The following is a 57671-nucleotide window of genomic DNA, read 5'->3' on the forward strand; positions in this document are numbered from 1 at the left end:
TTTAGGGGTGTCTAGTACCAAAAACGCAATGAACTGGGCGAGTTATAAAGGAATGAAGTTTGACAATATAACCTTCAAAGCTGACACGGTTGGCACATCTTGCTACGGGACAAGAAATCAGTAATGTTAGTGCTAGCAGTAGTAGCTTTGATGGCATTAAATTAGGAGGGATTCGTTTAGATCTTGATGTGATTTGTGGCGTTAATAACTCTAGATGTAAGACTAATGAAAATGGTGACTTAACTACGGATATAAATGGTAATTATATATTTAAAGGTGATGATTCATATCAATCTTTACAAGCTGTTTTAGAAGCACCAGCATTCGCATCAAAATTATATGGAACAACAGGAGGACAGCAAGGATTAGGTGGGTTATTTTCTGGCGATCCATATCAAGTAGGTTCGGTAAGAGATAAGATTGTCGAGTATTTTGCTGGTATCCATGATCGAAATGGACAGGCTCTTTTTTATGATTCTCAAGGAAACACCAAAAGAAATAGAACAGAACATGAAATTGCTGTTACGGATACCGTAGCTGCGGTTGCAGTTGCTTATGTTGCTCCAGTTGTTATGTTCCAAGCCTTACCAATCGAAACTCTGAAGATGATTTTTGGAAATCGTTAGGAGCAAATATGAAACTATTTGTGTTAATCTCTATTTGTATTAGTTTGATTGCTGGATGCGTACATAGTGAGTTTGGATGGCGACCAATAATGCCTTATGGTGGACCATATATAGAAGAATATTCACATATTGCTAAATATCAATATTCCAAAACGATTAATCATACCGATACCCAAAAACGCTGGTCTGCAGCTGTTAGTTGTGGAGCAACGTATGGGGATTCATCTTTAAATAGCGTCCTGAAAGATAAAAATGAGCCTTATAATTCCAATTCATTCAAAGTTTTTAGAGCATGCATGAAGAAATATGGTTATATATATTTAGGTGATGGTAATGTGTGTGGATTAAAATACCCAAAGAAATTCGATAAAAGTTTATGCAATGAATAATAGTAGTTTTATTTTTGCATAGTCATGATTTTATTGGTGGGCAATTACCATTCTTCTATGACTCAGATGGTAATACTAGACGAGGTAAAGGTGCTGTCGCTAGCACAGGAGCTGAAGTAACAACTATTTTGGCTATACCATTAGCAACGCCATTTGCTGGGGCTGAATTACTAAGCCCTGAGTTATTTGAATTTATTTTAAGCCATTAAGGAGAGTTATATGAAATATATAATTGTGGGCTTATTAATAACTTTGCTGACAGGATGTGGCTGTTTTTCAGTAGTATCGTGTGTAACAAAAGATGATTTTTCCGATATGTCATATATTCAAGCATTTCAATATAAAAATACGGTAGGAAGAACCGATAAGTTTCTACGTAAGGAGGCTTTTTATAGTTGTGGAATTAGCAGAGAGGTGGATTTAGATAATCCTCATTGGCATATAGTTATTCAAATAAAGGGGAAAAGATTATCAAAACAGCAATGTTATGATAAATATCATTGGGTAGTCGATTCTTGCGAAGACTTAGAAGATAAAAAATTAAAAATGGAAAAATTAGAAACTTGTTTAAAATCTAAAGGTTACATTGAAATGAATTGCGGAACCAAAGCTAAACCAACGGGATATTGTAATTAGAAATCAATGGTTAAGTTCAGACTATATGTTTAACGCCCTGCGCCACGACCATAACTATGTCCCAAAACGCTTAGGTGACGGTTTTTATGAACAACGCTTATCAGCCGGATAATCGAGCCTCTTCCACAATTTAAATAATTAGGGCGGATTTAATCTCCGCCCTAACTTATCATGAACATTGAATTTTTAACTCAAACGCTGTAATAATTGCGTATAAATATTCACGCCTGTCAGCAGTTGGTTTTCATCAATATCAAATTCGGCTTCATGATGCCCTGCTGTTCTGTCTGCGCCTAAAATAAAGTAAATGGCTTTGCCGCCATGATCTTGTACGCGGCGACCAAGAATCGTGGCATCTTCACTCGCGTTAAAGGCGTATGTCGGCTGAACCTGTTTAATTTGTGGTTGTGCTGTCGCAATTTCTTCAATTAATTGAACCAATTCCGGGTCATTAATCATATCCACGGCCTCGCCCATAATTTCTGTTTCGTATTCCACATCAAAACTAACAGCGATACCTTTAGCTATTTGCATCACTTGATCAACCATATATTGATTAATCGCTTTATTTTCACCTCGCACTTCTAACTGAATAGTGGCTTGAGTAGGGATCACATTGCGCCCTTCCCCCGCTTTTAATACCCCCACATTAATGCGTGTCATACCTTCCCCATGACGAGATATGCCGTGTAGTTGTGTCACCGCATGAGCCGCGGCTAATAAAGCATTTCGTCCTAACTGCGGTGCAGCGCCTGCATGAGCAGGTTTACCTTTATACCGAATATCAATTTTAGTGGTTGAGAGAAAATTTTGCAGATTGGATATAACTGTCCCTGACATGGCACAAAAACTGATATGAGAGCTAGCAAAATAATCGACATCATCCACGATTCCACTTGCCGCAATAGCTGCTGCACCACGTACCCCTTCTTCTGCAGGTTGGAAAATAATTTTTACTTTCCCTGTTAATTTCTCTTTATTCCGGGCAATCCAAAGTGCGGTTCCCAAACCAATCGTAATATGCGTATCATGCCCACAGGCATGCATAAATCCCTCATTGATTGAGCTAAAACCAAACTTATTAGGAATATGATTAGGGTCTTTGGTTTCAGTCACATTAACACAATCAATATCGAAACGTAATGCAATGGTTTTTCCGGGTTTACCTGAATCAAAAATTGCCACACATCCTGTGTAGCCGTCCATTTTGTCTAACCACTTATCTTTCGCGCCATAGGCTTTGGCATTGGCTAACCCATTTTCCACTACCACAATTTGACGACCCCGAACAAACTCTTCGTTGATGATTTGTTTTCCCATTAGGATATCAAAACCCATTTCTTCAAGATAATCAGCAATACGGCTAGTTGTCCAAAATTCTGCCCAACCGATTTCGGGAAAACGATGAAACTCTCTTCGCCAATTGATTAGTTTTTCCAACGTAATACTCATTACAAACTCCTTGTAAAAAGACCGCACTTTGGCGGTCTTATTGAATTACAACATAAATAACGCGAGGTATAACACCGCTAAAATCATACCTGGTGCGGTACGTTTTACCATTTCAATCGGATTAACCATAGCTAATCCTGCGCAAACAATCGTTACGCCGGCAATCGGTGAAGCTGTTCGTCCGATTGCCCCTGCTATCGCTGCGCCCATACCTAAATTTACATGGGTATAGCCCAATTCAACAGCATGAGGGGTGACGGCTGAGTTAAAGGCAATCGCGGCAGCATCACCAGATCCAGTAATGACCCCCATTAAGAATGGACCAATGGTTGCCCCCCAACGAACAAATTCATTGGAATGTTTTAAGAAATCAATGGCAGAATCAATGGCTCCCGTTGATTTCAAGCCGGCTACAAATACACTGGCGGCAACAATAATTCCTAACACGTTCGCATAAGAATTCCCCATTCCATTGAAAAATTCTTCTGTAATTTTTACGGGTGAAATGCGAGTAACTAAAATACCGTAAATTGCCCCGATCAGCATGGCTTGTGGCACGCCCATTTTTGTCCATTCTAATCCTGGAGTTTGCTGCAATGATGTGCCACCGATAACCAAAATAATCAATGGGACTAAAGGTGCAAAGGCATATAACACATTTACTTTATGGAAAGTATTTTCAGAGGATTTATTTTCTGCCAAATAAACCTCACGATGTTCTTGACCATAGTCTTTAAAGGCTAATGCCAATAAGGTTAACACAACTGCACCAATGGCTCCTGCAATGGTGGTATAAGGTGCATGGGATAAGTTAACTTCGGTAATGGTCAACCCTGACATTTCACTAATCATAGCAGAATGAGAAGAACCAGGACTCATCATTGAACCAAAGGTACCGGCTAAAATAGCAGCCCCTGCCATAGCTGGGCGAACGCCTGAGCTTTTTAAGACAGGTATTAAGGTTGCGCCTACCGCTGCAGCACAGCCGGCAGCGGATGGAATAGCGATGTTAATAAAAAATGTAATAATGGTGGCGATAGGAATGAGAAAAAATTTTAAGCCACTTAAAGGTTTCGTCAGTAAATGCACTAGATGGGTATCACATTGCGTATATTTCATCACATAAGCAAACCCCATACTTGAACAGATTGCCATAATCAAGCCACCCGATGTCATGCTTTTGGCAAAGGCATCTAATGCGGCCATCGGATTTAGAGTTAAAATCGCCATGGATAAACCCACAGCAATTAATACTGTTCGTGTTTCATACTTTTTAATCAGTAAATAAATCGTGACTAAGATCCCTAAAATGGCAATGATTGATTTAAATTCAGCCATGGTTCCCTCCTAATAATTCAATATTGTACCTGCTTCGTGTTGAGTACATATCATCGCTTTCTCAAAAACTAAAATAGGTGATTGACCTAACACCGTTAGCTGATTGTTTTCAATATGCAAAGCTGTCCCTTCCGGTAAGGCATAAACAAGTGCGGTTGGATTGGCAATTAAAAATTCAGCCAAACGTTCTTCACGACTTTCACCGTTATGCCCTTGCATTTTACCCGAGATAAAATGAGGGTTGATTTGATAAGGAAATAGCTTTAATGCATCGAAAGATGGTGGATAAACAATCGGCATATCGTTAGTCGTCATGATTGATGCACTTGCCACATTCGCTCCTGCGCTCCAGCCAAAATAAGGCATTCCCGCATTCACTTTTTCTCGGATACATTCTATCAAATGATTTTCGTACATTTGTTTTAACAAGCAAAAAGTATTGCCACCACCAACGGCAACAACATCCGCTTGTTCAAGGATATCCGTATGTTTCTTCCCACGATGAACAGAAACAATCTCCACATTTAACTCTGCTAATGCGGCTTGAACTTTCCGTTCATATTCATCAAAAGATTGACGAACGCCTGCATAGGGAACAAATGCGACTTTTTTGTTTTGATAATCTGCTAGAAAGGTTTTGAGCCAAGGAATGGTATGCACTAAATAGCCTGTATCTTTATATTTTGAACCGCTCATCAGTAACATTTTTTTCATCGGTTATTCTCCAAAGTTTTCCATAACACGAAAGTATTATGTAACTAAACGAAGAAAGATCGAGTAATTTTTGTGAAATATTTGCGTTTTGTGATCCCAGTCACGTTATGACAAATAGGCTTTAAAAATGTCAATAAAAAAGGCTGGCAAATGCCAACCCTATTTACTAAATACTAAACCAAATAAAGTGCGGTGAAAATATGCAAGGTTTTGTCTTACACATCTAACCCCAATACTTTACGGCCGTTCACACTGGCGATATTCACCATTTCATCTAAATTCGGGAATCGACAACCTGCCGCCAATAAACTTAATTCTTGCCATAAGTCTCCTTCACAAAGTGGTACCATGTAATCACAGATATTATCAGTTCCAAGCGCAACAGTAATACCTTCAGGGATCATTTCATCGGCCGGAGTTAACGCGTTATGGAACGGCATTAACTCTTCTTTACGGTTACTATCAATCCACGCCATTGGACAGGCGATCATCATCATTTTTGCCTTACGCATTTTTTCGTATAAGGCATAACGGTAGTCTTTTGAATGCGCACCAATAGAAATACCATGAATTGCCACAACACGCCCTTCCATACCATGTTCAATGGTTTTATCGCAAAGTTGTTCTGTTTCTTTTTCTTTTGGTGTATTAAACTGGTCAACGTGAACATGACACATAATGCCTAAAGATTTGGCTTTATCTAACAAAATATCCATCGCTTCTAAACCACGACCATAATCGAGTTCATCGCGATACGGCAAACCACCAATGATATCCACCATTTCAGAACCAATATCAAACCATTTTTTTGCCGTCGGTTCGATAACGCCTTTTAAGGTTTGGTTGGCAAATTTTAGCGTAATATCATGTTTATAAACTTCACGAGCTTTATGTGCGGCAATAATAGCACGATCTTCACACACCGGATCAATATCTACAAATGTCCCAAATGCCGTTACCCCTTGCGAAATCATCAACTCAATGGCTTGGCAGAAACGCGCGTAATAGTCTTCTACCGTTGACGTACGTTTTACTTCATCCACCAAATCCCATTTTTGTTGCAAATTACTGTTGTGGTAAATGCTAATTTTTTCCGGGGTCATGGTAAAAGCGCGGTCGGCGTGTGCGTGCGCATTTACCCAACCACCTTTTTTGATAATTTCGTCTCTGATATAAGTTTTAAAACTACGAACGTGATTCTTCATATATTACTCCGTAAATGGTGAAATAGATGAGATTAGCGGATAGACAGTGGGACTATGAAAAAAGAATTGATTTAGATCCAGCTTACGAAAGCGCGCCGAACCTGAAATGTTATAAAAAATTCACAGATTTTTCATTAATAACATTGTCGTCTAGTCTCGGATACTGGGCGCGTAGTATAAACGCACACGCCTTATTTTTCAATAAAAGATCTACTTTGTTTAAACACATCTAAGAATAAACCAAGTGGCGGGCGACTGGATGAAACCTTTTCGTAAGCGCGGTCAAATTTTTGATAATTTCCTTTTTTATCAATATGATATTGGGTACCGTCTGATGTAATAATCGCAAACCAACGGTGATTCGCTGCCAACACCCAATCTCGAGTTTGGGTGAAATCAAATAAATTATCCCCTTGGCTATAATCAGAAGCAGGATTTTGTACCCAGAATAAATGATACATGAGGGCCGGTAAAATATCGGTATGGCTCGAAAGCTTATCATCAACCCCAATTCCTAATTCTTTCCATACAACAATCATCGGCACATGAAGTTCATCTGCACTAAAATTATTCACTACGTCTTTTTCATTCGTTTGGAATACATAGCCTTGTTCAGCGGTTATCACTACCGCAGTATTGGCTAATTGCCCATCTTGCGCAAGCATATCAAAAATGAAGCCGAGTTGATGATCCAGTCTCGCTAATTGTTCGTCATAGAAAGTTTGTTCATCGGCTAACGTAGTGGCTTTTTTTGCTCGAACAAGGCGACCTAAGTCTAAATTCAAATAGGCAAACCAAGGTTTTGATTTTTCACGTTGGGCATACCAATCTAGCCAATTTTTCACCGCACTTTCGTTATTAGGCACGGTTCGTTTAGCTTTCGGTAGCTTCATTGTGTGAAACAACGCTTGCTCAAAAATACTTTCTTTAAAGTTGGTTGCAGAAAACAAACCCAATTGGTAATCATCTTGTTTTAACTTCTCTATCAACACAGAAGGCGTTTTATGATTAAGTAAGCTATCTGTATAGTTCGCATTCAAACCATAAAAAATCCCGGCTAAACCTGCATTATTTGTCGTACCCGTGCTGTAATGCTGAGTAAATTGCATACTATTTTGCGCAAACTGTTCCAACTTAGGCATGTTTACCACAGCATCAGCACGTAAACCTGAAATAGTAATGATCAATAAATTTGCTTTATGTTCTGTTGGTGCCTGATAAGTTAACGTTTGTTTTGGATAATCAATCGCAGGGGTATCAGGCCGCCCTTCATGATCCACACGATTTTCATACTCCGTTTTATCTAAAAAACCATGCTTTTCAAGGAAAGTGCGTGCCGTCATTGGATAGGACAAAGGAAAGTTCGATTTTTGCATGGTAATGGGACGATAAATATAAGCATCCGCCCAAGCATAAATAAGATGTGTTGCCACAAACAAACAGGTTAATACAATCCCCACACCACGGAACCACTTCTGACGTTCGAGACTGCGCAAGCGATACCATGCCCAACGAGAAAAGAGCATCTGCATCAATAACATCAAAGGCATTGGCGTAAAGAAAATCTGCCAATCTCTGGATAATTCCCCATTCTCAGGATTAACGAGTAAATTCCATACAACTGAAGATAAATGCAAATTAAACCGTGCAAAAACTTCCGTATCGACCAATAACAAGGTGGTAGAAATCGTCGCAATAATCACAGAAATACCGCGGAAGGTTCGCTCGTTCTTGATGATAAAACTGAGTGGAAATAAAACTAAAAGATACAGAGAAAAGCTGACAAAACTAAAATGCCCAAACAGACTAACAAAGAAATAAAGTTTACCAAATAGCGTATCAGGCCAGTCAATAATAAAGGCATAACGCGAACCAATAAGAATTGCCCAAATAATATTAAAAAAAGCAAACCAATGCCCCCACGAAATCTTCATCGAAGTTTGTTCGCGGTATTGCATTCCAAAAGTTTGTTTGCCATTTTTAAACCAAAACATCATTCAGCTCGCTTAAATTTTATTTTACCGAATTCATTAAAGCATCAGAAAAAGCTTGTGCCAAGGCTTGCTGTTGATTTTTTCCCACACTTGAGGTTAATAAATTAGTCACCATATTGCCCAAAACCACCAAGGATAAATCCACAGGTGCTTGATGTTTTTCTAAAACCGCAATCATATCGCTTAAAATTGCATCTACTTGTTTATCTTGAAATTTTGAATTTGTTGCCATTTTTTACAGCCCGTTAAGATTAATTTCGCGATCCTACCACATTTTATCTAAAAGTGCGGTTATAATGACGCAGATTTTTTCAAATTTATTTATTCGGACAAAAAAATGAGCATTACAGTCAACCAAATTGTTTTACATCAACTCATTAAGCAAACCACAGAAGAAGGCAATATTCAACTCAATACTCAGCTTAGGGAATCCTTATTACCCATTACCCCTGAAGTGGAACAATTAACCCTTGAATTACACCAAGCTTATCAAACCAAAGCAAAGGGCTATGGCATTTTTAAAGAGCAATCAGTATTTGCCCAATCCCTTAATCGCTTGCTTGAACAAGAAACAGATTTCCTTCCTTTCAGCCATGACAGTGCCAAATTATTGGCTTCAGAACTGAGTAAATATGCCTTTGCTGAAAGCGGAACCTTTGTTCTTTGTCAATACAATTTTTTAGCCACGGATTACTTATTTATTGCACTATTAGATAGCCGCATTAGTATGTTAGTGGATGATAATTTAGAAATTCATCGTACTCAGTATTTAAATATCAATCAATTTGATATTGCTGCACGTATTAATCTCACCGAAATGCGCATTAATGCGAATTCAAACCGCTACTTAACCTTTATTAAAGGACGTGTGGGGCGCAAAATTGGCGACTTTTTTATGGATTTTATGGGTGCAGACGAAGGATTAAACCCACAAGTCCAGAACCAATGTTTGTTACAAGCCGTGAGTGACTATTGCGATCAAGGTGAATTAAGTCAAGAGCAAACGCAAGCGGTAAAAAAACAAGTGTTTGAATATTGCAAAGGACAAATGAATACAGGTGATGATATCGCATTACGGGAACTTTCTGCCGAATTACCGACTCTTAATGAACGTCCATTTATTGAGTTTGCAACAGAACAAGATTACGGACTAGAAGAAACCATCCCTCCGGTACGCTCTGCCTTGAAAACATTAACTAAATTTTCAGGCTCAGGCAAAGGAGTTACCATTAGTTTTGATGCGGAACTCATTAACCAACGCATTATTTGGGATGAAGCCTCGGACACCTTAACCATTAAAGGATTGCCGGCCAATTTACGCGATCAATTACAACGCAATTTAAAAGACAATTAATTTGGCAATTCCGCAAAGTTTAGGTATTATTTGCTCAATTTTTCAAACAAGGTTTTATATTATGAAAATGAAATCAATTTTAACCGCACTTTTCGTTGCCTTCGCGCTATCTGCTTGTTCCAGCGTAGAAAAAATCGTATATCGTATTGATGTACCACAGGGCAATTACCTTGAAGAAGCGAACGTAAAACAATTACAAGTAGGGATGACTAAGCCACAAGTACAATACTTATTAGGTACACCTGTACTACAAGATCCATTTAGTACCAGCACTTGGTACTACGTTTTCCTACAACAAAAAGGCTATGAATCTCCTGAACAACACACGTTAATTGTTAACTTCGACCACAGTGGTCGCGTCGTCAATGTTGATTTAGACAAACCGTTGCCTGATGCAAATAAAGAAGTGTTAAACAATGTAATCATCGAAGCACCTTCAACAGGTAAAGCGAGCTGGTGGCAATTCTGGAAATAAACTAAAAAGGAATTTCAATGATGTCAAAAATTTTGTTGGTCGATGACGATATTGAAATCTCAGAACTACTATCAGAACTTTTAAGACTGGAAGGGTTTGAAGTAGATGTTGCCCATGATGGGCTAGAAGCATTAGATATGCTCAATAGTCAGCATAATATTGTGTTACTCGATATCAATATGCCAAAACTAAATGGTATTGAGACATTAAAACGCATTCGTCAAAATTATACTTTACCTATATTAATGTTGACGGCTCGCGGTGATGATATTGATCGTATTATCGGGCTTGAATTAGGGGCAGATGACTATTTGCCCAAACCTTTTAATGATCGTGAATTAATTGCACGAATCAAAGCCATTCTGCGCCGCACAGAATCTCATCCTCTCTCCGATGATAAAAAGGCATCCAACGATGAACATATCATCAAATTTGAAAATCTTGAGCTACATACAGGGTTGCAACAAGCAAGCTACAATGGTCAAGATTTGGCGTTGACAGGTTCTGAATTTGCTTTACTGTTACGTTTAATTCAAACGCCCGGCAAAATATTATCTCGTGAGACGTTGAACCTTGAAGCCTTGGGCAAAGAACTCATGCCATTTGACCGTACAATTGATATGCACATGTCTAATTTACGGAAGAAATTGCCTGCACGTGAAAATGATCAATCATGGTTCAAAACCCTACGTGGTCGCGGTTATATTTTATTAGTGGATTAACAACAGATAAAAGTGCGGTCATATCACCGTACTTTTTTATTAAAAAATGATGAAATTTCTAAAAGCACCTTCTTATATTAACACCCTATCATTCCAAATCTTTGCTTCATTTTGGGTTATCTTTTTAATCTTGCTCTCTATTGTATTTTTTATTCCTAAGTTAGATACTCGTAATTATTCAGAATTAACCGGTGAGGAGCTACTTAACTACCAACAACAAATTGTCACAGCCATTCGTGAAAATCAGCTCACAAGATTACTCATATCTAAAAATCACCCTTTACCGCTAGAGCAAGTCAAAGAGATCCACCCTTTTTTATTAAATTTAGAAACAAAACAGCTTATAGGTGTTTTAGAAGATGAAATGGAACTTGCAAGACAATTTATCCTTACTGCGACTGATCCCGCAAAACCCCTTGTACGAACACTAGACAATACAAAAATAGCCGGGCCTTTTACCATTCATCTCTCATCCATTGAAGATGAGAATAAAGAAGAACCTTACGCCTTATTCTTTGCTCAAAAGGTCGATCCACAACGAGACTTGGTTAACCAAGTTTTTGACCGTCCCGGATTGTTATTGATTTTTATTATGATACTGTCTTTTCCATTGCTATTATGGCAAACCCTACGTATCTCAGGCCCGCTCAAAAAATTAAACCTCGCCGCAAAATCGGTATCATTAGGTAATTTCACAGTAACTCCTGATTTAGAAACACATGGGGTGTCAGAATTTCGTCGTGTAGGCAAAACATTTAATCAAATGATAGAAGCGATTGATGGTTTATTAAAGACCCACCAAATGCTACTTTCATCCGTATCTCATGAATTACGAACACCGCTCACTCGATTACAACTTGCCACGGCATTATTACGCCGCCGTGTAGGTGAAAGTAGTGAAATTACACGGATTGAAACAGAAATTACTCGTTTGGATTTAATGATTGATGATTTGCTCAAGTTTTCTCGCAACCAAGTTAATATTCACTCTAAACGTAATATTTTCCCTTTAGAAGAACTATGGGAAGATGTTATTTTAGATGCCGCATTTGAAGCGGAACAAAATCATCTTCAATTTCATTTTATACAAAACATTAAAAATCCCGAACGTTATGATTTGCTCGGAAATAAACAATCTCTGACGAGTGCCTTAGAAAATCTCCTGCGCAATGCATTAAAATATACACACAGCACCATTTCCGCCCAAATTCAACTGCTAGGCAATAATGTCTGTATCCATGTTGATGATGACGGTGCCGGTCTCAAAGAAGAAGAGTATAAAAAAATCTTTAAACCATTCTATCGTGTTGATGAAGAACGCACCAAAACAAAAGCTGGTACAGGGCTTGGACTAGCGATTGTAGAAAACAGTGTTCTTCAGCATTACGGTAAAATCTGGGCAGAAAAAAGCCCATTAGGAGGCCTAAGAGTCACCGTAATCCTACCGTTATATACGGGGGGGGTAGCGGTCATTAAATGAGCAATAAAAAGGACTTTTGGGGTTATAAATCATCAATATTTACAGAGATAAAATCCCCATTTGCCTTGCGCTCTCGTACTAAATTCACTAATTCCGTATTTTCAGCTAACTCCTGAAAATATTCTAAGCGCTCAGGTGTAATGTCATCACAAATTTGTTCGTTGTGATTTATGCCGGTATCCATTGCAGATCCAATCATACTACGCGCGCGTACTATATATTCTAATGCACGCATCAATTCAGATTTATCACCATCTTTTAACACTTCAGCTAAATAAGCTTGAATCATTTTTTCACTATCTAAATATTCCGCTATATCAAAGTTTTTTATTTTATTCATAGTTAATCTCCATTTTCTAATGATTTTTATCCGCAAGTTGAAACTGTTGTTTCTTATTATTTGGCTTTATTTTAAAAATTTCTGTTTGTGTTAGTGTTTTTTTAGTCATCATTTAAGCCTTATATATTAGCTCAAAAAAGATCACTCTAAAAAATACCCCAAAGAAAAAAAACGTTTTTTTCTGCCTGTAGTGATCATTTAGTGATCTTTTTTCACGAGACAGAAAGATGCTAAAAAGACAAAACACGCCTAAAAAGACGAAATTTTATTTATTAATCAATGAATTAAGAAAACAGATAGACAGGAAACACGCAAAGGATTTAAAATATGGCGGTGAGAGGGGGATTCGAACCCCCGATGCAGTTTCCCACATACACGCTTTCCAGGCGTGCTCCTTCAACCACTCGGACATCTCACCATTTTGAATGAACTTCTTAAAATCTAGTGATAAATAATTTATCAACGCAAGAAGTGGGCGGAATTATAAGAATTTACTGCGCGCTCGTCCAGTCTTTTTTAGATTTTATTGCGCAAACCTATGACATTTTCGCAAAATTAAGCGTAAAATAACCGCACTTTTTTATTCTTTTGGAATATTCTATGTTAAAAAAATGGTTTTTAAATCAAAATGCATTCTTAGCGGTAAAGCCATTTAGCGCGATGAAAGACAGTCTACGCTTGGGCTATACTCAAAAACATTTTACCAAAGATGTTATGGCTGGATTAACAGTCGGGATTATCGCCATTCCTCTCTCTATGGCACTAGCCATTGCAAGTGGTGTGCCTCCGCAACATGGGCTTTATACGGCTATTATTGCAGGCATCATTATTGCGCTCACGGGCGGTTCTCGCTTTAATATTTCAGGTCCAACGGCTGCCTTTGTTGTTATTCTTTATCCGGTTACCCAACAATTTGGTTTAGGTGGTTTATTAATGGCAACGATTCTTTCGGGGCTAATTTTAATCCTCATGGCGTTATTCCGTTTAGGACGATTAATTGAATATATTCCATTACCTGTCACACTAGGGTTTACTTGTGGTATTGGTATTACGATTGCGACCTTACAAATCAAAGATTTTCTTGGGCTGAATATTCCTGCAATGCCTGCCCATTATATTGAAAAAGTACAGACTATTTTCACCGCACTTCCCTCTATCAACTGGGCAGATACACTGGTTGGTATCGTAACATTAGCCGTTTTGACCCAATGGCGCCGTTTAAGAATTGCCATTCCCGGGCATTTACCTGCGGTCATTGTGGGGACATTACTGGCATTACTATTAAGTCAGTTTGATATGAAAGTGGCAACCATTGGTTCCGCTTTCCAATATACTCTACCTGATGGCACAGTAGGCAATGGTATTCCCAATGTATTACCAAGCTTTATGTTGCCTTGGAATATTCCCAATGCACAAGGAGAAGTCATTCAATGGAACTTTGATACACTTCAAGCACTTTTACCGGCGGCCTTTTCTATGGCAATGCTCGGTGCGATTGAATCTTTACTTTGTGCTGTCGTACTCGATAATATGACAGACACCAAACACCATTCCAATAATGAATTATTAGCCCAAGGGATAGGCAATGTTGTTGCACCATTTTTAGGAGGAATTACCGCAACCGCTGCTATTGCACGTTCAGCTGCTAATGTAAAAGCAGGCGCAACGTCCCCTATCGCCAGCGTGGTGCATGGTTTATTTGTGCTATTTTCACTACTTGTTTTCGCGCCCGCACTATCTTATCTTCCACTCGCTTCTATGGCGGCATTATTATTGCTCGTTGCTTGGAATATGGCAGATGTTCACAATATTATTGCGCTGATCCGCCGCTCAGGGAAAAATGAAATTGCGGTGCTTGTGGTTTGTATTTTGCTGACCGTTGTGTTTGATATGGTCATCGCGATTTCTGTTGGCGTATTACTCGCGAGCTTGCTCTTTATTCGTACAATCGCAGAAATGACCAAAACCATCGAAACGGCGCACCCTGAAGATTTGGAAGATGTCTTAGTTTATCGCGTGAGCGGCCCACTCTTTTTTGCTGCCGCCGATAATTTATTTTCCGAGTTACACGACAAAACCGTTCATACGGATCATGAAATTCGCCATATCGTCTTACAATGCGAAGCGGTGAATGTACTGGATACCGGGGGGATTCATGCCTTAACACGCTTTGTACAACACATGTTGCCGCACCAACAGTTGTATATGTGTAATATGCAATTCCAACCGTTACGAATGTTGGTGAAAGCCAATACGGTGCCTGAATTACAACGTATTAATTTCAGTGCTGATTTAATGGAAACCTACGCAAAAATTCGCTTGCAAGAAAGTGAATTGAATCGATAAGCCGTAACAAAAAGGGCGCAAACAACTCGTTGCTTGCGCCCTTTTCTTATCTCATCAACTAGCGATGACGGCTGCCTTTAAAGCCTTTCTCACGAAATTCTTTTCGCCCTTGCTCTTTAAAAGTGCGGCCATTTTTTCCTGAGAATTTGCGATCACCTTTAAACCCACGCTCATTAAAACGAGAATCACGGTCATTCAAACGATCACTGCCACGGCGAGAATCACGCTGATCAGAACGTCCACGTTCACCACCTTGCACTTCACGTACAAAAGACATTTGCATTTGTTTATTTAGTACGCGTGTTTTTTCAAAATGACGCAATAATTCTTTTGGCATACCTTGTGGTAATTCAATGGTTGAATAATCATCATAAAGTTTGATATGACCAATATGACGGCTATTGATATCCCCTTCATTCGCAATGGCACCGACAATATGACGCACTTCTACACCATCCGCACGACCAATTTCAATACGATATAAGTCCATTGGTTGCGGGTTGCCATAGCCACGGCGTTCTTGTGAACGAGGGTTATCGCGGCGTTCACCACGCTCACGACGATCACCACGTTCGCCACGTTTAGGCATTGGCGGATCAGGTGGAAGAATTAATTTTTGTTTGCCTTGTAACAACATTAACATGGCAGCGGCAATGTCTTCTTGATCTTGATCTGCGGTGAATAAATCTTCCAATAAACTGCGATACAGTTCTAAATCATGATGTTCTAGCTGTTTGGTAATTTGTGCGACGAATTTTGCACGGCGACAAGCTTGTAATTGCTCATGATTTGGTAAACTCACCTCTTCAATAGGCTTTTTCATTAAGCGTTCAATATTACCTAATAAACGGCGTTCACGCGGTTCAACAAATAAAATTGCGCTGCCTGAACGACCTGCACGACCGGTACGACCGATACGATGTACATAGCTCTCTGCATCAAGTGGAATATCGTAGTTCACCACGAGGCTAATGCGTTCCACATCTAAACCACGTGCAGCCACATCCGTTGCCACTAAAATATCAAGTCCACCGTTACGTAAACGATCTAAGGTTTGCTCACGTGATTGTTGAGTCATATCACCGTTTAATGCGGCAGCGCGAAAACCGCGTTGATTTAGCAATTCTGTTACATCCAACGTGCCTGTTTTGGTGCGGGTAAAAATAATTGCCGCATCAAAATCTTCCACTTCCAAGAAACGTAATAGGGCATCATTTTTGCGGAATCCACGCACATACCAACAACTTTGTGCAATATCAGGGTTAGTACGTTGTGTCGATTGGATTTTCACTTCTTGTGGATTCGTCATAAAACGTTTTGTAATACGGCGGATAGGCTCCGGCATAGTGGCAGAGAAAAGTGCCGTTTGATGTTGTTCCGGTAATTCTGCCATCACCGTTTCTACATCATCAATAAAGCCCATACGCAACATTTCATCAGCTTCATCTAATACGATAAATTTGAGTGAAGACAAATCAAGTGTGCCACGATTAATATGATCAAGAATACGCCCCGGTGTTCCCACCACAACTTGAGCGCCTTGACGCAAGGCACGTAGTTGAATGTCATAACGTTGACCACCATAAAGGGTCACGACTCGCACACCTTTTGCATGTTTAGTGAATTGTTCGCAAGCTTCAGCCACTTGAATAGCGAGTTCACGTGTGGGTGCCATGACCAACATTTGTGGATATTTTTCATTGGTATTAATTTGTGCCAACAAGGGTAAAGAAAATGCCGCTGTTTTTCCACTTCCGGTTTGCGCCATACCTAACACATCACGCCCATTTAAAAGATGTGGAATACAAGCCTGTTGAATAGGTGATGGTGCTGTAAAGCCCATTTCAGAAACAGCAGAAAGGATAAAATCAGGCAAACCTAAGTCGCCAAAAGTAATAGTATTGGTTTCAGTCATTAAATACTCGAATTGATAAAAGGAAAGCACAATGCTCTCGTGTATAACATATTGTGGTGAAACATAAAAAGAATTGACCGCACTTTACAGTCTATCTCATTTTTGCACCACGACTCGTTCGGTTTGTGTGTTAGGTGTTTTATCCTTCAAACGCTCTAACTCAAACAATGCAAAACGATACTCAACGAAATTATACACCTGATTTGCTACGGCTAATTTGAACAGCACTTCCGCTTCGTCCATATTGCCCATATTGAGTTTTTGTTTTGCGAGATAAAAATAGGTTTCCGTTAGAATTTCCGCATATTGTGGAGAATTCGGATCAACAAAGACTTTTGCCTTGTCTAATAAATCTTGTACGGAAAGTTTGCCCAAATAATATTGAACAATAAAGGTTCCCCAATATTCAGTAGAAAGCGTTGCCGATCTTTGTACTAAATTTTGTTTTGCCTCATCTGGCTTAAATTTCAAGTCGTTGAAATATAACCATAAAACGCGATAAGGATCGGTTTTATCTGCTTCGTAAAAATACAGAAAATCCTGATTCGCTAAGCTATAACGTCCCGTGTAATGGAAATCTAAACCACGGTTTAAATAGGTGTATTCATAGTTAGGATCAAGTTCAAGCACCACGTTAAAAGCATCTACGGCACCGTCAAAATCTTCATCTAATAACGAATATAAACCTAAATAATTATACACTGCCACCATTTGTGGTTGCAGCGCAAGTGCTTGGGTAAAGTCGTAACGCGCTAATGCCCAAAGCCCCAAACTGTCATAAAGCACACCGCGCTCGAAATGTAAATCCGCGCGTTCTGCAGCTGACAATTGCCCTACAATCAGCATTTGGCTGATTCGTGCAATCATCACTTCCTGTTCAAAATGCACGTTAGGATGTTGTTCCGCCAGCACAATGCTATTTTTAGACACAAAAATCCCTGTTGAATTGCTTACACAACCCGAGAGCAAAGCAAGGCATAAACTTGGAAAGAGTATCCCAAATTTGAACCAACGCATTATCTGTATCATTAAAATTTGCCTTAGGAATAACAGAAATGACGACCGCACTTTCAATCTCAAAGTGCAGTCGATTCTTTATGAATTATTCTTGTTCAACAACGGCTTCCGCTGCCGGAGCTTCCGCAGTAGTACTCAAGTCTTTCATGGTTAAACGAATACGACCTTGACGATCGATTTCAACCACTTTCACGGTCACTTCTTGACCCACTTGAAGGTAATCAGTCACTTTCTCAACGCGTTCTTCTGCGATTTGAGAAATATGAACTAAGCCTTCTTTACCGCCAAGAATAGAAACGAAAGCACCGAAATCCGCTAAACGCGTCACTTTACCTTGGTAAACCACGCCCGCTTCCACTTCCGCAGTGATTTCTTCAATACGCGCCATCACTGCGCGTGCTGAGTTAGCATCAACTGCCGCAATTTTCACTGTACCATCGTCATCGATATCAATTGACGTAGCGGTTTCTTCTGTTAATGCACGAATCGTTGCACCACCTTTACCGATCACGTCTTTAATTTTCTTCGGATCGATCTTCATGGTGTAAATACGCGGTGCATATTCAGAAATTTCCGCACGCGGCGCAGGAATCGCTTGTTCCATGACACCTAAAATATGCATACGCGCGCTTTTCGCTTGATTTAATGCGATTTGCATAATTTCAGGGGTAATCCCTTCAATTTTGATGTCCATTTGAAGCGCAGTCACACCGGTACGCGTACCCGCTACTTTGAAGTCCATATCGCCTAAGTGATCTTCATCACCTAAGATATCTGAAAGAACAACAAATTTTTCATCTTCTTTCACCAGACCCATTGCGATACCCGCTACGGCTGCTTTGATTGGAACACCTGCATCCATTAATGCAAGAGATGCACCACAAACAGAGGCCATTGATGATGAACCATTTGATTCAGTAATTTCAGATACCACACGAACCACGTATGGGAATTCCGCTAAAGTTGGCATTACCGCTGCCACGCCACGTTTTGCTAATCGACCGTGACCGATTTCACGGCGTTTGGGCGAACCAATACGACCTGTTTCACCCACAGAATATGGAGGGAAGTTGTAATGGAATAAGAAAGTATCTTGACGTTCGCCTGTTAATTCATCAAGAATTTGCGCATCACGTTCTGTACCTAAAGTCGCCACGGCCAGAGCTTGTGTTTCACCACGCGTGAAGATGGCAGAACCATGAGTACGTGGTAACACACCTGTGCAGATGTCTAATGCACGAACGGTATCAACAGTACGACCGTCAATGCGTGGTTCGCCTGCAATAATACGTCCGCGAACAATTTGGCTTTCAAGTGCGGTGAAAATATCAATAATTTTACCTTCGCTCACTTCTTCATTTTCAGCGGTAATTTGTGCAATCACCTCGGCTTTAATCGCATCAATTTGCTCATAGCGAACTTGTTTCTCTGTGATACGATAAGCATCACCTAAACGACTTTCAGCAATCGCTTTAACCTGATTAATTAATGCTGTATCTGGTTCTGGTGCAACCCAATCCCAGCGTGGCTTGCCTGCTTCTGCCGCAAATTCTTTAATGGCTTCCACCACCACTTGCTGTTGCTGATGACCAAATACCACAGCGGCTAACATTTGTTCTTCGGTTAAAATGTCCGCTTCAGACTCCACCATTAAGACGGCTTTATCTGTACCTGCTACCACTAAATCCAAACGGCTGTGTTTTTGTTCTGCCATTGTAGGGTTTAACACAAATTGATCATTGATGAAACCAACACGTGCCGCACCGATTGGACCATTGAATGGCACACCTGACAATGAAAGTGCAGCTGATGCACCAATCATCGCCACCAAATCAGGGCTGATTTGTGGGTTAACTGAAACGACTGTAGCGATAATTTGGATTTCATTTAAGAAACCTTCTGGAAATAATGGACGAATTGGACGGTCGATTAAACGAGCAATCAACGTTTCGCCTTCAGAAGGACGACCTTCGCGTTTAAAGAATCCACCAGGAATTTTACCTGCTGCGTAGGTACGTTCTTGATAATCAACCGTTAATGGAAAGAAGTCTTGACCTTCTTTTACATCTTTTTTCGCTACTACAGTAACGAAAACGGTCGTATCGTCCATGCTAGCCATTACAGCAGCTGTTGCCTGACGCGCGATTGCGCCAGTTTCTAAAGTCACTGTATGTTGACCATATTTAAATTGCTTTACAATTGGAGTCACTATTTTTTCCTTTTAAATAAATAAGTTAAGTGTTTTACTTCCCAAATTGCGACTAGCAAAAATAATCTCCTAAAAATCATTTTTGATAGCCGCACGCTAAAACGGAAAATAAAACTATCGTATTATACTCGCCTTTTCAAGGGATTGGTAACTTTATTTGCAAATTGCTTGTTCTTTTAAAAATCAAGTATTAAACTGCTATTGATAACCCATAAGTGCGGTTAAAAATAAGGAGTTTTTTTATGTTATTTGGCGATTTAACCCGCGCCGATTTTAAACGCGGTTTACCTAAAATTATTGCAGATACGTGTGATTATCTAAATTCACTCGATTTGGCTAGCCTTGAAACAGGTCGTCACGAGATTAATGACCACATTTTTATGAACGTTATGGAAGTAGAGAGCGAACCTGCTGAAGCACGTAAATCAGAAATTCATCGTAAATATCTCGATATTCAGGTATTAATTTCAGGTAGCGAAAAAATGGAATTTGGTGTCACACAACCAAATTTGGACGACTACGAGCCTTATAACGAAGAAAATGACTACCAACTTACACTCGCGGACAAAGATATTGAGCTAAAAAGTGCGGTCGTTTTACGCCCTAAAATGTTTGTGGTGTTCTTGCCCTATGAACCGCATAAACCTTGTTGTCACGTTGATAATAAAGTAAGTAAAATCAAGAAATTAGTCGTAAAAATTCCCGCTGATTTACTTTAATTACCTTTCATCACAATAATCAATATCCTAGCATTGACTAGGATATTGATTAAAAATGGTAAATTCTTTTACATGCGGTCAATAACATCACTAAAAACAAACTTTCATCCGCTGACTTTAAGTAATTCCTCCTATCAAATTCGCGCGAATGTCATCAAACGTAACCGTTTTTGTGAGTTTTCCATCTTCAAAAATCACTTCGAGTAAATCATCAGAAAAATCATCTTTTGCCGTCAAACCATCTACATAGCTATCAAAGCTGGTGACTTTTACACGCCCGCATTGAGATTTTTTCAATCCATCATCCGTTTTAGGATTTTTGAAAATCGCTTTTTCTTCGCCATTGATAATGATAGATGTTGCTTTAATAGCAAAACCCAAAGTGTCACGTGTATTGCGTTGATAAGTTTGCGCCCCAACTCCAAATACAATGTTACTCGATGAAAAGCCTTTCGCTTTTAATCCTGCTAAAATTTGAACCATTTTATCGAATGTCACCCCATCGCCATAAATTGCGCCGATATGGGGATCAAGTACTTTATAACCTTTCTTATTAATCGTTCCACCGAAAATATCCCACAGGCATTCAATAAGTCCTTTGCGCTCATGACTTGAAAGTGCGGTCGAATTTCCACATATAATATCGAAAAAATTACCACTATCCGGACGAATAACGATGCGAGCATTAGCTGGACGAGCCATGATTTCATCTTTTAAAATGGGAAGATTTACTGTAATGTTATGCCAAAAATCTGTCGTATCAGACACAATGGAAAGCATTGAATGAGGAAACTGTTTCATTAAATAACGAAACGTTGGCAATTCATCAATACCATGTGCACTCATTACTGAATGTTCCGACGCGGGAATAGATGTGCCAATTAGCTGTGTTGAACCGTAATATGCTTCAATAAATGAAATAGCGGGGATCGTATCAGTACCTAAAAATGCCGTTAAATGTCCTGCACCAGATGTTTCTGCTGATTCAAGCGAACTCATACCACGCATAGAAAAATCATGCGATTGAAATGGCACATGTTCTGCAGAATCGCACGTGTCTGCCGCATATTCCATGAGTACATTACGATAAGCCAGTGCAATAGATGCGGAAGTAATAGGTTGCCACAATGATACATTTATCAGTGTTTCAAGGTAATTTGTAAGCCAAAAGAAATCAGGATGTGTATTTTCAATGGTAAGCATTGGAACTTTGATGGCTACGGATTTACCTTCAGGAATCGCTTTAATTCGTACAGGCAAATAGCCCAAGCGATGTAAGGCGGCGATGTGCTCACCACTTACATCAATGAATAGCGTTCGCTTAATAAAATCACAATATTCTTGTACAACTAAAGATTCATCTCTAGAAAAAAAATTATCGTTAAAATAATGAATTAAATATTTGATCGCGAAAGCCTGAAATCCAAAAGACACAGCTCGTTCAAGATAAGGAGCGTGCTTATTACTGCGTGGCGTAAACGTGCTATAAATGTATTGAGAGCCAACGGGATATTGCAATCGGTGAGACGTTTTATAAAAATCGCAGAGCAAAGATGGCACAGCGCTTGAACATAAAATTTTGTTATATCTATTTTTCATTTTTGATAATTTTCCACTAATTAAGTTAAAATAAGTATAGTAAATATAACACTATTAATTCGACGATGCACGTATTAATTCCTTGCCTAATTCGCTCCAAACTGTCAAACTTAGCTTATTCATTCTCAGAAGGAGAAATATTATGGCAGGCAAACCAACAGCTAAAACGGCGACAAAAACAATAAATAAAAAAACAGCCTCAAAAACACGCAAAAAAACAACCGCACTTTTCGATCCTATTCATCTTGATCCTAATTATCAGCAAGAACAAGCCAAATACGACAACCCTATTCCAAGTCGTGAATTCATCTTGCAAGTAATTCGCGAACATAATCAGCCGATGAGCAGAGAGGAATTATTAACGACTTTTGCTATTCAAGATGAAGAACGAACTGAAGGCGTCCGTCGCCGCTTGCGAGCAATGGAAAATGATGGTCAATTGGTCTTCACCAAACGCAAATGTTATGCATTAGCCGAAAAATTGGATTTATTAAAAGGTACAGTGATCGGACACCGTGATGGTTATGGTTTTCTACAATTAGAAAATCACAGTAATGAAAAAGATCTCTTTATTCCGAATGGACAAATGCAACGCGTAATGCACGGCGATTTTGTGCTGGCACAAAAAAGTGGATTTGACCGCCGCGGTCGTCAAGAAGTACGCATTGTTCGTGTATTAGAAAGTCGTAAAAAAGAAATTGTTGGACGCTTTTTCTTAGAAGACGGCATTGGCTATGTGGTCCCTGATGATAGCCGAATTGGGCGCGATATTCTGGTACCAAACGAAAGCCGTATGGGTGCGCGTATGGGACAAGTAGTCGTCGTCGCATTACGCCCTCGCACTGCCAGTTTCAGCGCGCCAGTAGGCGATATTATTGAAATTTTAGGCGATAATATGGCAAAAGGAATGGAAGTGGAAATTGCGATTCGTAATCACGATATTCCCCATCAATTTCCACCCGCAGTAGAAAAAGCGGTAAAAAAATTCAGCGAAGAAGTGCCTGAAGAAGCGAAACAAGGGCGCGTAGATTTACGCGATTTACCGCTCGTGACCATTGACAGCGAAGATGCGCGCGATTTTGATGACGCCGTCCATTGTCGCAAAGAAAAAAATGGCTGGCGTTTATGGGTCGCCATTGCGGATGTGAGCTATTATGTTCGCCTACGTTCTGCTTTAGACGCAGAAGCGCGCAATCGTGGTAACTCGGTTTATTTCCCAAATCGCGTGATCCCTATGTTGCCGGAAATTTTGTCCAATGGACTTTGTTCGCTCAATCCACAAGTGGATCGTCTCTGCATGGTCTGTGAAATGCAGCTTTCAAATAAAGGACAACTGAAAAGTTATGAATTTTATGAAGCAGTGATGAACTCGCACGCACGTTTAACTTATACCAAAGTAGCCAAAATTTTGGATGGCGATGAAGCATTACGTCAGCGTTACGCCGGTTTAGTGCCGCATTTGGAAGAATTGCACGCCATGTATAAATCCTTGCTTGCGGCGCGTCATCAGCGCGGTGCCATTGATTTTGAAACCATTGAAAGTAAATTTATTTTCAATGAATTGGGACGCATTGAACGTATCGAACCTGTTGAACGTAATGATGCCCATAAAATCATTGAAGAATGTATGATTTTAGCCAACATTGCTGCCGCAAACTTTATGGAACGCCATCAAGAGCCTGCGCTTTATCGTATTCACGCTGGCCCGAGTGAAGAAAAATTAACCGCCTTTCGTGCCTTTTTAAGTGAGTTGGGATTAACTCTTGAAGGGGGAATGAAGCCAACCACGGCGGATTACGCCAAATTATTGGTGCAAGTGAAGGAACGCTCTGACCATGAACTTATCCAAACGATGTTGCTGCGCAGTTTAAGTCAAGCGGTTTACAATGCGGATAATATCGGGCATTTTGGCTTGGCATTGGAAGAATACGCCCACTTTACCTCGCCAATTCGCCGTTATCCTGACTTAACCTTACACCGAGGGATCAAATATTTACTTGCCAAAGGCAAAGGCTCCAAACGCAAAACCACCGAAACAGGCGGTTATCATTATAGCCTTGATGAAATGGACGAATTAGGCGATCATTGCTCCATGACGGAACGGCGTGCGGATGATGCCACACGCGAAGTAGCGGATTGGCTGAAATGCGAATTTATGCAAGATCATATTGGCGATGAATTTGATGGCGTCATTTCGTCAGTCACGGGGTTTGGCTTATTTGTCCGATTAGACGATCTCTTTATTGATGGGCTTGTTCATGTGTCCACCTTAGATAATGACTACTACCAATATGATGCGGCGGGACAACGCTTAATTGGCGAAAATTCAGGCATGATTTACCGTCTTGGCGACAGAGTACGCGTACGAGTTGAAGCGGCTAACCTAGATCAACGCCAAGTGGATTTCAGCTTAATTTCAAGCAAACGCACACCGCGCCGAGTGGGAAAAACCGCAAAAACCAAAGCTAAAATTGCCGCCAAAACCACCGCACTTTCAGCGCCTAAAAACAAAGGCAAATTGAAAAAACAAAAAAGTGCGGTGAAAAAATCGAAAGTTTCAGACAAAGCCAAGAAACCCAATAAATCAAGAAAAAAATAAATGAAGGAAACAAAATGTCCGAAAATATCTACGGTATTCATGCCGTAAAATCCTTTTTAGAACGAACGCCTGAACGTATTATCGAAGTCTTTGTGCTCAAAGGGCGTGAAGACAAACGGTTGCAACCCTTACTTAACGAGTTACACCATTTAGGCATCGCTGTGCAATTTCTTAATCGCCAAACCTTGGATAACAAAGCCAACGGCGAAGTTCATCAAGGGGTGATTGCGCGCGTGCAGCCTGCGAAAGAACTCAATGAAAACGATTTGGATGTTATTCTTGCCAATAAACAAAATCCATTTTTGTTGGTACTTGACGGCGTGACCGATCCCCATAATCTTGGGGCTTGTTTGCGTACAGCGGATGCAGCGGGTGTGGATGCGGTTATTGTGCCAAAAGACAAATCCGCACAACTCACTTCAATTGCGCGCAAAGTAGCTTGTGGCGCAGCTGAAGTCGTGCCATTAATTCGCGTCACCAATTTAGCGCGCACATTACGTGATATTCAGCAAAATCATAATATTTGGGTAGTGGGAACCGCAGGCGAAGCCACCGAAACCATTTACCAAACCAAACTCACCGGCGCGCTCGCCTTGGTCATGGGCGCGGAAGGTGACGGTATGCGCCGCTTAACCCGCGAATGTTGCGATCAATTAATCAGCATCCCAATGGCCGGCTCAGTGTCATCATTAAACGTCTCCGTAGCAACAGGGGTGTGTTTATTTGAAATTGTGCGCCAAAGATTGGGGTAAATTGGGGAATAAAAAGTGCGGTCAAAATGACCGCACTCAGCGCCTGGATAAACGCTAAACAAATAAGGCTGTAAACAAAATAGAAAAAGCAAAAAGCCGTTATCTTTTGATAAGGGCTTTTCTGAATAAGATGGCGGAAGAACTGAGATTCGAACTCAGGGTGGACTCGCATCCACGCCGGTTTTCAAGACCGGTGCATTCAACCGCTCTGCCATTCTTCCGCGGTTAACGGTGGTGAATAATACGGATTTCGTGCCAACCTGTCAAGCGAGAAAATAAAAAAAGTGTTTAATTGCTGTTTTTTAAATCAATGTGAAATTCACCGCGCTTTTAAGATATTGAAAGCATTTGGTGGCAGCAATAAAAAAGCGCCCAAAATGGACGCTTTAAAATCGGCAATATTTGAAAATTAGCGGCGTAAACCTAAACGCGCGATAGTTTCAGAATATTTAGCTAAATCAGTACGTTTTAAGTAGTCTAATAATTTACGACGACGAGAAACCATACCTAATAAGCCACGACGACCGTGGTGGTCTTTTTTATGCTCAGCAAAGTGACCTTGAAGATGGTTGATTTGAGCAGTTAATAACGCGATTTGAACTTCTGATGAACCAGTATCTTTCGCATCACGACCGAATTCTGCAACGATGGCAGCTTTTTGTTCTACGCTTAGAGACATTTTTTACTCCTAAAAAGTAAGTTAATGATACATCATTCGCCGATCTCTAATTCAGCGATGACAAGGAAGTGTGTATTTTAACGACAAATCGAGAAAATGCAATCTTTTATCAAAGTGCGGTCAGAAAAATTTCTATTTTCTAACCGCACTTTTTTCTATTACATCAAACCGCTTGCTGAAAAATCACATTATCCGCTTTTTTCAAATAAGCACTGATTTCATTGAAATTCATATAACGATAAACATCGTCTTTTTCTTTCTGTAAATCGGCTACATAAGTGAGATATTCCGCAGGCGTTGGCAACTTGCCCAGCAATGCCGCAACGGCAGCCAATTCTGCGGAAGCAAGATACACATTGGCACCTTGCCCCAAACGGTTCGGGAAGTTTCGTGTCGAAGTTGAAACCACTGTCGCTTTGTCCGCCACACGTGCTTGGTTGCCCATACAAAGTGAACAGCCCGGCATTTCAACGCGCGCGCCACTTTTGCCATAAATGCTGTAATAACCTTCTTCCGTTAACAAGGCTGCATCCATTTTAGTTGGCGGTGCCACCCATAAGCGGGTTGGGATCATCCCTTTGAATTGATTGAGTAATTTCCCTGCAGCGCGGAAATGTCCGATATTGGTCATACAAGATCCGATAAACACTTCATCGATCTTATCGCCTTGGACTTCCGATAACAAACGGGCATCGTCAGGATCATTTGGCGCGCACACAATCGGCTCTTTGATTTCATCTAAATTAATCTCAATCACCGCCGCATATTCCGCGTCTTTGTCCGCTTCTAACAACGTTGGATTCGCAAGCCAATTTTCCATGGCTTTTACGCGGCGTTCCAATGTGCGTGCGTCACCATAACCTTCAGCAATCATCCATTTCAACAAAGTGATATTGGAATTGAGATATTCAATGATCGGCGCTTTGTTGAGCTTAATGGTACAAGCCGCCGCTGAACGTTCCGCCGAAGCATCCGAAAGCTCAAAAGCCTGTTCCACTTTCAAATCTTCCAACCCTTCGATTTCCAAAATTCGCCCTGAGAAAATATTTTTCTTACCTTGTTTTTCAACGGTGAGCAAACCTTGTTGAATAGCAAAATACGGAATAGCGTGAACTAAATCGCGTAAGGTAATGCCTTCTTGCATTTTACCTGTAAAACGCACTAACACAGATTCAGGCATATCCAACGGCATAACGCCGGTTGCTGCCGCAAAAGCCACTAAGCCTGAACCTGCGGGGAATGAGATCCCGATTGGGAAACGCGTATGGGAATCGCCACCGGTTCCAACGGTATCCGGTAATAACATACGATTGAGCCACGAGTGGATGACACCATCTCCCGGGCGCAAAGACACGCCGCCACGGTTCATAATAAAATCAGGTAAAGTGTGATGCGTGACTACGTCCACAGGTTTTGGATACGCGGCGGTATGACAGAAGGATTGCATCACAAGATCCGCCGAGAAACCTAAACAAGCTAAATCTTTTAATTCATCGCGCGTCATCGGCCCTGTGGTATCTTGCGAGCCCACCGAAGTCATACGCGGTTCGCAATATTGTCCCGGTCGAATGCCATCCACACCACAAGCGCGCCCTACCATTTTTTGTGCCAAGGTAAATCCTTTGTGATTTTCCACCGCACTTTGTGGTTTCACAAAAATATCGCTTTCAGGCAATCCCAACGCCACGCGCGCTTTATGGGTTAAACCACGGCCGATAATCAACGGAATACGTCCGCCCGCACGGACTTCATCTAATAATACGTCTGTTTTTAAGCTAAATTCCGCAATAACATTGTCGGTATCATGAACACAAATTTTGCCCGCATAAGGGTAAATATCAATAACATCGCCCATATTTAAGCCGTTTACATCCACTTCAATCGGCAACGCCCCTGCGTCTTCTAAGGTATTAAAGAAAATCGGGGCAATTTTTCCGCCCAACACAATACCGCCTGCGCGCTTGTTTGGAATATAGGGAATATCTTCGCCCATAAACCAAAGCACCGAGTTGGTCGCGGATTTTCGTGAGGATCCTGTCCCCACCACATCGCCCACATAAGCCAACGGAAAGCCTTTTTGTTTTAAGCTTTCAATTTGTTGAATTGGACCTACTTGAGTTGGCTCATCAGGCACGATCCCCTCGCGTGGCATTTTTAACATGGCTTTGGCGTGCAACGGAATATCAGGACGCGACCACGCATCTTGCGCAGGGGAAAGATCGTCCGTATTGGTTTCCCCTGACACTTTAAACACGGTCACCGTTAATTTTTCCGCTAATTTCGGACGAGACGTAAACCATTCCGCATTCGCCCAAGATTGCAATACTTGCTGCGCATACACATTGCCTTGTTCAGCGCGAGATTGCACATCGTGGAAATTATCAAACATCAGCAAGGTGCGAGATAATTCTTCTGCAGCAATTGGCGCCAATTTTGCGTCATCAAGTGCGGTCAAAAGTGGCTCAATATTGTAACCACCTTGCATTTTACCCAACATTTTTACCGCACTTTCCGCTGAAATTAACGGACAAACCACATCCCCTTTACTCACCGCAGATAAAAATGACGCTTTCACATAAGCCGCTTCATCCACCCCCGCAGGAATACGCGTTTCAAATAATTCCAGTAAATAGGTTTCTTTTCCTTGCGGTGGATTTTTCAATAATTCAATCAGTTGTGCCGTTTGTTCCGCATTTAACGGTTGCGGCACAACGCCCAATTTGGCACGTTCATCAACCTGTTTTTGATAATCTAATAGAAAGTCTGACATAACTACTCCTGACATAGTTGCTCCTTACATATTAGCGATAATATCTTGTGCAAACTCAGAAGTTGAGCGCAAGGTTGCACCGTCTAACATTTCCGCAAAATCAAAAGTCACGGTTTTATCCGCAATGGTTTTGGACACCGCTTTCACCACCAAATCTGCCGCTTCAACCCAACCCAAATGACGCAACATCATTTCGCCGCTTAAAATCAAGGAACCAGGGTTGCCTTTATTTTGCCCTGCAATTTTTGGCGCGGTACCGTGCGTGGCTTCAAAGATCGCTGCGTCATCGCCAATATTCGCCCCCGGGGAAATGCCAATACCGCCCACTTGTGCCGCCAGCGCATCGGAAATGTAATCGCCGTTAAGATTTAACGTGGCAATCACATCGTAATCCGCAGGATGCAATAACACTTCCTGTAAAAAGGCATCGGCAATGCAATCTTTAATCACAATCTCGCGCCCTGTGTTTGGATTGGTTAAGCGCATCCAAGGACCTTGTTCAATTAAGGTCGCGCCAAATTCTTGCGCCACTTGATAACCCCATTCTTTAAAGGCACCTTCAGTAAATTTCATAATATTGCCTTTATGCACCAACGTGAGCGAAGTGCGGTCATTATCAATCACATATTGCAAGGCAGCCCTAACCAAACGTTGCGTCCCTTGTTTAGAAACCGGTTTAATGCCAATACCACAATCTTCCGTAAAACGGATTTTTTTCACGCCCATTTCTTGTTGCAAAAATTGAATCACTTTATTGGCTTCAGGGGAGCCCGCCACCCATTCCACGCCCGCATAAATATCTTCCGAATTTTCGCGGAAAATCACCATATTCACTAACTCTGGATGTTTCACCGGACTTGGCGTGCCGTCATAATAACGAATCGGGCGCAAGCAATTATACAAATCCAACCCTTGACGCATCGCCACGTTCAAAGAACGAATACCACCGCCAACCGGGGTCATTAAAGGCCCTTTAATGGCAACGTGATAGTCGCGGATAAATGCCATGGTTTCATCAGGCAACCACGTATTTTCACCATAAACTTCATTGGCTTTGCCGCCTGCATAAATTTCCATCCACGAAATTTTGCGTTTGCCTTGATACGCTTTTTCTACTGCCGCATCAATCACCGCTTGCATGGCCGGCGTCACATCTACGCCAATTCCATCGCCTTCAATAAAAGGAATGATGGGATTATCGGGCACTTGAAGCGAACCGTTAGCGGCAATTTGAATTTTTTCACCTTGAGGGATTTTAACCTGTGATTGCATATAACCTCCTGTTGTTGGGGTGTTTTTCGTTATTTTGAAGAGATGTATCGAATAGATTAATTAGACCATAACAGGAATTCAACAAAAAAAATAACATTTCGTAAAAAATCCGCTCAAAATAAGAAAAAAATTTCCGTTTTTTGAGCTGAAACAAGAAAGCGTAAAAAAAAATATTGCAAAACGAATTTAAATAGTGCTAAGTTCGTTAGCATCATAATTCTAAAAAAAATATCTCACCACAGGAGGACGGTATGGCAAACGCAAAAGCAACACTTACAATCAATGGAAATGCTTATGATCTCAATGTTTACAAAGGGTCATTAGGTTATGAAGCCGTGGATATTCGCCCTTTAACGCAGAATAAACTCTTTGCGTTTGATCCCGGTCTTGTGTCAACGGCAGTTTGTGAATCAGAGATCACCTATGTGGACGGTGATAACGGACAACTACTCTACCGCGGCTATCCTATTGATCAATTAGCGGAAAATGGCGATTACCTTGAAATCAGCTACTTGCTCTTATTTGGCGAACGCCCAACCAAAGAGCAATATCAAGATTTTTGCCACTTGGTCAAACATCACACCCTTGTGCATGAACAACTCACCAAATTCTTCCAAGGTTTCCGCCGAGACTCCCACCCAATGGCGGTAATGTGCGGGGTAAGTGGTGCGTTAGCGGCGTTCTATCACGATTCTATCGATGTGAAAAACGAAGCTCACCGCGAATTAACGGCAATTCGTTTATTGGCAAAAATCCCAACGTTGGCGGCAATGTGTTACAAATATTCCATTGGGCAACCTTTTATGTTCCCACAAAACCATTTGTCCTACGCAGGTAACTTTCTCTATATGATGTTTGCCACACCTTGTGAACCTTATGTGGTCAACCCTGTTTTGGAACGCGCCCTAGATAAAATCTTTATCTTACACGCCGACCATGAACAAAATGCGTCAACTTCCACCGTACGAACTGCGGCATCTTCAGGGGCAAACCCCTTTGCTTGTATTGCCGCCGGTATCGCATCGCTTTGGGGGCCGGCGCACGGCGGCGCAAACGAAGCCTGTATTAATATGCTGGAAGAAATTGGTACCGTAGATCGTATCCCGGAATTCGTAGCGCGCGCCAAAGATAAAAACGATCCATTCCGCTTAATGGGCTTTGGTCACCGCGTGTATAAAAACTACGACCCGCGCGCCAAAGTAATGCGTCAAATTTGTCATGAAGTGTTAACCGAACTGAAAATCAACAACCCGTTATTTGATGTCGCCATTGAATTAGAGCGAATCGCCTTAAGCGATCCTTATTTCATCGAATACAAACTTTATCCTAATGTGGATTTCTATTCGGGTATCGTACTGAAAGCTATCGGTATTCCAACGTCAATGTTTACCGTAATGTTCGCCCTTGCCAGAACAGTCGGCTGGATTGCCCACTGGAAAGAAATGTACAAACAAGGCAACTTCAAAATTGTACGCCCTCGCCAAATTTATACAGGCCATACAGAACGCGATTTTTCCCCAATTGATAAAGACTAACATAGCAAAAGTGCGGTGAAATTCACCGCACTTTGAGGCATTCTTCTCAATTAATTTTTCCACTTAATCAATCACTCTATCAAATCCACAAGCTCCGTACGTTCGCCGTCTTTCAAATGAGCAAACAAAAGTGCCAATTTTCGAGCCTGATCTACAGAACGATTACTACTTTCCGTCAACAAATCCGCCACCTCACAACCAAAAATTTCAGAAAGCTCTAACAGCCTCAACACAGACGGCACGCTTTTGCCCCTTTCCATACGAGAAACCGCATCATTACTAATGCCTAAAATTTCCACTAATTGTGCTTGTGTTAACCCAACAGCTTGTCGATATTTTGCAATCGCTCGCCCAATGGTCTGTACTAATTGCTCACTTTTGTCCAATGCCCAATCCCCCTTCTCTTTAAAAAAGAAATAATAGGCATTAGCTCTCATTGATAAATAGCAAATAAAATCTAACATAGACTTGAAAAATCTAACATAGACTTGAAAAGTCTAATTAAAATAAATAGTATATCTAAAATGCGTTTTTTCAGGCTTTTTGGCTTTGAATAAACAAAATAAAAAATTTTCTACGGAATGACGCAACCTGTCACAACACATTTATAAAATTCATGCAAATAATAAAGACAGGATAGTTTGACATGGCAAAAAGTAGCATACTCGCCTACCGATTAAGTGAAATCTTAATTTTATTAAATCAAGGTAAACGCCTTGATACCCATCAATTAGCAGAAGAATTTGACGTAAGTGTTCGCACCATTCAGCGTGATATTCGAGATCGACTGACTTTTCTTGACTGGGAAGAATTCGGACCTCGCTATTACAAATTAAATATCCAAAAGCTAGGCTTTTTAAATAAAGAAGATATTGAACGCTTTGCACGTTTTGCCAGCGTAGCGGATTTATTCCCGAAAGTGGATCAAACATTTTATCAAGAAAAGTTAACCGAAAGTGTGAAAGTTAAAGGCTTTCAATATGAAGATATCCGCCATCTTGAAAACGAATTCCGCTTACTGAAACAAGCGATAGAAGAGCGCCAATTTGTGAGCTTTCTGTATAAAAAAAGCGGTCAAAATGATGGAAAGTTTTACAAAATTGCCCCTTACAGCCTAATTAATAAAAACGGCATTTGGTATTTAATCGGCACAGATGAAGACAAACAGAAAACTTTCTGTTTCACTCAAATCACAATGCTCAAAATGCTTGATGAAACCTTCGAGCCAAACCAACAGCTACAAGAAGAGATCAAAAGTAACGACAGCATTTCTTTTGGCAATCAACTCAGTGAAGTTTTGGTCAAAGTCTCTAGCTTTGCCGCCCCTTACTTCCTTCGCCGAAATTTACTGCCTAATCAAAAACTGGTGCATAAATCGGAAAACGGCGAACTTATTTTAGCAAGCGAAAACGTAAACGAACTCGACATCGTACCGCTTGTGCAATATTGGATCCCTCATTTAACCATTATCAGCCCTGATGGATTACAAGAAAAAATGATAGATAAGTTAAAACAATATATGACGAATAATTAAGGGAAAAAAATGAAACAAATTAATTTTTCAGAATCATTTTCAACCATTAAAGAATTAATTCACCAACATCAAGACTTTGAAGTCTGTGATATGGATTTGGTTGATTTATTTAGCTTTAGTCAAGAACTTGAAAAATATATTGAAAGTTTAAATTTGAAATGCCGAGTTTATACCAAAAACCGCTTAGCCACAGGCTTATCTGCAGTATTAAATCCTCGTTGGGGCATTTTATCCCTTGCAGCCATTGCTGCGCATAATTTAATGACATTAAACCCCGACTGTGAAATCTATCGAGATCTTGCGAATAAAAGGGTTGGGGTGGAGTGGAAGAAATAATTTTCTTCGCAAAAATGTTTTTAAAGGAATGAGATATAAGTATGTTTGGTAATAAATCAAAAATAATTGATGGCTTTTTTGTTAAATATAAAAAGCGTATAGAAGATACGACACCAGTAGAGCTTATACGACTCGGTTGGCCTTTTCGTTTTTTCTCAAATCCCACGGAAGAGATGAAGCTAGCTGCTGTAAAAGTGAATGGTTGTGATATTGAATATATTGAAAATCCAACAGAAGAAATGAAGCTGCTTGCGATTAAAGAAAATGGTTATGCTATTCGATATATAAAAAATCCAACGGAAGAAATGAAACTGGAAGCAGTTAAAAATAATGGTTGGGCTATTAAATATATTGAAGATCCAACAGACGAAATGAAACAAGAGGCGGATAAACAGGAAAAGAAACTATATAGACATTTAAAGGTTCTATTCCACAATTCTTATAAAAAAGAAAAAATGATGATTTAGTATTTTTACTAAAGTATTTCTATCTTTTGTAACAATTACCACCATAATTTAATGACTTTAAACCCTGACTGTGAAATCTATCGAGATCTTGCGAATAAAAGGGTTGGAGCGAGAAAAATATTTTTTTATACGCAATGGAGTAATTTAATATGAACTATCAAGCATTCTTAGATTCTGCGTTTGACCTAAAAAAAGAAGAGTTAAATATAGGAAAACTTGAAGAGAAAATCTCTGAAGGAAAAGAAAAACTTAATGTATTAATCATGGGGGCAAGTGGCGTAGGTAAAAGCTCTTTAATTAATGCAATATTTGGTATGGAGATAGCAAAAACAGGAGATGGTAAACCTATAACACAAGAATTGGAGAAAATCTCTGTAAAAGAGAAAGGATTAACTTTATGGGATACAAAAGGAATCGAATCTAAAGACTTCGATGCAACAATGAAAGCCCTTGAAGATGAAATTGAAAAGGGAGTTCAAAGTTTAAATCACAAAAATGCACCACATATCGCATTACTTTGTATTAGTGAAGCATCAAAGCGCGTTGAACCTCGGGAGTTAGAGCTAATTGCACTTAGTCAAAAATATAAGATTCCAACAATCATTGTATTTACTAAAACTGAGCATGAGGCGGGGCAAAATTTCGTTGATAACGCAAAAGAAATTATAAATAAAAAATATAAGGATTTTATTAAAGATCGCTATGCTAGAGTTAATTCAGTAGAATATGTCATACAAGGACATAAATTTTCCAAAAGTGGGCTAGAACCATTAATTGATTTAATTTCATCTTGTATTGAAGAAGGACATAGTGCGATACAAAAGCATTTTCTGAAAATTCAAACCGTTAAAATAGAAGAAAAATATCAAGCAATGCTAGAAGAAGCTAAAAAAATTGTTCATCTTGCAGCAACCTCAGCTGGAGCTGTTGGAGCCTCACCAATCCCAGGATCAGATGCCCCTGCTATTGCAGCAATACAAGGTACGATGATTTATAAACTTAATAGTGAATTTGAAGTAGATATGGAACAAGCTGCTGCAACATCTGTCATTACAGGAATTTTAGGTATTACAGCCTTAGCTCAAGTTGGGAAAGCTGTTGTTGCTGGCGTATTAAAATTTATCCCTGTAGCTGGCGCTATTCTGGGTGGAGCAATATCTGCTACAACTGCCTTTGCTATTACAGAAGCGGTTGGCTTTGCATATATTGAAGTATTAAAAAGATTCTACAATGCTGAAACTGGAAAAGTAGATTTTCCTGAAAACACAGCACTAATCGTAGATGTATTTAATCAAATATTTAAAAAACCATAATTTTCATAAAACCATATTTTCTAAATATAAAATGAGAGTGTAAGCTCTCATTTTATAAAAAAGGAATTATTTATGCCTATCTATGATCCTGTAGGAAGATATCAAGTTTGTTCCAAATGTGGTTGGAAAAACCCAATGGTAGAACACAGCGATTGCTTACAATTTTATTATGCAGAATGCCCAAGATGTAAAAGTGAGTTACATTGGCAAAAAGCAAATAGTATTCAACATAAAATAGAATCTTTTATGAAATTATTTAAACGATAACATCTTTAATTCAAATAAGGCCTTAATAATATATGAAATCCAGACAAAAAAACTCAAACAACAAACAACCTAACATTAAGAATTATTCTATTGAAGAGCTAAAAGGCTATAGAGATGCTTTAGTATCCTCTTTAGATAAACAATGCCAATTATTAGATGAAATCCAGAACTCTGATTTTATAAAAGATAATGATAAAACCAAAATACTAACGAAAGGTAAAATTGATGAGTTCTTGCATATTCTCAAGGGAGAAATAAAAAAACTGGAACACTTTGATGTAGTTCTTGCCGTTGTTGGTACAATGAAAGCGGGTAAATCAACTACAATTAATGCTATTATTGGTCGTGAAATCTTACCTAATCGCAATCGCCCAATGACAGCATTACCAACATTAATTCGTCATACACCAAATCAAAAAGATCCTTTACTATCTTTTAAAAATCCAGATCTAAATAAATTTATTGAACAACTTAAAACATTATTAGAAGAAAATCCACAATGGGAAAAAGATCCAGAAATTGATAGTAGTACTGAGCTAAAAGAAATTATAAAAACCATTAAAGCTAACCAATTTTCATTTAAAGAGAAATATGAAGGTGAAAAAAACATATTTGAATTTTTAAAATCTCTTAATGATCTTGTTAGACTTTCAGGAATTTTACATTCTATTGTAAAAGAAGAATATTCAAATAATAAAATCATAGTAGAACCAGAAAAAGTTCAATTTCCTTATAATGAATATCGCAATATCGATCAATTACCAGTTATTGATATTGAATTTTCTCACTTGGAAAATTCGGAAGGACGATTAATTTTATTAGATACACCAGGACCAAATGAAGCGGGGCAAGAACATCTTAAAACAATGATGATAGAACAGCTTGAGCGTAGTTCTGCAGTATTAATTATCTTAGATTATACACAATTAAAATCAGAAGCTGAAAAAGGAATTAGAGATGAACTCGCTCAGATTCCAACAATAAAAAAAGAACGTTTATTTGCTTTAGTTAATAAATTTGATCAAAAAAATGCTAATAGCGATAATGAAGAGGATACGAAAGATTTAATTTTTAATGATTTATTAAAAAATCGCATTAATAACGAAAATATTTTTACTATTTCATCGCAACGTGGTTTTTTAGCAAATAAAATGAAACATGAAATTGCTAAACATAATAAAAAACCAGAACTTATTACAGATTCTTGGATAGAAGACTTTGCTAAAAAAGCTTTTGGAGAAGAGTTTAATGATGATTGGCTAGAAGCAAGTACAACAAAAATTGAGAAAAAAGCGAATACAATGCTTGAAAAAAGTGGGATAAATAAAGCTATTGAAAAAGCAATTACTCAAACCCATCGAGAAGCACCTACTATTGCAATAAAAACAACACTAGCAAAAATTAAAAATACAATTGAAGAAGCTATTACTAATTTTACTGAAATACATAGTAAAGTTATAGATTTAACGGAGGAAGAACTTCAAGCCATTAAAAATAGTATTGAAAAATTGAAGACTGAAAACGAAGAACTTAAAAATTTAGGCAGAAGCGCAGAGGATACTCTAAAAAAGTTAAGAGAAAAAGAAGTACTAAACGTTGCAAAGGCTATTACAAGTTTAGAAACCGAAATAAAAAATCATATAAATAAAATGTTCACTGCAAGTCGGGATAATTTAATGAGTGCTCATACTTGTCGCACTGGCTTTTTACAATTGGAAAAAACTAATAAGTCCATAGAGGAATTATTAAAAAAATATCCAGGTGAAATAATCCTTTCCTCCTCTACTGCAGTAAATGAGTTTATAAAAGCTATAAATAATTATTATGATGAACTTGTAAAAAAAGCAAAAGATATTGCTTTGGAAAACATCAATACAGGAACTGAAAAGGTAAAAGAAGAAATATCTATATTTGAAGAAAACTGTCGATTGAAGTTTAATTCTATTCAGGCAGAATTTAAAACAAATGATATTAATATTTCATTAACATTACCTACATTTAACGAATTTAACCATAATGCTGTGAAATCTATTAGCTTTACCGATCCTTTCAAAAAAGAATACGAGACCTATAAGGTCGAAAGTTCCGGTATGATGGGAACAGTAAAACGTGGATTGGGGTGGCTTTTGGGTTCTATAGGCATGAATAATGATTTGGGATATGAAGAAAAAACTAAAGAGTTTTTTAAAACCAAAAAATCAGATATTCAGGCTCGTATGATTTCTGATTTAAACACCATTATTTACGATATAAAGAAAGAAACAGCCAATATCTTTAGCGCATTTAGCGACAATTTTATTGCTAATTATGTTGATAAAGTAAGAGAATTAGCTGATTCTGTTATTTTGGAATTAGAATATGCGATGCTTAAACAGAGCAAAGAAGAAAATATAAAAATATCTTATAAAGACAAAATTAACGATTTCAAAATACGTAATGAACAAATTAAAGAAGATATTGACGCAATTTATAATAAATTTCCAACAGAGTAAAATATTGGGATGTGTTAATGAATTTAAATATTTTAGATAAAACAAAAGAACTATTTCCCTATACTACAGATAAAATGGTGGTTGATTTTATTAATGGGATTTATGTTGCAAAAGAACTAAACCAGCAAAAAACTCGCAGAATAGAGATTCTAGATAATATAATGGCTGAAATATCTGGTAAAAACAGACTAGAACAAGCAATGATTAATGGTAATTTAATTGGTGAACTAGACGCTTGCAAACATCTCATTCTTGACTTACAAAAAAATGCTGAGCAACATTCAAGAGCCATTGAATATGTAATTCAGAGACTTTCTACAGCAGAAGAAGTCATTGAGAAGTTTTACCAAGAATTTGCTGATTTTAAAACTCAGGTCAATAATGAGCTAAAAGAAATTAAAGGTCATTTAAAAGACTTACATTTCAAAATTAACAGTAATGAAATTATAGGTACTCTTTTTGATCGATGGGACGCTGATGGCTTAATACAATTTTCGCCAATGGCTCGGTGCTATTATGTGCTAGACTATATTTACTGGAGTGGAGTCCAAATTAACAAAGATAATCTTATAGATAAATTGGTTAAGAATTTGAAGAACGATTTAGGAACAGATCGTTATAAAGATATTCCATTAAATATGTGGCTAGAAATTGATGGTTCGTTAGAAGCAGAAGAACAAAAGTTATTACGTTTTCAAGGAGATTGGACATTTAAAGCCCCTGAATCATATAGCAACGCATTTGTTGCCACACAGTGGCAACATTTAGATGAAAGAAATAGGGAAAAATATAAATCCATTCCTTGCTATATGATTGATATAAATCGCGTTACTAAACGTATGGTTGATGAAGTACTTACAAGGAGAAGATTATGTCTAAATTAGGTTTAGTTCTTTCTGGCGGTGGTGCAAAAGGTGCATATCAAGTTGGAGTAATGAAAGCATTACAAGAACTTGGAATGACGCAAATTGATGCGATTTCTGGTGCAAGTATTGGAGCGTTAAACGGAGCCGTTTTGGCTTCGGCTCCATCTATAACTGAAGGGATTTCTCGTTTAGAACAACTCTGGCAAAAATTAGTGGAAATCGAACCGCTACAACAAGATATTTCTTTTAAAAAGAAGCTGCAACCCAGTTTTACCTATTTAACTTTGTTAGCGTCTGCCGGTTTAACAATAAGCACCCCGTTTCTGTCATTACTTAATGATGTTTTTTTGGATAAGGAGATAGAGTTTTCATTTTTCTCAGATAAGCCATTAAAAGATATGATGGATAAATTTCTAGATATGGAACAATTACAGCAGTCTATTCCCCTTTATGTTTCAGTCTATAACAGAGGAGAAGATAAAAATATAGAAGTATTATGGGATATAGTAAAAGCTGAATTACTAGGTATAGAAAATAAAGGTTCTGAATTTAAACATATACAATCGTTACCTGAAAGCTGTCAAAAAGAGATGTTATTGGCATCAGCGGCTATTCCTTTTGCTTTCCAAAGTCGCCAAGATTTTAAAGGTTCATTATATCTAGACGGTGGTATTGGAGGATTTATCAGAAATCAAGGAAATACACCAATAACCCCTTTAATTAAAGACGGCTATGAGTATATTATTGTTACACATTTAGCAAATGGCTCACTTTGGAATCGCTATGATTTTCCTGAAGTAAAGTGTTTGGAGATTAGACCTAATTCAAAACTAGATATGGGATTTTTGGCAATGTTTGATTTTAGTGAAAATAAAATTCAAGCTTTGCAACAAATGGGATACGAGGATACATTGGAGCAAGTCGGCAAGGTTCATCAGTTTATGGATAGTTTAACTAGCATGCGAAAAGCTAGTCAAAGTCTAGAAGAAAAACTAAATACATTCAAAAATAGCGAAGATAGAATGAAATCGCTTTTAGCAAAACTGAAAAGTTAAAAAAATTTTTCCCTTTGGACATTTACTATATTTTACGGAGCGATATTTAATGACATTAGAAGAAAAGTTAGCTAATCTTGACAAACTTTATAATAAAAATAAAAAGCAATTTAATGATAATTTTAGACTTAAAATTTATCGTGCAATTAGTTGGTTAACTCAAGCTAATAGACTTGATGATTTAGATCATAAATTTATTACATTATGGATCTCATTTAATGCTGCCTATGCAAAAGATTTACAAATCACCCGAACAGGGGATAAAAGTACATTTTTACAATTTTTGAAGAAAATCTGTAGCAATGATAATGAAAATTTATTCCATGAATTAATTTGGGAAAAACATTCTCAAAATATTATTGATTTATTAGAAAATAAATTTACCTTTCAACCTTTTTGGGATTATCACAATGCTATGATTACTAAAGAAGAGTGGCTTACTGAATTTACAAAGGAACAAAATCGAGTTATTAAAGCTATAACATCAAAGAGAACTATTTCTATTCTAATAGCAATTTTCACACATTTATACACAATAAGAAATCAAGTATTACATGGTGGTTCTACTTTTAATAGTGGTGTAAATCGAAAACAAATAAAAGATGGTTGTGATTTACTCTCTAATTTTATTCCACCAATCCTAGAAATTATGATGAAAAACCATAATGAACTTGACTGGGGAAGACCATTCTATCCTTATATTAAAGAATAAACTATTCATTAGGTATATAGAAAATTAATATTCTATATACCTATATTAGTTAGTAATATTATTTCTCAAAATCAGAAGAATATCTTTTAAAAAGCTCATAAAAGGCTCGCATATTATTTAGCTCAGTCCACGATTTCGCTTCTTTAACAGGAATTGTATCTAAATTGTAAATTTTAGTGTGTTTCATTGCTAGTACAAAAGGAGAATGTGTCGCTATAATAAATTGGCAATGATAAAAACGAGCAGAATCTTCTATATATTGTGCTAATTCTAGCTGTCTTTCAGAGGATAAGCTATTTTCTGGTTCATCAAGTAAATAAAGTGCATTTTCTTCAATTCTTTGAATAAAATACCGAAATGCACTCTCTCCATTAGAATTGGCTTTAATATTATTTTCTAAACGTTGTTTTATATATGTTGATTGGCTCACCCTTACGCTTTTTATTTCCTTCAATTTTTTGCTATCTTCTTCAAAATTATCCAAGCTAAAACCTTTGATCTTTTTAAGATTCCCATTTTTATCAAATTTTTTCTTATTATATTCTTCAAATAACAATTCTCTTTTTATATCAATACCATCATTAATTGCCCTAAGATCCAACATAAAATCAAAAACATCATCACTTGTTATAATTTGGCTCTGTCTCGGTATAAAGTTACTCTCATAATTACATAAATCAATATAGTTATCAAAAAAGCTGGTGCGATTAAAAGAAGATTTTCTGTTTAATTTTAACTTTTCTGCTATTATATTTAATAAGGTTGTTTTACCGCTTCCATTACCACCATATAAAATAGTAATAGGTGAAAAAGTTAAACTACTCAAATGTTTTAATGGAAAGATCTTAAAAGGATAATATGATGTATAACAGGTTCTCTTAATACTATCAATAAAAGATTCTTCTTTATATTCACTTGGAAATTCAAACTTTTCTAGATACATAATTATCTCCAATATAATCACTAAATTATTTGAGATTGTATCAAATGATGATGACAGGTTGTGTCATATGAGTGTTTTCTTATTGGCATAGTTTTTGACAGCTTAGCAACAAATACTTAATTAAAGCAGAAATGGGAGTTAGTGAGCTCGTCGAACCATAAGGCATTTCAGCGTTGCACACAAGACTTACGTTTCGACAAGCTCAACGACCGTCTTGTGTAACTGCTGCATAATATCAGCCCAACGTAAAAGTGCGGTAAAATTCACCGCACTTTGAGGCGTTATTTACGACTCGCCTTTCAACTTCAAGCGCAATAATCTTGCGATATTAGTCGCACTTGAGATGAGGTTCTCTTTTCCTTTTGCTAGCGTGGCTTCAAGCGTACCAAGGTTGCGGATAATCGGGAAGACGGCATCAATGCCGTATTGATAAACTACTTGATAATCCTCTCGTAAGCAGCCCACAATAGCAATAACAGGTTTATTAAATTGTTTTGCTGTGCGTGCAACGCCGACAGGGGTTTTGCCAGCAATGCTTTGTGCATCCATTCGACCTTCACCTGTGATCACTAGGTCAGCATCTTTAATATGCTCAGATAATTTTGTCGCCTCAATAATAATTTGTACGCCTGCTTTCAGTTGAGTATTAGGAAGCAATAACAGACCACCGCCCATACCACCAGCCGCCCCTGCCCCCGGTTTGTCCGCAATAGCAATGCCGAGTTGTTGTTCAACTTTGTGGGCAAAATGAGCAAGTCCATTGTCTAATTCGGTGACCATAGTTGGCGTTGCGCCTTTTTGTGGGCCAAAAATCGCGGAGGCACCAGTCTCACCACAAAGTGGATTATTCACATCGCAAGCCACTTCAATAATAATCTGATTCAAACGTGGATCGAGGTTTTCTGTTGAGATCTGTGCAATATCTGCTAAGGCTCCACCGCCCCAACCAATTTCTTGTCCTTGATTATCTTTAAAAGAAAGCCCTAAGGCTTGTAGCATTCCTACTCCGCCATCATTGGTTGCACTCCCCCCAATGCCGAGTAGAATTTTTTTCACACCAAGATCTAAGGCTTTTTTAATGAGTTCACCTGTACCATAACTAGTGGTTTTGAGCGGATTGCGCTGCGCCGGGGGAACTAAATGTAAGCCTGAAGCAGCTGCCATTTCGATAAAAGCGGTTTGCTTATCCCCTGAAATCCCTAAAAATCCTGTTGTTTGATTACCTAAGGGGGCTGTGACCGGTACTTCGATCAATCTCCCTTCTGTTGCGTCAATCAAGGATTGGACTGAACCTTCCCCACCATCCGCCATAGGAACTTTGACATATTCGGCATTAGGGTAAATAACTTTAAAGCCTGTTTCGATTGCGTTAGCCACTTCTAATGCGGTTAAACTTTCTTTAAAAGAATCCGGAGCGATGACAATTTTCATTTCTACATCCCAATTATGATTGAATTTTTGTTATTATTTCATAGATTTATGAAATATAAAGTGATTTTTATCACAAAAATCACATCCAGCGAATTTATTTCCCTATGATACAGACCATTTCCTGAAAATATGCTATGATCTGCCACTCATTTTAGTTTATAGACTCGTTGTCATGATGAATATTCGTTGGAATCTTGTTTTAGCTGTCATTACCTTAGGGCTACTCGCTTGGTTTTATTCGCTAAATCAAGATAATGAAAAATTAACCCATTTAATTAAACCGCCTGAACATCCTGAATATATTGGGCAAAAAATGGAGACGGTTGTATTCTCGCCTAGTGGGGAAAAGCAATATATTGCGTTGTCCGATAAAGTGGAGCATTTTACTCTTGATGGTCACACGGATTTTACTCAACCTGTTGTCTATGTGTTGGATATGCCGATTAGTAAAGATAAGGTTCAAGATAGCACACAAAGCGCGGATAAAAATCAAGTTGAAAGTTGGAAACTAACGGCTGATAAAGCCACATTGACTAAAGACAATATGTTGAATTTAGAAGGTCATGTTATCGCTCAAAGTTTGCTTGAAACCTCAAAATTACAGCGTATTGAAACGGAAAGTGCCGTGATAAATTTAACCACGCAAGACATTACATCCGATAAAATGGTGACGATTAATGGACAAAATCTCACCAGCACAGGTCTAAAATTAACAGGTAACTTAAAACAACAAATTGCCACATTAAAAGAACAGGTAAAAACCCATTATGAAATCCAAAAATAGCATTTTACTTGCAACAACATTAATGCTAGTTTCGCTTTCAGCCGCGGCATTAAAAGAGGATACTAATCAACCTATCAATATTGTTTCCGATAATCAATCTTTAGATATGGAAAACAATGTGGTGACATTTTTAGATAATGTGGTCATTACGCAGGGGTCGATTTTGATTAAAGCCAATAAAGTGATCATTACGCGCCCACCAGAGGGGTCTAAACAAAAAGAAACCGTTGAAGCCTTTGGTAACCCCGTGACATTCCATCAACTTTTGGATGATGGGAAACCTGTTGATGGTAAAGCAAGCAAAGTGCACTACGATCTTGGAAAAGAGTTTCTCACTTTAACGGGAAACGCGGAATTAAAACAGTTAGACAGTAATATTAATGGCGATGTCATTACCTATGATGTGAAAAAACAACAACTTAATGCTTCTAGCCTAGCCAATTCTCGCGTCAAAACCGTGCTAGTTCCAAACCAACTTAATGACAAAAAGAAAAAATAGGATTATCTAATATGTCAGTGCTTTATGCAGAACACTTAGCGAAAAGCTATAAAACACGTCAAGTGGTATCGGATGTAAGCTTTACCGTACGATCAAATGAAATTGTCGGCTTACTTGGCCCCAATGGAGCAGGTAAAACGACTTCTTTCTATATGGTTGTTGGACTGGTGCGTCACGATCAAGGCACAATTCGTATCGATGATGAAGATATTAGCTTATTGCCAATGCATAATCGTGCGCAAAAAGGCGTGGGTTATTTACCGCAAGAAGCCTCCATTTTCCGTCATTTAAGTGTTTACGATAATCTTATGGCGGTATTGGAAATTCGTAAAGATCTGACACCTGAACAACGCCATGATCGTGCTGAAGAATTAATCGAAGAATTTAATATAGGACATATTCGCAATAGCATGGGACAAGCTTTATCAGGGGGGGAACGCCGCCGCGTGGAAATTGCACGTGCCTTAGCCGCAAATCCTAAATTTATTTTATTAGATGAACCGTTTGCTGGTGTTGACCCGATTTCCGTGATTGATATAAAAAAAATCATTAAAGACTTGCGTGACCGCGGTTTAGGAGTATTAATCACCGACCATAACGTTCGCGAAACCTTAGATGTGTGCGAACGCGCTTATATTGTTAGCGCAGGAAAAATGATTGCGACAGGTACACCTGATGAAGTGATGAATGATGAACATGTTAAACAAGTTTATCTTGGGGATGAATTTAAACTGTAAGTTATGAAATTTACCACGCTCTTAACCCCTGAAAATATTCGTCAAGGTATGGTTTACTCGAGCAAAAAAACAATGTTTGAAGCCATTAGTCGCCTTGCTGAGAAACAGATTATACAAGGGGAGTTTTCAAATTCTCTGTGCTTTTCTGGCTTATTTAACCGTGAAAAATTAGGCTGTACAGGACTGGGAAATGGCGTAGCAATGCCTAGAGCCAAATTACCTGCCGGCAACCAACCTATCGCAATTTTTTTACAATTAAGCGAACCCCTTGATTATGATGCAGCAGATAAACGTGATGTGGATTTGATCTTAGCGGTGCTCATTCCTGAAGATTGTTGCGGTCAATACATTGCAATACTGGAAGAATTATCGCAACGTCTGACAGAAAAAAGTTTATGTAAACAATTGCGTGCAGCACAAAGTGCGGATGAAATTTGGCAAATTTTTGAATTTGCTGATCAGCATTATGGCGAACAAATTGAACTTCCCATTGAACAGGATTAAGTTATGGAACTCATTATTATTAGTGGACGCTCAGGCGCAGGAAAATCCGTAGCATTACGCGCCTTAGAAGATATTGGGTATTATTGTGTAGATAATCTTCCTATCGATTTATTACCGCAGCTCGCTGATATTCTATCCCAAACACATAATGCCGCAGCAATTAGCTTAGATATTCGTAACCTCCCCCATTCAACAGAAACCCTCAATGGCGTTTTAAATCAAGTGAGCACCCAACATCAAATTAAGATCATTTTCTTAGATACGGATCGAAGCACACTTATTCGCCGCTATAGCGATTCACGCCGTTTACATCCCTTATCTGTGAAAGATTTATCCCTTGAAGCCGCTATTGATGCAGAGCGCGACCAACTTGAACCATTGGTTCAACACGCCAATTTAATCATAGATACAGGTGTGCTTTCGACCCATGAATTAGCCGAACGTTTACGTGAATTCTTACGAGGTCAGTCCGATAAAGAACTCAAAATTATCGTAGAATCCTTCGGATTTAAATACGGTTTACCTCTTGATGCAGACTATGTTTTTGATGTACGTTTCTTGCCTAATCCTCACTGGAACCCTGCATTACGTCCGATGACCGGTTTAGAACAGCCGGTGATCGATTTCCTATCCAAACACGAAGATGTAGGAAATTTTATTTATAAAACAAGAAATTACATTGAAACCTGGCTGCCCATGTTAGAACAAAATAACCGTAGCTATTTGACCATTGCGATCGGTTGCACAGGTGGAAAACACCGCTCTGTGTATATTGCTCAACAACTGGGTGAATATTTCCAAGCAAAAGGTAAGAATGTTAAAATTCAACATAAGTCATTGGAAAAACATAAGAAATCTAATTAAATACAATAACAGTTGTACAAGACGTTCGTTGAGTTTATCGAAATGCCGGTCTTGTGCAATCAGGCTGGAATGGCTTATGGTTCGACAAACTCACCAACCGCCATTTCAGCTTTCGTCATTCATATTCAACAGATCTTCCAAGAAAAACTCACTATTCGTATCGTTCACTTTTCTTTATATTTTCGTCGATATGTAAATCTAGGTAGCATTTCTTTCGCAGGAATTTCCTGTTCCTGATAATCAAATACCGGAAAGCCCCAACTAAAGTAAATAGCCAACAAGCGGATAATAAAACCAATAATTAATGTCACAAAAATCGCTATATTTAGTGACACCCCAACTTTCAGCAAACCGATATAAAGGCACGCTGTCAAAAAAGCGATAACCGCATAAAGTTCTTTCTGAAAAATCAATGGGATACGATTACACAAAATATCACGCAAAACGCCGCCAAATGCACCGGTTAGAATTGCCGCAATACTCGAAATAATAAGCCCATGCCCCATGTCTAAAGCAATTTGGGTACCTAAAATGGAAAACAAAATTAATCCGAATCCATCTAAGACAAGAAAACTTGTGCGAAATGAGCGGTTAAAATGTGTAATTAACGGTGCAATCAAAACTGTTAGCACAGCAACAATAGCAACGATGACCACCCAATGTGGGTTCGCCACAAAACTGAGCGGATAATTGCCTAATACAATATCACGCATCACACCGCCACCAAGCGCCGGCATAAAAGCAATGACGATCACACCGAAAATATCCATCTTCTCTCGACCGGCTGATAATGCCCCGGTCATCGCTTCCACGACCAAACCGATATAAAAAAGCACTTCTAATAACATACTAATGAATCTCAATGATCTGACTAATAACAATCCCATCCGCAAATCGTGTTTTCAATTTTGCATTTGTCTGAATTTGTGACACACTCGTTAACGCTTTACCTTGCTCATTTTCTGCAATGGAATAGCCTCGGGATAAGACTTTTAATGGACTTAACCCATCTAATTTAGCACATAAATTAGCCAACTGATGCTGCCTTTTATTCAAACTGTTTTTTAAAGCAAAATCTAACCGCACTTGAAGTTGTGACACATATTGCCCTTGCTTTTGTACTTGATGAGGCAATGGATTATTTGCTAAACGTGCAGAAAGTGCGGTTAATTGATAATGATGTTTATCCATTAGGCGTTGCATTGCATTCTGTAAACGTTGCTTTAATTGTGCAGTTTTTTGGCTTTGTGCCTGTAATTGCATTTGTGGATGCTGACGTTGTAACCGACGCTCAAGCTGTTGTAAGGCTTGATATTTCCCCCCTAAATAACGATCTATCGCCATATCTAAATGTTGCATTTTATGGGTTAATTGCTGCAACAACTCCTCTTGGTTACGGCTCACTAATTCTGCCGCAGCAGAAGGTGTTGGCGCACGTACATCTGCCACAAAATCTGCAATGGTGACATCAGTTTCATGTCCCACTGCACTAATAATCGGAATATGGGAATTAAAAATTGCGCGTGCAACCTGTTCTTCGTTGAAACACCATAAATCTTCTAAGGAACCACCGCCTCGTCCTACAATCAATACATCCACTTCCTGACGCACATTTGCCAACGCGATCATGTGTGCAATTTCCGCTGTCGCCTCGTTGCCCTGTACCGCCGTTGGGTAAATAATCACGCGCAAACTTGGATCTCGGCGTTTCAAGATATGCAAAATATCTTGCAATGCCGCACCGGTTGGAGACGTCACAATGCCAACCGTTTTACAAAAGTGCGGTAAATTTTTCTTAAGATTTTGCGCAAAAAGCCCTTCTGCAGCTAATTTCATTTTTAGCTGCTCAAACCGTTGTTGCAATAACCCTTCGCCTGCAGGATGCATCGCATCAATAATAATTTGATAATCTCCACGAGGCTCATACAAACTCACTGCCGCACGCACCAAGACTTGCATGCCATTTTGCGGACGAAAACTCACACGCACGTTTTTCATACGAAACATCGCGGCTCGCACTTGTGCATTTTCGTCTTTCAGAGTCAAATACCAATGCCCTGAAACAGGTTGGCTAAAATTAGAAATTTCCCCCGTTAACCACACTTGTCCTAGCTGCCCTTCTAGCAACATTTTTGCATCATGGTTTAATTGAGAAACAGAATAAATATTGGTGTTATCCATAAATTTCTCAAAAAAAAAGGCGAGCCAAGCTCGCCTGAAACCTTATTCGACTGTGACTGATGTAATCACAACATCTTCCACAGGCACATCTTGGTGGAAGCCTTTATTGCCTGTTTTCACGCCTTTGATTTTATCCACTACATCCATGCCTTCAACGACTTCGCCGAATACCGCATAACCCCATTCTTGCACCACGGTTTTACCAAACATTTCTTTTGAACGATGATCTAAGAAATTATTATCTGCTACGTTGATGAAGAATTGCGCGGTGGCTGAATGTGGATCAGAGGTACGCGCCATAGCAATGGTGCCGCGTTTATTGCTTAAACCATTGTTTGCTTCATTTTGGATCGGGGCCTGAGTAGCTTTTTCGCGTAAACCCGCTTCCATACCGCCACCTTGAATCATAAATCCATCAATTACACGGTGGAAAATTGTGTTATTATAAAAACCTGATTTACAGTAATCTTCAAAGTTTTTTGCCGTTACCGGTGCTTTTTCGTGGTTCAACGCGATTTTAATATCGCCTAAACTGGTATGTAATGTAATCATTATTTTTCCTTTCTTTTGAGAGTAAATTTCGGCTTGCATTATTCCATAAAAACCGAATTAGTGCTATAAAGTGCGGTCAGATTTCACAGAATTTTAACGGAATAATTATGTTAAAAATTTTCAACACCCTAACTCGCGAAAAAGAAGAATTTAAACCTATTAACCCAAATCAAGTGGGTATGTATGTCTGTGGCGTGACCGTTTATGATTTATGCCATTTCGGTCACGGACGCACCTTTGTGTCCTTTGATGTGATTACTCGTTACTTACGCTATCTTGGCTACAACTTGCGTTATGTGCGCAATATCACCGATGTAGATGACAAAATCATTAAACGTGCATTGGAAAATAACGAAACTTGCGATGAATTAGTCAACCGCATGATTGCGGAAATGCACAAAGATTTTGATGCGTTAAATATTCAACGTCCTGATGTAGAACCGCGTGCTACCCAACATATTGGCGAAATTATCGCAATGGTAGAAAGCCTTATCGCACGAAAACACGCTTATGTGGCGGAAGATGGCGATGTGATGTTTGATGTGGAATCTTTCCAAAAATACGGCGCACTTTCACGCCAAAATTTAGAACAATTACAAGCGGGCGCGCGCGTTGAAATTAAATCGGTGAAGAAAAACCCAATGGATTTCGTATTGTGGAAAATGTCAAAACCTAATGAACCGAGTTGGGACAGTCCTTGGGGAAAAGGTCGCCCGGGTTGGCACATTGAATGTTCGGCAATGAACAGCAAAGAACTGGGCAACCATTTCGATATCCACGGCGGCGGTTCAGACTTAATGTTCCCGCACCATGAAAACGAAATCGCGCAATCTTGCTGCGCCCATGACGGCGAATACGTTAACTATTGGTTACACACAGGAATGTTGACGATTAACGAAGAAAAAATGTCAAAATCCTTGAATAACTTTTTCACTATTCGAGATATTTTGACCAAATATGACGCAGAAAGCGTACGCTATTTCTTCTTAACCGCACAATATCGTAGCCTGTTAGATTACAGTGAAGAAAATATTGGCTTGGCACGCAAAGCCTTAGAGCGTTTATACACCGCACTTCGTGGTTGTGAGTTAGTCGAACTTGGCGCAGATGATCAATATGTGACAGATTTCAAAACCGCCATGGACGATGATTTCAATACACCGGGCGCATTAGCGGTATTATTCGAATTAGCGCGCGAAATCAACAAATTAAAAACGGAAGATCAAAGCAAAGCCAACTTGCTTGCAAGCCGTTTAAAACAATTAGCAGGCGTATTAGGTTTATTAGAACAAGATCCTGAAGCCTTCCTACAAGGTAATGCGGCGGATGATGAGGTGTCTAAAATCGAAGCCTTGATCAAACAACGCAATGATGCGCGCGCGGCTAAAGACTGGGCTGCCGCAGATGCCGCACGCGATGCCTTAAAAGAAATGGGTGTGGTATTAGAAGATGGCGCCGGTGGGACGACTTGGCGTAAACTTTAATTGCGAGTCATCACATAAAAGTGCGGTGAATGTGACCGCACTTTTTTATTTGATATAACCATTTGTTCTAAAAATTTGTATTTTGAATATTGAAATCAACACGCTTATGTTGTTAAATCATTAATAAATTTAGGTGTTTATTTTCGGGGCAATTTATGTGTCAATTACTCGGCATGAACTGTAATGTGCCAACAGATATTGTGTTTTCATTTGAAGGCTTCCGCCGCCGTGCAGGTTTAACTGATACGCACTCTGACGGTTTTGGTATTGCATTTTTTGAAGGAAAAGGCGTACGAATTTTTCGCGATGAAAAACCGGCTGCAGTCTCTGCTGTGGCGGATTGTGTAAAACAATATAATATCAAGTCACTCAATGTGATTGCGCATATTCGTAAAGCGACACAAGGCGATGTCAGCATTGTCAATACCCACCCTTTTATTCGCGAAATTTGGGGTGAAAATTGGGTATTTGCCCATAATGGCAATTTAAAAGCCTTACCTGATTTATCAGGTTGTTATTGTCGCCCTATTGGTGATACAGACTCTGAAGCTGCATTTTGCTACATTGCAGATCAACTCAAAAAACGCTATTGCCAGAAACCGACAGAAGATGAAATCTTTGCGGTAGTACAAGAGCTAACCAAACAACTTGCTCAATACGGTACATTTAACTTCATTTTATCTAATGGCGAATGGATGATTGCCCATTGTTCCACCAATCTTCACTACATCACCCGCCAAGCTCCCTTTGGTAAAGTACAGCGTGTGGATGATGACGGTGTGATTGATTTCACCCACTACACCACAGAGGCGGATAAAGTCTCACTGATTACCACTTTTCCACTCACCCAAAATGAAACTTGGACGAAAATGGAACATGGCGGCTTTGTATTCTTTAAAGATGGCGAAAAAATTCGTGAAGTTTTAGGAGTGAAAAAAGAATTAGGCAATGATGGTACATTGGGTTGTGCAAAACAGTAGGAAGTGTTCACTTTGATGAAATTAACCATAAAAGATATTGCTGCCCGTTGCGGTGTAGGAAAATCCACGGTTTCAAGGGTGTTAAATAATGCCCCCAATGTCAATCCGCAAACCCGAGCTAAAATTCAAGCGATTATTGATGAATTAAATTTCGCACCCAACAAAACCGCGCGCGCTATGCGTGGTTCCGGCGAACAAGTTGTCGGTATTATCGTGACGCGTCTCAATTCAACAGCAGAATCCCAAACTCTGAGCCGCATATTGAACGCATTATATGCACAAAATATCACGCCTATTATTGTTGAAAGCCAATTTAAACCTGCTCAAGTGGAACGTGAACTTCTTCTCTTCAAACAACGCCAAGTAGATGGTGTCATTTTGTTTGGTTTTTCTGGGCTACAAACACAACATTTAGCCCATTGGCAAGGTGCGCTTGTCACCGTAGCAAAAGCCTATGAACAAAAAAGTGCGGTCTATTATGACGATGAAAATGCTATCAAAGCCTTGCTAACCCATTTTTATCAACAAGGACACCGACAAATCGGCTACCTTGGTATTCATGAACAAGATGAAACCACAGGTAAAAAACGTACAACGGCGTATCTTGAGTTTTGCAAAACTCACCAGTTAACACCTTATCTTCAACAAGCTGAACTCAGCATTGAAAGTGGCTACCAACAAATGCCTTTGCTTATGCAACTGCCTCTTTCAGCCTTGGTTTGTGCCACGCATAGTTTGGCGGTGGGCGCATTAAAATACTTGCAAGAACATCAACAAAATCTGCCTCTTGCTTGCATTGGGCAAAGCCCGATTCTACAAGCCTTAGCTCCTCAATTAGTTAGCCTTGATTTTGGTTATGAGCAAGCAGGACAACAGGCTGTAACTTTGCTACTTGAACAATTAAATGGCTCAAGTGCGGTCGTTCAACAAAAAATTCCATTTAATTGGTATTAAAATGTGACTTAGATCACAAAATCCATGCTTAATAATCAAAATTGGGAACGTTCCCATTGATTTAAATTCAGAACAATCTATAATCAGCACCAATTTCAATTCTCTTATCCAGCAAAGGATTTTCTTATGGCTAAACAAAAAATCGATCCACAAAATATCGACAAACTTGTGGAATATATCGGTGGTCGTGAAAATATTGCGACTGTAACACATTGTATTACTCGCTTGCGTTTTGTGTTAAATGACGAAAGCAAAGTAGATGCAAAAGCAATTGAAAGTTTGCCAATGGTTAAAGCGAACTTTTCAACCGGCGGTCAATATCAAGTGGTAATTGGGCAAGAAGTGGGCGATTACTACAAAATCTTGTTGCAAAAAACCGGCTTGGCGAGTGTGGACAAAGAACAAGTGAAAGCTGCGGCGCGTCAAAATCAAAAATGGTATGAAAGCCTAATTTCTCATATGGCGGATATTTTTATTCCGTTATTGCCTGCCTTGATCAGCGGTGGTTTGATTTTAGGTTTCCGCAATGTGATTGGCGACATCAAAATGTTTGAAGACGGCACAAAAACACTGGTGGAAATCAGTGCATTTTGGGCAAGTATGCATTCGTTCCTATGGATTATCGGTGAGGCAATTTTCCACTTCTTACCTGTGGGGATTTGTTGGTCGATTGCACGCAAAATGGGGACTTCGCCAATTTTAGGCATCGTGCTAGGGATTACCTTAGTTTCACCACAGCTGATGAACTCTTACGCTTTAGGTTCGCAATTACCTGAGGCTTGGAATTTTGGTTGGTTTGCGGTTGAAAAAGTGGGCTATCAAGCGCAGGTTATCCCAGCGATTATGGCAGGTTTAACGCTCTCGTACATCGAACGAGTTATGAACAAAATCGTGCCTGATTTCTTAAATTTAATCATTGTTCCTGTGATTTCGATCATCTTAGCAGTTTTCCTTGCTCATACGGTTATCGGTCCTATCGGTCGTGAAATCGGTAACGGCGTGGCTTATGTGGTGAAAGCAGCGATGACCGGCGAATTTGCACCAATCGGGGCAGCATTGTTCGGTTTTTTATATGCACCATTAGTCGTCACAGGTGTTCACCAAACCTCGCTCGCCATTGATATGCAAATGATCCAAAGTATGGGCGGCACTCCGGTTTGGCCTTTAATTGCGCTATCCAATATCGCTCAAGCATCAGCGGTTGTTGCGGTCTTTATGATGACGAAAAAAATGACGGTGCGCGAAGTGGCATTGCCAGCGGCATTATCCGCCTACCTCGGCGTAACCGAACCGGCGATGTACGGGATCAACTTAAAATACCGTTTCCCAATGTTATGTGCAATGATAGGTTCTGCTTGTGCAGCGTTAATCTGCGGTTTCAGCGGCGTATTAGCCGGCAGTATCGGCGTGGGTGGTTTACCGGGTATTTTATCTATCCAACACCAATTCTGGGCAACCTTTGCGGTGGCAATGTTAGTAGCAATCATCGTACCGATTGCATTAACAATGGTGGTGTACAAACGCAAAGCGTTGAAGGGCGAAGTGGAATAAACCGTAGGGACACACTGAGTGTGTCCGTTAATATTATTTCAGATGATTTATTTTTCGGACACACGCAGAGTGTCCCTACTGTAGGAAAATAAAAATGAACAACAAAAACTGGTGGCAAAACGGGGTGATTTATCAAATCTACCCAAAATCATTCCAAGACACGACAGGAAACGGCACGGGCGATATTCAAGGGATTATCAAACGCCTTGATTATTTACAAACCCTTGGCATTGACGGCATTTGGATTACGCCGATGTACGTGTCGCCACAAATCGACAACGGCTACGACATTGCCGATTACCGCAATATCGACCCAAGTTACGGCACGATGGCGGATTTTGAACAACTGATTGCCGAGGCACATAAACGCAATATCCGCATTGTGATGGATATGGTGTTCAACCACAGCTCCACCTTCCACGAATGGTTCAAACAAGGCGAAGATCCAAACAGCGAATATCACGATTATTATATTTGGAAAGAGCAACCGACCAACTGGAAATCTAAATTTGGCGGTTCGGCGTGGAAATGGTCTGACAAAGCACAAAAATACTATTTGCACCTATTCGCCCCTGAACAAGCGGATTTAAACTGGGAAAACCCAAAACTGCGGTCAGAATTATTTGATATTTGCAAATTCTGGGCGGAAAAAGGCATTGACGGCTTGCGTTTGGACGTGGTGAATTTGATTTCTAAACCTGAACAATTCGAAGACGATTTTGAAGGGGACGGACGCCGTTTTTATACGGACGGCCCGAAAATTCATCAATACTTAAAAATGCTTAACCAAAACGCTTTAACACCATACGGCTTAATGACCGTAGGCGAAATGTCCTCCACTAAATTGGAACATTGCCAACAATACGCCAATTTGAACGGTTCGGAATTGTCGATGACCTTCAACTTCCATCATTTAAAAGTGGATTACCCGAACGGCGAAAAATGGACGTACGCAAAACCTGATTATGTGGAATTGAAATCGATCTTCAACTACTGGCAACAGGGTATGCACGGCAAAGCGTGGAATGCGTTGTTTTGGTGCAACCACGACCAACCGCGTATCGTTTCCCGTTTTGGCGATGAAGGCGAACTGCGCACCACCTCGGCAAAAATGTTAGCGATGTTGCTACACGGAATGCAAGGCACGCCTTATATTTATCAAGGGGAAGAAATCGGAATGACCAACCCGAATTTTGCCACCATTGAAGAATATCGTGATGTAGAAAGCTTCAATGCCTATGCGGAGCTGAAAGAAAAGGGCGTAAGTGAAGAGCTGATTATCAAGATCCTCGCGCAAAAATCCCGTGATAATTCACGCACACCGGTGCAGTGGGATAGCTCGAAAAATGCCGGTTTCTCAACTGGCACACCGTGGATTGATGTGTCGCGCAATTACCATGAAATCAACGTAGAACAAGCACTTGCAGACAAAAATTCTGTGTTTTACACCTACCAAGCGTTAATTGGCTTACGCAAAAATTTAGTGGTGCTCACCGATGGCGATTACCAAGATTTACTGTCGCAACATCCGTCTGTTTGGGCGTATCAACGCACTAATGCAACGGAAAAATTGACGGTGGTAGCAAATTTAAGTGCAGAAAAACAAGTGGTTAGGTTAGAAACAAGCGGTCAGATTTTGCTGAACAATTACCAAAATCTCGCCCAAGTTGAAAATGGCATTGAGTTGGCGCCTTATCAGGCGGTGTATTTGTTAAAAGCATAAAACACCCGATATATATCGCTTACAAACCAAAGTGCGGTTAAAATTTCTTGGATTTTAACCGCACTTTTGTTTGCATCCTCACCTTTTTTCCTATAACAAGGCGACTTCTAGCGATAATAAAAAAGGCGAAACCTGTTCATTTCGCCTTTAATTTCAATCGACTATTCCACTTTATTTTCTGCTGGCGGTAAAACTAAGTTTAAGATAATCGCTACAATGGCACATAAGCTGATACCTTTAATGGACATACCGCCCACATCAACAAACATTCCACCAATACCAAAGGTCATCACCACAGAAATAATACATAAATTACGCGCTTCCGTCACATCCACTTTGCCACGAATTAATGTACTCATGCCTACCACAGCAATAGATCCAAAAACCAACATCATAATACCGCCCATCACAATGGTTGGGATCGTGGATAAGAATGCCCCTACTTTACCGCAGAATGAAATCGCAATCGCCCATACAGCCGCCCAAGTCATAATGTTCGGATTAAAGTTGCGCGTTAACATCACCGCACCAGTTACTTCTGCATAAGTGGTATTGGGTGGGCCGCCGACCAATGATGCCGCAGCGGTTGCCACACCATCACCTAATAAAGTGCGATGTAAACCCGGTTTTTTCAGAAAGTCTTTTCCGGTTACAGAGCTAATTGCCATAATGCCCCCCACATGCTCTACTGCGGGCGCAATGGCAATTGGAAGTAAATATAAAATCGCTTCTAATTTAAACTCAGGCATCGTTAAATTCGGTAGGCTAAACCAAGCGGCATCTAACACAGGTTGGAAATTAATTAACCCTAAGAATAAGCAAAGGATATAACCGACAGCGATCCCAAACATAATCGGGATCAATTTCATCATCCCTTTTGAAAATACCGCCACGATCAAGGTTGTTAACAAGGTTACCAAAGAGACTAAAATCGCATCATTATAGGCATAAGCACTGCCCTTACCGACTGCCATATCTACCGCTACAGGTGCCAATCCCATACCGATAATAATAATCACAGGGCCCACAACGACAGGGGGAAAAATACGTTCTAATATCGCCGCACCTCGTAATTTTACGAGAGTACTTAATGCCACATAAACTAACCCGGTACAAGCCAAGCCCCCCATTGTGGTCGCAATCCCCCAAGCCTGCACACCATATTGAATCGGTGCGATAAAGGCAAAAGAAGACGCCAAGAAAATAGGCACTTGTTTACCGGTACAAAGTTGGAAAAGCAAGGTACCCACACCGGCTGTTAACAGTGCCGTATTCGCATCTAATCCGGTAATTAACGGCACAAGT

General features: G+C 39.4%; 52 protein-coding genes and 2 tRNA genes (1 of these 54 running past the window's edge). 31 read left to right on the forward strand and 23 right to left on the reverse strand.

The genetic code is table 11. From position 1 onward, the window contains the following. Positions 1 to 89 precede the first annotated feature (89 nt). Genes Q0O89_RS01610 through Q0O89_RS01625 form a run of 4 tightly spaced genes read left to right on the forward strand, consistent with a single transcriptional unit; the run spans position 90 to position 1651 of the window. A complete protein-coding gene (locus tag Q0O89_RS01610; protein ID WP_293730050.1) occupies positions 90 to 626 on the forward strand; it encodes a hypothetical protein in 537 nt (178 codons plus the stop codon). Positions 627 to 634: 8 nt separating this feature from the next. Then, a complete protein-coding gene (locus Q0O89_RS01615) occupies positions 635 to 1015 on the forward strand; it encodes a hypothetical protein (protein ID WP_293730051.1) in 381 nt (126 codons plus the stop codon). A 14-nt stretch (positions 1016 to 1029) separates the two neighbouring features. After that, positions 1030 to 1224 carry a hypothetical protein gene (locus tag Q0O89_RS01620; protein ID WP_293730052.1) on the forward strand — a complete coding sequence of 65 codons (195 nt, stop codon included), beginning with the start codon at positions 1030 to 1032 and terminating at the stop codon, positions 1222 to 1224. 10 nt (positions 1225 to 1234) lie between these two features. Beyond that, a complete protein-coding gene (locus tag Q0O89_RS01625) occupies positions 1235 to 1651 on the forward strand; it encodes a hypothetical protein (protein WP_293730053.1) in 417 nt (138 codons plus the stop codon). Between the two features lie 186 nt (positions 1652 to 1837). Here Q0O89_RS01625 and Q0O89_RS01630 read toward each other — a convergent pair whose 3' ends face one another. From Q0O89_RS01630 to Q0O89_RS01655, 6 genes are all read right to left on the reverse strand, one after another. Further along, complete coding sequence (locus Q0O89_RS01630) at positions 1838 to 3103, reverse strand: M20 family metallo-hydrolase (protein WP_293730054.1); 1266 nt, start codon at positions 3101 to 3103, stop codon at positions 1838 to 1840. A gap of 45 nt (positions 3104 to 3148) precedes the next feature. Continuing rightward, a complete protein-coding gene (gene dcuC, locus Q0O89_RS01635; RefSeq protein WP_273397916.1) occupies positions 3149 to 4441 on the reverse strand; it encodes a C4-dicarboxylate transporter DcuC in 1293 nt (430 codons plus the stop codon). Between the two features lie 9 nt (positions 4442 to 4450). Beyond that, positions 4451 to 5155 (reverse strand): dipeptidase PepE, encoded by a 705-nt coding sequence (gene pepE / locus Q0O89_RS01640; RefSeq protein WP_293730055.1) that lies wholly within the window; start codon positions 5153 to 5155, stop codon positions 4451 to 4453. A 215-nt stretch (positions 5156 to 5370) separates the two neighbouring features. Then, positions 5371 to 6360, reverse strand: a complete 990-nt coding sequence (locus Q0O89_RS01645; protein ID WP_273397922.1) for an amidohydrolase family protein — start codon at positions 6358 to 6360, stop codon at positions 5371 to 5373. Positions 6361 to 6551: 191 nt separating this feature from the next. Further along, positions 6552 to 8354: a DUF3413 domain-containing protein gene (locus Q0O89_RS01650; protein WP_293730141.1), complete on the reverse strand. Its 1803-nt coding sequence runs from the start codon at positions 8352 to 8354 to the stop codon at positions 6552 to 6554. 19 nt (positions 8355 to 8373) lie between these two features. Beyond that, complete coding sequence (locus Q0O89_RS01655; RefSeq protein WP_293730056.1) at positions 8374 to 8586, reverse strand: YejL family protein; 213 nt, start codon at positions 8584 to 8586, stop codon at positions 8374 to 8376. A gap of 105 nt (positions 8587 to 8691) precedes the next feature. On the opposite strand from Q0O89_RS01655, the gene yejK reads away from it, so the two are divergent. The 4 genes from yejK (at position 8692) to cpxA (ending at position 12385) form a co-directional block, all read left to right on the forward strand. Further along, complete coding sequence (yejK, locus tag Q0O89_RS01660; protein ID WP_293730057.1) at positions 8692 to 9708, forward strand: nucleoid-associated protein YejK; 1017 nt, start codon at positions 8692 to 8694, stop codon at positions 9706 to 9708. A gap of 61 nt (positions 9709 to 9769) precedes the next feature. Beyond that, positions 9770 to 10183, forward strand: a complete 414-nt coding sequence (gene bamE / locus Q0O89_RS01665) for an outer membrane protein assembly factor BamE (protein ID WP_293730058.1) — start codon at positions 9770 to 9772, stop codon at positions 10181 to 10183. Positions 10184 to 10203: 20 nt separating this feature from the next. Then, positions 10204 to 10905 (forward strand): response regulator, encoded by a 702-nt coding sequence (locus Q0O89_RS01670; protein WP_293730142.1) that lies wholly within the window; start codon positions 10204 to 10206, stop codon positions 10903 to 10905. A 49-nt stretch (positions 10906 to 10954) separates the two neighbouring features. Further along, entirely contained in the window at positions 10955 to 12385 is a 1431-nt protein-coding gene (cpxA, locus tag Q0O89_RS01675) for an envelope stress sensor histidine kinase CpxA (protein WP_293730059.1), read from the forward strand. A 22-nt stretch (positions 12386 to 12407) separates the two neighbouring features. Here the strand turns inward: cpxA and Q0O89_RS01680 are convergent, their stop codons facing one another. Beyond that, entirely contained in the window at positions 12408 to 12725 is a 318-nt protein-coding gene (locus Q0O89_RS01680; protein ID WP_293730060.1) for a transcriptional regulator, read from the reverse strand. A 328-nt stretch (positions 12726 to 13053) separates the two neighbouring features. Then, positions 13054 to 13143, reverse strand: a tRNA-Ser gene (locus tag Q0O89_RS01685). Between the two features lie 182 nt (positions 13144 to 13325). On the opposite strand from Q0O89_RS01685, the gene dauA reads away from it, so the two are divergent. Continuing rightward, positions 13326 to 15071, forward strand: a complete 1746-nt coding sequence (gene dauA / locus Q0O89_RS01690) for a C4-dicarboxylic acid transporter DauA (RefSeq protein ID WP_293730061.1) — start codon at positions 13326 to 13328, stop codon at positions 15069 to 15071. A gap of 58 nt (positions 15072 to 15129) precedes the next feature. Here the strand turns inward: dauA and Q0O89_RS01695 are convergent, their stop codons facing one another. The 3 genes from Q0O89_RS01695 to pnp all read right to left on the reverse strand — a co-directional run bounded on the left by Q0O89_RS01695 (position 15130) and on the right by pnp (position 20212). Further along, the gene (locus Q0O89_RS01695) at positions 15130 to 16986 is read right to left on the reverse strand and encodes a DEAD/DEAH box helicase (RefSeq protein WP_293730062.1); all 1857 of its coding nucleotides are present in this window, start codon (positions 16984 to 16986) and stop codon (positions 15130 to 15132) included. A 96-nt stretch (positions 16987 to 17082) separates the two neighbouring features. Beyond that, positions 17083 to 18003, reverse strand: coding sequence for a lipoprotein NlpI (gene nlpI / locus Q0O89_RS01700; RefSeq protein WP_293730063.1), 921 nt, complete (start codon positions 18001 to 18003; stop codon positions 17083 to 17085). Between the two features lie 85 nt (positions 18004 to 18088). Next, complete coding sequence (gene pnp, locus Q0O89_RS01705) at positions 18089 to 20212, reverse strand: polyribonucleotide nucleotidyltransferase (RefSeq protein WP_293730064.1); 2124 nt, start codon at positions 20210 to 20212, stop codon at positions 18089 to 18091. A 242-nt stretch (positions 20213 to 20454) separates the two neighbouring features. Here pnp and nanQ point away from each other — a divergent pair, with 242 nt between their 5' ends. Beyond that, a complete protein-coding gene (gene nanQ, locus Q0O89_RS01710) occupies positions 20455 to 20931 on the forward strand; it encodes an N-acetylneuraminate anomerase (RefSeq protein WP_293730065.1) in 477 nt (158 codons plus the stop codon). A gap of 117 nt (positions 20932 to 21048) precedes the next feature. On the opposite strand, the gene Q0O89_RS01715 is transcribed toward nanQ, so the two are convergent. After that, complete coding sequence (locus tag Q0O89_RS01715) at positions 21049 to 22530, reverse strand: nicotinate phosphoribosyltransferase (RefSeq protein WP_293730066.1); 1482 nt, start codon at positions 22528 to 22530, stop codon at positions 21049 to 21051. 142 nt (positions 22531 to 22672) lie between these two features. On the opposite strand from Q0O89_RS01715, the gene rnr reads away from it, so the two are divergent. Beyond that, a complete protein-coding gene (rnr, locus tag Q0O89_RS01720) occupies positions 22673 to 25129 on the forward strand; it encodes a ribonuclease R (RefSeq protein WP_293730067.1) in 2457 nt (818 codons plus the stop codon). 14 nt (positions 25130 to 25143) lie between these two features. Beyond that, positions 25144 to 25881, forward strand: coding sequence for a 23S rRNA (guanosine(2251)-2'-O)-methyltransferase RlmB (gene rlmB, locus Q0O89_RS01725; RefSeq protein ID WP_273383087.1), 738 nt, complete (start codon positions 25144 to 25146; stop codon positions 25879 to 25881). A gap of 131 nt (positions 25882 to 26012) precedes the next feature. Here rlmB and Q0O89_RS01730 read toward each other — a convergent pair. The 4 genes from Q0O89_RS01730 to icd form a co-directional block, all read right to left on the reverse strand. Continuing rightward, positions 26013 to 26102, reverse strand: a tRNA-Ser gene (locus Q0O89_RS01730). A 188-nt stretch (positions 26103 to 26290) separates the two neighbouring features. Beyond that, positions 26291 to 26560, reverse strand: a complete 270-nt coding sequence (gene rpsO, locus Q0O89_RS01735) for a 30S ribosomal protein S15 (RefSeq protein ID WP_135709231.1) — start codon at positions 26558 to 26560, stop codon at positions 26291 to 26293. Positions 26561 to 26723: 163 nt separating this feature from the next. Continuing rightward, positions 26724 to 29330, reverse strand: a complete 2607-nt coding sequence (gene acnB / locus Q0O89_RS01740) for a bifunctional aconitate hydratase 2/2-methylisocitrate dehydratase (RefSeq protein WP_293730068.1) — start codon at positions 29328 to 29330, stop codon at positions 26724 to 26726. A 24-nt stretch (positions 29331 to 29354) separates the two neighbouring features. Then, entirely contained in the window at positions 29355 to 30602 is a 1248-nt protein-coding gene (gene icd / locus Q0O89_RS01745) for an NADP-dependent isocitrate dehydrogenase (protein ID WP_293730069.1), read from the reverse strand. 251 nt (positions 30603 to 30853) lie between these two features. Here icd and Q0O89_RS01750 point away from each other — a divergent pair, with 251 nt between their 5' ends. Continuing rightward, on the forward strand, positions 30854 to 32137 hold the full coding sequence (locus tag Q0O89_RS01750; protein ID WP_293730070.1) for a citrate synthase: 1284 nt from the start codon (positions 30854 to 30856) through the stop codon (positions 32135 to 32137). A gap of 71 nt (positions 32138 to 32208) precedes the next feature. On the opposite strand, the gene Q0O89_RS01755 is transcribed toward Q0O89_RS01750, so the two are convergent. After that, the gene (locus tag Q0O89_RS01755; protein ID WP_293730071.1) at positions 32209 to 32601 is read right to left on the reverse strand and encodes a helix-turn-helix transcriptional regulator; all 393 of its coding nucleotides are present in this window, start codon (positions 32599 to 32601) and stop codon (positions 32209 to 32211) included. 182 nt (positions 32602 to 32783) lie between these two features. On the opposite strand from Q0O89_RS01755, the gene Q0O89_RS01760 reads away from it, so the two are divergent. The 8 genes from Q0O89_RS01760 to Q0O89_RS01795 all read left to right on the forward strand — a co-directional run bounded on the left by Q0O89_RS01760 (position 32784) and on the right by Q0O89_RS01795 (position 41179). Next, entirely contained in the window at positions 32784 to 33671 is an 888-nt protein-coding gene (locus Q0O89_RS01760) for a WYL domain-containing transcriptional regulator (RefSeq protein WP_293730072.1), read from the forward strand. 9 nt (positions 33672 to 33680) lie between these two features. Next, positions 33681 to 34007 (forward strand): hypothetical protein, encoded by a 327-nt coding sequence (locus Q0O89_RS01765; RefSeq protein WP_293730073.1) that lies wholly within the window; start codon positions 33681 to 33683, stop codon positions 34005 to 34007. 41 nt (positions 34008 to 34048) lie between these two features. Continuing rightward, positions 34049 to 34474 carry a DUF4116 domain-containing protein gene (locus Q0O89_RS01770; protein WP_293730074.1) on the forward strand — a complete coding sequence of 142 codons (426 nt, stop codon included), beginning with the start codon at positions 34049 to 34051 and terminating at the stop codon, positions 34472 to 34474. A 149-nt stretch (positions 34475 to 34623) separates the two neighbouring features. Next, on the forward strand, positions 34624 to 35787 hold the full coding sequence (locus tag Q0O89_RS01775; RefSeq protein ID WP_293730075.1) for a GTPase: 1164 nt from the start codon (positions 34624 to 34626) through the stop codon (positions 35785 to 35787). 299 nt (positions 35788 to 36086) lie between these two features. After that, positions 36087 to 38546, forward strand: coding sequence for a dynamin family protein (locus Q0O89_RS01780; RefSeq protein WP_293730076.1), 2460 nt, complete (start codon positions 36087 to 36089; stop codon positions 38544 to 38546). A 17-nt stretch (positions 38547 to 38563) separates the two neighbouring features. Next, positions 38564 to 39430, forward strand: a complete 867-nt coding sequence (locus Q0O89_RS01785) for a diguanylate cyclase regulator RdcB family protein (protein WP_293730077.1) — start codon at positions 38564 to 38566, stop codon at positions 39428 to 39430. After that, on the forward strand, positions 39418 to 40467 hold the full coding sequence (locus Q0O89_RS01790; protein ID WP_293730078.1) for a patatin-like phospholipase family protein: 1050 nt from the start codon (positions 39418 to 39420) through the stop codon (positions 40465 to 40467). Before Q0O89_RS01785 ends, Q0O89_RS01790 begins: the two co-directional genes overlap by 13 nt. Before the next feature lie 49 nt (positions 40468 to 40516). Beyond that, positions 40517 to 41179 carry a HEPN domain-containing protein gene (locus Q0O89_RS01795; protein ID WP_293730079.1) on the forward strand — a complete coding sequence of 221 codons (663 nt, stop codon included), beginning with the start codon at positions 40517 to 40519 and terminating at the stop codon, positions 41177 to 41179. 58 nt (positions 41180 to 41237) lie between these two features. Here the strand turns inward: Q0O89_RS01795 and Q0O89_RS01800 are convergent, their stop codons facing one another. Both Q0O89_RS01800 and Q0O89_RS01805 read right to left on the reverse strand, forming a co-directional pair. Then, the gene (locus Q0O89_RS01800) at positions 41238 to 42122 is read right to left on the reverse strand and encodes an AAA family ATPase (RefSeq protein WP_293730080.1); all 885 of its coding nucleotides are present in this window, start codon (positions 42120 to 42122) and stop codon (positions 41238 to 41240) included. Between the two features lie 285 nt (positions 42123 to 42407). Continuing rightward, positions 42408 to 43553 (reverse strand): glycerate kinase, encoded by a 1146-nt coding sequence (locus Q0O89_RS01805; RefSeq protein ID WP_293730081.1) that lies wholly within the window; start codon positions 43551 to 43553, stop codon positions 42408 to 42410. 175 nt (positions 43554 to 43728) lie between these two features. Here Q0O89_RS01805 and lptC point away from each other — a divergent pair, with 175 nt between their 5' ends. From lptC to rapZ, 5 genes are read left to right on the forward strand one after another with little or no spacing between them, the layout of a single operon-like run. Further along, positions 43729 to 44337, forward strand: coding sequence for an LPS export ABC transporter periplasmic protein LptC (lptC, locus tag Q0O89_RS01810; RefSeq protein ID WP_293730143.1), 609 nt, complete (start codon positions 43729 to 43731; stop codon positions 44335 to 44337). Continuing rightward, on the forward strand, positions 44321 to 44836 hold the full coding sequence (lptA, locus tag Q0O89_RS01815) for a lipopolysaccharide ABC transporter substrate-binding protein LptA (protein ID WP_293730082.1): 516 nt from the start codon (positions 44321 to 44323) through the stop codon (positions 44834 to 44836). Before lptC ends, lptA begins: the two co-directional genes overlap by 17 nt. 11 nt (positions 44837 to 44847) lie before the next feature. Further along, positions 44848 to 45573: an LPS export ABC transporter ATP-binding protein gene (gene lptB, locus Q0O89_RS01820; protein ID WP_293730083.1), complete on the forward strand. Its 726-nt coding sequence runs from the start codon at positions 44848 to 44850 to the stop codon at positions 45571 to 45573. 3 nt (positions 45574 to 45576) lie between these two features. After that, the gene (gene ptsN / locus Q0O89_RS01825; protein ID WP_293730084.1) at positions 45577 to 46077 is read left to right on the forward strand and encodes a PTS IIA-like nitrogen regulatory protein PtsN; all 501 of its coding nucleotides are present in this window, start codon (positions 45577 to 45579) and stop codon (positions 46075 to 46077) included. A gap of 3 nt (positions 46078 to 46080) precedes the next feature. Next, positions 46081 to 46941: an RNase adapter RapZ gene (gene rapZ, locus Q0O89_RS01830; RefSeq protein WP_293730085.1), complete on the forward strand. Its 861-nt coding sequence runs from the start codon at positions 46081 to 46083 to the stop codon at positions 46939 to 46941. A gap of 164 nt (positions 46942 to 47105) precedes the next feature. Here rapZ and Q0O89_RS01835 read toward each other — a convergent pair whose 3' ends face one another. Genes Q0O89_RS01835 through Q0O89_RS01845 form a run of 3 tightly spaced genes read right to left on the reverse strand, consistent with a single transcriptional unit; the run spans position 47106 to position 49674 of the window. After that, positions 47106 to 47789 carry a trimeric intracellular cation channel family protein gene (locus Q0O89_RS01835; RefSeq protein ID WP_293730086.1) on the reverse strand — a complete coding sequence of 228 codons (684 nt, stop codon included), beginning with the start codon at positions 47787 to 47789 and terminating at the stop codon, positions 47106 to 47108. A 1-nt stretch (position 47790) separates the two neighbouring features. Continuing rightward, on the reverse strand, positions 47791 to 49122 hold the full coding sequence (gene xseA / locus Q0O89_RS01840; protein ID WP_293730087.1) for an exodeoxyribonuclease VII large subunit: 1332 nt from the start codon (positions 49120 to 49122) through the stop codon (positions 47791 to 47793). Positions 49123 to 49164: 42 nt separating this feature from the next. Beyond that, positions 49165 to 49674 (reverse strand): peptidylprolyl isomerase, encoded by a 510-nt coding sequence (locus tag Q0O89_RS01845; RefSeq protein WP_293730088.1) that lies wholly within the window; start codon positions 49672 to 49674, stop codon positions 49165 to 49167. A gap of 107 nt (positions 49675 to 49781) precedes the next feature. Here Q0O89_RS01845 and cysS point away from each other — a divergent pair, with 107 nt between their 5' ends. The 5 genes from cysS to treC all read left to right on the forward strand — a co-directional run bounded on the left by cysS (position 49782) and on the right by treC (position 56366). After that, positions 49782 to 51158 carry a cysteine--tRNA ligase gene (gene cysS / locus Q0O89_RS01850; protein WP_293730089.1) on the forward strand — a complete coding sequence of 459 codons (1377 nt, stop codon included), beginning with the start codon at positions 49782 to 49784 and terminating at the stop codon, positions 51156 to 51158. 155 nt (positions 51159 to 51313) lie between these two features. After that, complete coding sequence (locus tag Q0O89_RS01855; RefSeq protein ID WP_293730090.1) at positions 51314 to 52138, forward strand: class II glutamine amidotransferase; 825 nt, start codon at positions 51314 to 51316, stop codon at positions 52136 to 52138. 15 nt (positions 52139 to 52153) lie between these two features. After that, positions 52154 to 53092 carry a LacI family DNA-binding transcriptional regulator gene (locus Q0O89_RS01860; RefSeq protein ID WP_293730091.1) on the forward strand — a complete coding sequence of 313 codons (939 nt, stop codon included), beginning with the start codon at positions 52154 to 52156 and terminating at the stop codon, positions 53090 to 53092. A gap of 126 nt (positions 53093 to 53218) precedes the next feature. Further along, positions 53219 to 54643 carry a PTS trehalose transporter subunit IIBC gene (treB, locus tag Q0O89_RS01865; protein ID WP_293730092.1) on the forward strand — a complete coding sequence of 475 codons (1425 nt, stop codon included), beginning with the start codon at positions 53219 to 53221 and terminating at the stop codon, positions 54641 to 54643. A gap of 94 nt (positions 54644 to 54737) precedes the next feature. After that, entirely contained in the window at positions 54738 to 56366 is a 1629-nt protein-coding gene (treC, locus tag Q0O89_RS01870) for an alpha,alpha-phosphotrehalase (RefSeq protein ID WP_293730093.1), read from the forward strand. Between the two features lie 161 nt (positions 56367 to 56527). Here the strand turns inward: treC and Q0O89_RS01875 are convergent, their stop codons facing one another. Next, positions 56528 to 57671, reverse strand: the 3' portion of a protein-coding gene (locus Q0O89_RS01875) for an NCS2 family protein (RefSeq protein WP_293730094.1). 86 nt of this gene lie beyond the right edge of the window; 1144 of the gene's 1230 nt are visible here — the last part of the coding sequence; the start codon falls outside the window, past its right edge; the stop codon is at positions 56528 to 56530.

Source organism: uncultured Actinobacillus sp. (genome assembly GCF_945915845.1).
GTDB lineage: Bacteria > Pseudomonadota > Gammaproteobacteria > Enterobacterales > Pasteurellaceae > Exercitatus.

Coding starts and splice junctions, on each gene's coding strand:
- xseA (WP_293730087.1), bottom strand. CDS start 49,122: ATGGATAACACCAATATTTATTCTGTTTCTCAATTAAACCATGATGCA.
- rnr (WP_293730067.1), top strand. CDS start 22,673: ATGGCAGGCAAACCAACAGCTAAAACGGCGACAAAAACAATAAATAAA.
- treC (WP_293730093.1), top strand. CDS start 54,738: ATGAACAACAAAAACTGGTGGCAAAACGGGGTGATTTATCAAATCTAC.
- Q0O89_RS01630 (WP_293730054.1), bottom strand. CDS start 3,103: ATGAGTATTACGTTGGAAAAACTAATCAATTGGCGAAGAGAGTTTCAT.
- Q0O89_RS01845 (WP_293730088.1), bottom strand. CDS start 49,674: ATGATTACATTACATACCAGTTTAGGCGATATTAAAATCGCGTTGAAC.
- lptB (WP_293730083.1), top strand. CDS start 44,848: ATGTCAGTGCTTTATGCAGAACACTTAGCGAAAAGCTATAAAACACGT.
- Q0O89_RS01715 (WP_293730066.1), bottom strand. CDS start 22,530: ATGAAAAATAGATATAACAAAATTTTATGTTCAAGCGCTGTGCCATCT.
- Q0O89_RS01800 (WP_293730080.1), bottom strand. CDS start 42,122: ATGTATCTAGAAAAGTTTGAATTTCCAAGTGAATATAAAGAAGAATCT.
- Q0O89_RS01855 (WP_293730090.1), top strand. CDS start 51,314: ATGTGTCAATTACTCGGCATGAACTGTAATGTGCCAACAGATATTGTG.
- lptA (WP_293730082.1), top strand. CDS start 44,321: ATGAAATCCAAAAATAGCATTTTACTTGCAACAACATTAATGCTAGTT.
- ptsN (WP_293730084.1), top strand. CDS start 45,577: ATGAAATTTACCACGCTCTTAACCCCTGAAAATATTCGTCAAGGTATG.
- Q0O89_RS01775 (WP_293730075.1), top strand. CDS start 34,624: ATGAACTATCAAGCATTCTTAGATTCTGCGTTTGACCTAAAAAAAGAA.
- cpxA (WP_293730059.1), top strand. CDS start 10,955: ATGAAATTTCTAAAAGCACCTTCTTATATTAACACCCTATCATTCCAA.
- pepE (WP_293730055.1), bottom strand. CDS start 5,155: ATGAAAAAAATGTTACTGATGAGCGGTTCAAAATATAAAGATACAGGC.
- Q0O89_RS01835 (WP_293730086.1), bottom strand. CDS start 47,789: ATGTTATTAGAAGTGCTTTTTTATATCGGTTTGGTCGTGGAAGCGATG.
- Q0O89_RS01755 (WP_293730071.1), bottom strand. CDS start 32,601: ATGTTAGATTTTATTTGCTATTTATCAATGAGAGCTAATGCCTATTAT.
- Q0O89_RS01625 (WP_293730053.1), top strand. CDS start 1,235: ATGAAATATATAATTGTGGGCTTATTAATAACTTTGCTGACAGGATGT.
- Q0O89_RS01695 (WP_293730062.1), bottom strand. CDS start 16,986: ATGACTGAAACCAATACTATTACTTTTGGCGACTTAGGTTTGCCTGAT.
- treB (WP_293730092.1), top strand. CDS start 53,219: ATGGCTAAACAAAAAATCGATCCACAAAATATCGACAAACTTGTGGAA.
- Q0O89_RS01655 (WP_293730056.1), bottom strand. CDS start 8,586: ATGGCAACAAATTCAAAATTTCAAGATAAACAAGTAGATGCAATTTTA.
- cysS (WP_293730089.1), top strand. CDS start 49,782: ATGTTAAAAATTTTCAACACCCTAACTCGCGAAAAAGAAGAATTTAAA.
- Q0O89_RS01860 (WP_293730091.1), top strand. CDS start 52,154: ATGAAATTAACCATAAAAGATATTGCTGCCCGTTGCGGTGTAGGAAAA.
- Q0O89_RS01805 (WP_293730081.1), bottom strand. CDS start 43,553: ATGAAAATTGTCATCGCTCCGGATTCTTTTAAAGAAAGTTTAACCGCA.
- icd (WP_293730069.1), bottom strand. CDS start 30,602: ATGCAATCACAGGTTAAAATCCCTCAAGGTGAAAAAATTCAAATTGCC.
- lptC (WP_293730143.1), top strand. CDS start 43,729: ATGAATATTCGTTGGAATCTTGTTTTAGCTGTCATTACCTTAGGGCTA.
- rpsO (WP_135709231.1), bottom strand. CDS start 26,560: ATGTCTCTAAGCGTAGAACAAAAAGCTGCCATCGTTGCAGAATTCGGT.
- dauA (WP_293730061.1), top strand. CDS start 13,326: ATGTTAAAAAAATGGTTTTTAAATCAAAATGCATTCTTAGCGGTAAAG.
- Q0O89_RS01615 (WP_293730051.1), top strand. CDS start 635: ATGAAACTATTTGTGTTAATCTCTATTTGTATTAGTTTGATTGCTGGA.
- Q0O89_RS01770 (WP_293730074.1), top strand. CDS start 34,049: ATGTTTGGTAATAAATCAAAAATAATTGATGGCTTTTTTGTTAAATAT.
- Q0O89_RS01780 (WP_293730076.1), top strand. CDS start 36,087: ATGAAATCCAGACAAAAAAACTCAAACAACAAACAACCTAACATTAAG.
- yejK (WP_293730057.1), top strand. CDS start 8,692: ATGAGCATTACAGTCAACCAAATTGTTTTACATCAACTCATTAAGCAA.
- Q0O89_RS01650 (WP_293730141.1), bottom strand. CDS start 8,354: ATGTTTTGGTTTAAAAATGGCAAACAAACTTTTGGAATGCAATACCGC.
- dcuC (WP_273397916.1), bottom strand. CDS start 4,441: ATGGCTGAATTTAAATCAATCATTGCCATTTTAGGGATCTTAGTCACG.
- nlpI (WP_293730063.1), bottom strand. CDS start 18,003: ATGCGTTGGTTCAAATTTGGGATACTCTTTCCAAGTTTATGCCTTGCT.
- Q0O89_RS01785 (WP_293730077.1), top strand. CDS start 38,564: ATGAATTTAAATATTTTAGATAAAACAAAAGAACTATTTCCCTATACT.
- nanQ (WP_293730065.1), top strand. CDS start 20,455: ATGTTATTTGGCGATTTAACCCGCGCCGATTTTAAACGCGGTTTACCT.
- Q0O89_RS01645 (WP_273397922.1), bottom strand. CDS start 6,360: ATGAAGAATCACGTTCGTAGTTTTAAAACTTATATCAGAGACGAAATT.
- bamE (WP_293730058.1), top strand. CDS start 9,770: ATGAAAATGAAATCAATTTTAACCGCACTTTTCGTTGCCTTCGCGCTA.
- Q0O89_RS01765 (WP_293730073.1), top strand. CDS start 33,681: ATGAAACAAATTAATTTTTCAGAATCATTTTCAACCATTAAAGAATTA.
- Q0O89_RS01680 (WP_293730060.1), bottom strand. CDS start 12,725: ATGAATAAAATAAAAAACTTTGATATAGCGGAATATTTAGATAGTGAA.
- Q0O89_RS01670 (WP_293730142.1), top strand. CDS start 10,204: ATGTCAAAAATTTTGTTGGTCGATGACGATATTGAAATCTCAGAACTA.
- rapZ (WP_293730085.1), top strand. CDS start 46,081: ATGGAACTCATTATTATTAGTGGACGCTCAGGCGCAGGAAAATCCGTA.
- rlmB (WP_273383087.1), top strand. CDS start 25,144: ATGTCCGAAAATATCTACGGTATTCATGCCGTAAAATCCTTTTTAGAA.
- Q0O89_RS01790 (WP_293730078.1), top strand. CDS start 39,418: ATGTCTAAATTAGGTTTAGTTCTTTCTGGCGGTGGTGCAAAAGGTGCA.
- acnB (WP_293730068.1), bottom strand. CDS start 29,330: ATGTCAGACTTTCTATTAGATTATCAAAAACAGGTTGATGAACGTGCC.
- Q0O89_RS01795 (WP_293730079.1), top strand. CDS start 40,517: ATGACATTAGAAGAAAAGTTAGCTAATCTTGACAAACTTTATAATAAA.
- Q0O89_RS01760 (WP_293730072.1), top strand. CDS start 32,784: ATGGCAAAAAGTAGCATACTCGCCTACCGATTAAGTGAAATCTTAATT.
- Q0O89_RS01750 (WP_293730070.1), top strand. CDS start 30,854: ATGGCAAACGCAAAAGCAACACTTACAATCAATGGAAATGCTTATGAT.